Genomic DNA, 57671 nt, shown 5'->3' on the forward strand with positions numbered 1-57671 from the left:
AACCCCTTCGCCACCTCCCAGGGCATGCCCCGCCAAGGCGGTCAGGCAGGCCGAGGAGGCCAGCGCTCGGGCCAGTCCCGCTCGGGTGCGCCGCGCCCCGGCAACAACCCCTTCGCCACCTCCCAGGGCATGCCCCGCCCGGGTGGTTCCGGTGGCCCCCGTCCTCAGGGCGGTCCGCGCCCCGGCGGCCCCCGTTCTCAGGGCGGCGCACGGCCTCAGGGAGCCGGTCGCTCCGGTGCTCCGCGTCCGGGCGGTCCGCGTCCCAACCCGGGCATGATGCCCGGCCAGTCCTCCATCGGGCGCCCCGGTGCTCCCGCACGAGGGGGAGCGGGCGGCGGTCGCGGCTCGCGCCCCGGCGGCGGTGGCCGTCCCGGTGGCGGTGGCCGTCCCGGCGGCGGCTTCGGCGGCCCCCGCGGGGGCCGCGGTGGTCGCGGTTCCACCCAGGGCGCCTTCGGGCGCGGTGGCGGCGCCCCGCGGGGACGCAAGTCCAAGCGGGCCAAGCGCCAGGAGTTCGAGCAGCAGAGCGCGCCGTCGATCGGCGGTGTCATCGTCCCGCGCGGTGACGGCTCCACCCCGGTGCGCGTGCGCCAGGGGGCCACGCTCACGGACCTGGCCGAGAAGATCAACGCCAACCCCGCGGCCCTGGTGACCGTCCTGTTCCACCTCGGTGAGATGGCCACGGCCACCCAGTCCCTCGACGAGGACACCTTCGCCCTCCTGGGCGCCGAGCTGGGCTACAACGTCCAGATCGTCTCGCCCGAGGACGAGGACCGCGAGCTCCTGGAGTCCTTCGACATCGACCTCGAGCCCGACGAGGACGACGCCAACCTCGTGCCCCGGCCCCCGGTGGTCACGGTCATGGGTCACGTCGACCACGGTAAGACCAAGCTGCTGGACGCCATCCGCTCCACCGACGTCGTCGCCGATGAGGCCGGGGGCATCACCCAGTCCATCGGCGCCTACCAGGTGCGCGTCAACCTGAACGACGAGGAGCGCCCGATCACCTTCATCGACACCCCCGGTCACGAGGCCTTCACGGCCATGCGTGCCCGCGGTGCCGAGGTGACCGACATCGCCATCCTCGTCGTGGCCGCTGACGACGGCGTCATGCCCCAGACCGTCGAGGCCCTCAACCACGCCCAGGCGGCCAACGTGCCGATCGTCGTGGCGGTCAACAAGATTGACAAGGAGGGCGCCAACCCGGACAAGATCCGTGGCCAGCTCACCGAGTACGGTCTGGTCCCCGAGGAGTACGGCGGCGACACGATGTTCGTGGACATCTCCGCCAAGCAGCGTCTCCACATCGACGAGCTCCTCGAGGCAGTCCTGCTGACCGCGGACGCCGCCCTGGACCTGCGGGCCAACCCGGACACCGAGGCCCGCGGCGTGACCATCGAGGCCAAGCTCGACAAGGGACGCGGCGCCGTGAGCACCATCCTGGTCGAGCGCGGCACGCTGCGGGTCGGCGACCCAATCGTGGCCGGAAGCGCCTACGGGCGTGTGCGCGCCATGTTCAACGAGCACGGGGAGAACCTCACCGAGGCCGGACCCGCACGCCCGGCCCTGGTCCTAGGGCTGACCAACGTGCCCAGCGCCGGCGACTCCTTCATCGTCGCCCCCGACGACCGTACGGCCCGCCAGATCGCCGACAAGCGTGAGGCCGCCGAGCGCGCCGCCATGCTGGCCAAGCGCCGCAAGCGGGTCTCCCTGGAGAACCTCACCGACGTCCTCAAGGAGGGCAAGGTCGACACCCTCAACCTCATCCTCAAGGGCGACAGCTCGGGTGCGGTCGAGGCCCTGGAGGACTCCCTGCTCAAGATCGACGTCGGCGAGGAGGTCGCCCTGCGCGTCATCCACCGCGGCGTGGGTGCCATCACGCAGAACGACGTCAACCTGGCCACGGTGGACTCCGCCGTCATCATCGGCTTCAACGTCCGGCCCGCCGAGCGCGTCTCGGAGATCGCCGACCGCGAGGGCGTCGACATGAAGTTCTACTCGGTCATCTACAACGCGATCGAGGACGTCGAGGCCGCCATGAAGGGCATGCTCAAGCCCGTCTACGAGGAGGTCGAGCTCGGCACCGCCGAGATCCGGCAGATCTTCCGCTCCTCGAAGTTCGGCTCCATCGCCGGCTCCATCGTCCGCTCGGGCATCATCAAGCGGGGCGCCAAGGCCCGCCTGGTGCGCGACGGCGTCGTCATCAACGGCGATCTGTCCATCGAGACGCTGCGCCGTGAGAAGGACGACGTCACCGAGGTCCGTGAGGGCTACGAGTGCGGTATCAACCTGGGCTTCAAGGACCTCGCCGAGGGCGACGTCATCGAGACCTGGGAGATGCGCGAGAAGCCTCGCGACTGAGAACGTCCGCGTTCATCAATGGTGGCCGGTCGCCCCGCACTGGGGTGGCCGGCCACCATCGTCAGTGACGGGCGCGCATCGGACGCCCGCGACAATGCTCGAGCGAGATGAGGCCGTCAGATGCGCGCGTTGACGTCCTGGTACCCGGAGTCCTCGCGGGTTCCGCCCATGCCGTCACCGACCTCGCTGTAGTGACGGATCAACGTCACCGACCGGACCCACTTGATCATCTTGTACCCGTGGCTCGTCTCGCAGCGCAGGCGCAGCGGAGCGCCGAACATGCCCGACAGCGGCTCGTCATTGCGGTCCCAGGCCAGGATCGTGTCATCCTCGAGGGCCATGTCCAGAGGCAGGCACGTGTAGTACGGCTCGACCGGGCGCCCGTCGTGCATGTGCTGGGCCATGCCGAAGGACTCAAACATCACCCATCCGGCCTCGGGATCGATCTGACCGACCTGCTCGAGCAGGTCCCGTACACGGATCCCCGTCCACTTGGCGATCCCCGTCCAGCCCTGCATGCAGGTGTGCATGGTGATCTGGGACTGGCTGGAGATCGCCTTGAGCTCCGTCAGGGAGAAGGACGCCGGGGCTGAGACCATGCCACCCACCTCGAGGCGGAAGTCGGCGAAGTCGTTCGCCGCCAGCTCCTGGTACTCCGGGGACTCCTCCCGTGAGGGGGTGCGGGTGTTGACCCAGTGGAATTTGGAGATGTCCTTCTCCGTCCATGGCTTCTTGACGGCCTGCTGCGAGCTGAAACGGTCCACCGTGAGACGGCGGATCGCCCGCGTGGCGTCCCATAGGATCCGCTGGCTGCGACGGGTGTCTGTCAGTGTCCAGTAGGACATGGCGATCCACAGCGCCACCACGACGATGATCGTCGCGATGACGGTGACGTAGGCCTGACCCACCCGACTCGGGTCGTAGTAGCCGAAGACGATGTGGGTGAGGTTGTGAGGAGCGTGCACGATGAACACCAGGCCCACGTGGACGACGGCGAAGCCCAGGTAGGTGAACATGCCGATCAGGTGCAGGGAGCGGGCGGCCTGGCGGCCACCGAACATCTTGGCGTACCAGGGGAAGCGTCCCACGACGGCGGGGGACATGACTGGTCCCGTCACGATCATCAGCGGAGCGGCGATGAAGACGATGAAGAAGTACCCCAGCTGCTGGAGACTGTCGTAGGGGGTGAAGTCGCACAGGGACGGGGTGCGCAGGTGCACGTAGGTCAGCAGGGAGTCCCAGGCGTCGGGCAGGATCTGCCACGTGGTGGGAACCAGGCGGTGCCACGCCCCGGTGCCCACGAGGAAGGCGACGTAGATGACGCCGTTGAGCAGCCAGAAGCTGGTGGCCACCCCGTGCCAGGCGCGCCCCAGCCCGATCTTTGCCCGGCCGGGCAGGGACAGCAGGGGAGAGAGGTCGCGTTGATCATCCCGGGCGGTGAATGCCCCTTCCTCGAGGGGCACCTTGTCCCTGGTGAACCGGAGCCACTCGGAGCCGGGCTCGCACTGGTCCTTGAAGTAGAAGCGCGGGTGTGAGGCGATGATCTCGATTCCAGAGCGGATGAGAACACCCATGAGGAGGAAGTTGATGAAGTGGGTGACTCGCAGCCACAGGGGGAAGGTCTCAGTGTCGACGCACTGCTGGGCGACGTCGTTGGCGGTCTGTGCGGCTAGGGGCAGAAGGGACATCGTTGTGCCTTACAAACGGGGTGGCTAACTTCTCGTATAACTCATTCTACTGCTGTTTCTCAGATCTATGGAGGGGATGGTGACAAGATGTCGCGATCGGGTGTCGATGTAGCGGGGCTGAAGTTGTATCAACCTTCCTTAAATAGGAAACATGAAAATGATTAAAATGGGTGGCACCACGATCGTCTCGTCGTTCCACGTGTTGAATATAAACGGAGAGAATCTGAGGAAATGGGGCTGATCGGTCGATATATCAACGGAGAAGTCCTGGATCGTTCCGACAGTAACCCGTACGACGCTTGTACGGTGGCTGTGACGACGCGGAAGACATCCGCCGTCTCCTGAGATGTACGGAGGTAATCTCATGTCATCCGCTGCCACGACTGAGGGGGCGGCCTCCCGACGCGCTCGCCTCATCGGCAAGGGGTGGATCCAGGGCGTTGCTCTGGTCATGCTCTTCGGATTCACTGTCATGGGCCTGCTGGCCTACCGCACCTACACCAATTCCATGCCTCAACCCCAGAAGGTGGTCACCGAGAGCGGCGAGACCCTCTTCACGACACAGGACATCACCGAGGGGCAGAAGCTCTTCCAGGCCAGAGGTCTCATGGAGTACGGCTCCATCCTGGGGCACGGCGGCTACCTCGGTCCCGACTTCACCGCCGAGTACCTTCGCATGGAGGCCACCAGCGTCAAGGAACAGCTCGCCTCCCAGGGGGTCGCCGATCCGGCGGCCGCCACCAAGAAGATGATGCGGACCAACCGCTACGACCCCTCCACGGGAACCCTGGTGTGGACCGATGAGCAGGTCAAGGCCTACAACGAGGCCGTCAGCCACTACACCACGATGTTCGGGCCCGATGCCCGCAGCCACGGCCTCAAGCCGGATCTCATCACCGATCCCGTCCAGGTCAAGCAGGTGACGGCCTTCTTCGGCTGGACCGCCTGGGGCTCGTCCGCGCAGCGTCCGGGCCACGACTACTCCTACACGAACAACTGGCCCGCCGAGTCCCTGGTCGGCAACGCGCCCACCGGCGACCTCATGATCTGGTCGGTCCTGTCGCTGATCGTCCTCATCGGTGGAACCGGGGCCATGTTCGCCATCTACGGCCGCTGGAGCCAGAAGATCGGCTGGCACTCCGAGGAGGCCCCGGCCCTGTCCTTCCGACAGCCCGAGGAGGTTGGGCTGACCAAGTCGCAGCGGGTGGTGGCCTGGTACGTCTTCACCATCGCCGCCCTCTTCCTCGTCCAGACGCTCCTGGGAGCCCTGGCCGAGCACTACCGGGCCGACGTGCTGTCCTTCTTCGGCTTCGACCTGGGCCGGCTCCTGCCCTTCTCCCTGGCGCGCACCTGGCACGTCCAGCTCTCCTTGTTCTGGACCGCCATCGGGCTGCTCGCAGCCGGTCTGTTCCTGACCCCGTTCATCGCCAGACGTGAGCCGAAGAAGCAGCACGTGCTGGTGTGGACTCTGTTCATCGCGGCAACGGTCGTCGTCGTCCTGTCCTGCCTGGCGGAGGGGGCCAGCCAGCACGGCCTGAGCTGGGCCAAGGGGCCGCTGTTCGCCCAGCAGTGGGAGTACCTCGACCTTCCCTTCGTCTTCCAGGTGCTGCTCACCGTGGCCCTGTTCGTCTGGGTGTTCATCATCTGGCGCGCCATGCGCTCGCGCCTGAGCAACGAGCACGTGGCCAACATGCCCTGGCTGTTCATGTTCGCCGCCCTGGCGATCCCCGCCTTCTACGCCGTGGGGATGATGGCGCGCACCGGAACCCACGTCACCGTCGCCGAGTTCTGGCGCTTCTGGGTGGTGCACCTGTGGGTCGAGGACTTCCTCGAGCTGTTCACCACCGTCATGGTCGCCTACGTCTTCGTCCTGCTGGGCGTTGTCCGCGAGAGGATCGCACTGGGCATCATCTTCATGGACATCATCCTGTACTCCGCCGGCGGCGTCATCGGCACCATGCACCACCTCTACTTCTCCGGCACGCCGGTGGAGCACATGGCGCTGGGCGCCTTCTTCTCAGCCGCCGAGGTGATCCCCCTGACCTTCCTGACGGTGGAGGCCTGGGCCTTCATGCAGTTGGGCGCCAACCGCCACGGCAAGGAGGCCGGTCCCTTCCCGCACCGCTGGGCCGTCATGTTCCTCATGGCCGTCGGCTTCTGGAACTTCCTGGGGGCCGGTGTCTTCGGATTCCTGGTCAACCTGCCCATCGTGTCCTACTACGAGATCGGGACCGCGCTGACGGCCAACCACGCGCACGCCTCCATGATGGGCGTCTACGGCTTCATGGCGCTGGCGCTGGGGATGTTCGCCCTGCGCTACCTGGTGCCGGCTGACAAGTGGCCCGAGAAGCTCGCCAAGACCTCCTTCTGGAGCCTTAACATCGGTCTGGCCTGGATGTGCTTCGCCACCCTGCTGCCGCTGGGCATCCTCCAGCTGCGCTACTCGGTGGGCACGGGCTACTTCGAGGCCCGCCAGCTCACCTACGTCACCAACTCGGTCAACACGATCATCGAGTGGGGGCGGATGCCCGGAGACCTCATCTTCATCCTCGGCGGAGTCCTGCCCTACCTTTACATCGCCTTCCTGGGGCTGAGGAACTGGCGCCGTGGCCGGACGGTGGACACCTTCGCTGAGGACGCCCTCTACGAGGAGATCCCGGGTGGGCGCAAGGCCTGGCACGGTGAGCGTGCGGAGCTGAACGACTGATGGACTCACCCGACCTGAGCGTGTGGCTCATCGCCGCCTACGCGCTCATCATGCTGGCCGCTGCGTGGGCCGTGGACGTCCTCGGCTCGCGTAGCGCCCGGCACTCGATGTCCTGGCGGCACTCGGACTTCATGTACCACGACGACGTCGACGGCTGGAGATGCCACGAGGACCAGTGGCTGTGGCCTACCGCCTTCGACCCGGACAAGCGCGTCATCCGCTACGAGGGTGCCCACGCGATCTGCGGGCGCTGCCCGTCCAAGGACAGCTGCTCACCCACCCCCGGTCCGCGGGAGATCACCCGGCCCGTCGACCCGTGGCCCTACTCCGACGCCGGACGCTTCCACCGCGGTGTGGGTCTGGTCATCGCCTGCGTCGGTGTCTTCATCCCGATGCTGCTCATGGTGGTCTTTCACGCCACTGGAGACCTCATCGTCCTGGGCACCACGACCATCGTCGTCATCGTCGTCGGAGTCCTGCCGCTGGCCCGTCACCTGTGGAACACCCCCGACAACGCGCCGGCCCACCTGCCTCACGTCGGCTCGCAGGAGTACCGGGAGGCCGAGGAGGCTCGTCGTTCGGCGAGCGCTGGTCCCGTCCCCGTGTCGATCAGTGCACGCCCCTCGGGATACCGCTCAGTGCGTGAGGCGGCTGAGGCGATCGCCGCCGCTCAGGCGCGTGCGGCCGCCACGGGGCGCACCGTGCGTGTCTCCTTCCTCGCCGACTCCGACGGTGCCAGGAAGGCGGACGGCGGGACTGCAGCCTCCGCGGAGCCGGAGCTGCGTCGCGTCACCGCCCTGCGCACCCGCAAGCGAGTCCCGGCCGCCATGGCCGAGCCCGGGTCGGATGGCTCCCGCGGCGGGGCCCGACGCTCATGGTCCTCGGCGTGGAATGAGGCCACCGACACCACAAGCAGATGATTCGACCCCAGCCCTGAGCCACCTCGACCACCTTCCTGAAGGATCCTCCATGACTACTTCCACCACCGCCATCGTGGCCCTGGCCGTCCTCGTCCTGCTCGCTCTGGTCCTCTCGCTCAAGATCATCACCCAGTACGAACGGGGCATCGTGTTCAGGCTGGGGCGCCTGCGACCCGTCTACGAGCCCGGCCTGCACCTGGTCGTCCCCTTCCTTGAGCGCCTGGTACGGGTCGACACCCGAGTGGTCACCCTGACCATCCCGCCCCAGGAAGTCATCACGGAGGACAACGTGCCGGCGCGCGTCAACGCCGTCGTCCTGTTCAATGTCACCGACCCGGTCAAAGCCGTCATGGCAGTGGAGAACTATGCGATCGCCACCTCCCAGATCGCGCAGACCACGCTGAGGTCCGTCCTCGGGCGGGTCGACCTGGACACCGTGCTCGCCCACCGCAGCGCCCTGAACGCCGACCTGCGCGACATCATCGAGAAGCTCACCGAGCCCTGGGGCGTGGAGGTCAGCGTCGTCGAGATCAAGGACGTCGAGATTCCCGAGCAGATGCAGCGGGCCATGGCCCGTGGAGCTGAGGCCGAGCGCGAGCGCCGCGCCAAGATCATCAACGCCCGCGGTGAGCTCCAGGCCTCCGAGGAGCTGCGCCAGGCGGCGGACACGCTCTCGAAGTCACCGGCCTCCCTCCAGCTGCGCTACCTGCAGACTCTCCTGGAGCTCGGTGCCGACCAGAACTCCACGGTCGTCTTCCCTCTGCCGATGGACATCATCGGACCGCTTCTGGAGCGCTTCGGCCCCCAGGCCGGCCTGCCGGAGGCTAACGAGGGCGAGGACGGCGAATGAGCTGGCGCACCGCGTCGCCGATGAAGACCGCGACCGCCGCCCACACCAGCATCATGGCCGCCCAGCGGGCCGGAGGGATTCGTTCATGGAAGGTGCCCCAGGCCAGCAGGAACTGGATGGTCGGAGCGATGTACTGACTCATCCCGACCACCGACAACGGCACGCGCCTGGTTCCGGCGGCGAAGAGCAGCAGGGGTACCGCCGTGACCGGGCCGGCCACCACGAGCAGCGCCATCATCGGCCAGCCCTGACCAGGAGCCTGCCAGGCCGACTGCCCCTGCCAGGCCAGATGGCCCAAGTAGGCGAGCGCGGCGGGAGCCACGACGGCGCTCTCCACCGTCAGCCCGGTCAGAGCGTCCACATCAGGCCCGAGCTGTTTCTTGACCAGCCCGTACAGGGCGAAGGAGAAGGCCAGCGCCAGGGAGATCCACGGCAGCGAGCCCTGAAGCAGCACGAGAAGGGCCACTCCGGCGCCCGCCAGCGCGATCGAGACCCGGTGCGCGGGGCGCAACCGCTCATGCAGCACCAGTGAGGCCAGGGCCACCGTCACCAACGGGTTGATGAAGTAGCCCAGGGCGGCGTCGGCCGTACGCGCGCTGTTGACGCCGTAGACGTAGACGAGCCAGTTGACCGAGACCAGCAGCCCGCAGACGGCCAGCATCCCCAGCAGGCGCGGTGAGCGCACCATGTGGACCAGCTGCGCCCAGCGGCGCCGCAGCGCGGTGAGCATCAGGCAGGTCACGAGCGTCCAGAGGATCCGGTGACCGATGATCTCCACACTGCCGGCGGCCGAGAGGAGGTGGAAGTAGAGGGGGAAGACGCCCCACAGGGTGTAGCAGCCGATGACCAGAGCCATCCCAGTGCTATCGAGCGTCCCTGACGCCGAGGTCGCCGCGGCCTCAGGAAGGGCCGGTGGCGTAGCGGTGGGGCCGTCTTTCGAGGAGGATGCACCGGGGGAGGAGCTCATTGTGATCTGTTCCTGATCCGTTCGCGCTTGGGGATGGCTGCGGTGACCGTGTTGCCGCTCCGCGTAGCATAGTGAGGCGCACTGGACCGCCTCGGAAGGGTCCGCTCTTTCGTGGGCGAGGACGGCGCGCCGATCGGTCCCGATCGCTCAGCCCCGGGCCTCACCGGCCCGGACCCCGCACGTGAAGGAGCTCCGCCATGGCCGACGCCGCCCGCGCCCGCAAGGTCGCCGACCGCATTCATGAGACTGTCGCCCGTCTCCTTCAGGGGCGCATCAAGGACCCGCGCCTGGGCTTCGTCACCGTCACCGACGTCCGTGTCACCGGGGACCTCCAGCAGGCCACTGTCTTCTACACCGTCTACGGCAGCGATGAGGAGCGGGAGGGGACGGCCAAGGCGCTGCGCTCAGCCAAGGGACTCATCCGCTCCGAGGTCGGCAAGGCACTGGGTATCCGCCTGACCCCCTCACTGTCCTTCCAGCTCGACGCCCTTCCCACCACCGCCAAGACCCTGGAGGACGCCCTGGCCCAGGCCCGGGTGCGCGACGCCCAGATCGCCAAGGTCGCCGAGGGGGCCACCTACGCCGGTGACGCCGACCCCTACCGCCACGATGAGGAGGATGAGGAGGCTGAGGACGGCGACCGTGAGGCCGAGGAGGCCGACCAGGAATCCGCAACGGACGCCGAGGACCTGTGACGGCCTCCGAGCGGTTAGAGCCGGTGCACAGGACGAGCCCCGATAGCGGCCATGAACGCGCACGTCGTCGCCCCGACGTCCCCCGCGGCGCGGTCACGGCCGCCGACGGGGTCCTCGTGGTGGACAAGCCCCAGGGGCTGACCAGCCACGACGTCGTCGGCGCCACCCGCCGCCTGGCCGCCACCCGCAAGGTGGGGCACGCCGGCACCCTCGACCCCATGGCCACCGGCCTGCTGCTGCTGGGCATCGGGCGCGCCACCCGCTTCCTCACCTACCTGGTGGGGGCCGACAAGACCTACGAGGCCACCGTTCGCCTTGGGGCGGAGACCACGACGGAGGACGCCGACGGGGAGGTCACCGCGACCCGCGGCTGCCGGATCGAGGACCTGCCCGAGGACCGCCTCCAGGAGGCGCTCAACGCCCTGACCGGGCCGATCCAGCAGGTGCCCAGCGCTGTCTCCGCCATCAAGGTCGACGGCGTGCGAGCCTACCAACGCATCCGTGACGGGCAGGACGTCGAGCTGCGGGCCAGGCCCGTCACCATCCACGAGCTGCGCCTGACCGCAGAGCCCCGGAAGGCGATCGTCGAAGCCGACGGTGCCCTCAGCGACGGCCCGGACTCGGTGCAGGCCGTCGACATCGACATCCTGGTCTCCTGCTCCTCGGGAACCTACGTGCGCGCCCTGGCCCGCGACCTGGGGCGGGCACTGGGCTGCGGGGCTCATCTGACCGCGCTGCGGCGCACCGCAGTGGGCCCCTTCGATATCGACGAGGCCCACACCCTGGCGGACCTGTCCGCCCAGGTCGAGGCCGACGCCTCGGCCCCCGAGCCTCACGGGGTCACCACGGTTGCGCTGGAGGAGGTCGCCCGGCGCTGCTTCGAGCAGCTGGCCCTCAGCCAGGACGAGGCGCGCGCACTGCGCTACGGCCAGCCCCTTGACGCCGCGGTCCTGAAGCGGGCCGAGGCACCCGAGACCCGGCGGCCGCAGGCCTCCCCGGGGGCGGCTGAGCAGCGTGTCGTGGCCGGATTCGCCCCCGGTGGGCGCCTCGTGGCACTGTTGAGGCACCAGGGTCCGCGTGCGCGCCCGGTACTGGTCCTGGACCCGGCCTGAGACGCGTACACGGGCCGCCGGCTCGTCCGGCGCGAGCACACCCGATGAGCACCATTTCGTGAGGAGACATGATGAGCCAGACCGGTGGATGCCGCTGCGGATGCGGCGGGCACGGCAAGCGCAATGAGCAGGACGAGCGGGCCGCCGCTCCCGCAGTCGCCCAGCCAGTGGGTGAGGGCTACCGGCCCGAGCCCGCGCAGACCTCCCCGGAGGCCATCGACGCCGTCGCCATCGCCTCAGCGGTGACGACGGTGCTGGGGGCAGGGGCGCCGCAGGGCGTCACCCCCGGGCACAAGACCGGCAACCTGCTGGGGCTGCGCGACGTCTCCGCGCCCACCTCGAGCGGCGGCGGCTGCGGCTGCGGAGGTCACTGACCAAGCCCCGTCACACGCTGCGGCGCTGGAGGGCCTCGGTGATCGTCGCCAGGCGCGAGGACCCCTTGACCGCCTCGTACCTGCCCAGGGAGAGGTCCTCCATGATTCGCCCGTCCACGAGCACCAGGACCCGGTCCGCCCGGGCCGCCACCTGGGAGTCGTGGGTGACCATGACCAGAGTCGTCCCCGAGGCGTGAATCTCCCCGAGCAGGTCGAGGATCTGCAGGGCGGTGGCGGAGTTGAGCGCACCGGTGGGTTCGTCGGCGAAGACGATCCCGGGGTCGTTGATGAGGGCCCGGCAGATGCCGGCGCGCTGCAGCTGGCCGCCGGAGACCTCGGTGACGCCGCTGGCGGCCAGGTCGGCGATCCCCATGCGCTCCATCAGCTCCTCCCCACGCGACGTGACCTCTGAGCGCGGACGCAGACCCGCCAGGAACCCGGGCAGGACAATGTTGTCCAGCAGGCACAGGGTGGTCATGAGGTGCGCCTGCTGGAAGACGAATCCGAAGCGCGTCAGTCGCAGTGCCGCCAGCTCCTTCTCATTCAGGCTCGTGATGTCAGTACCGCCCAGGAGCACCGAGCCGGCATCGGGCCGGTCCATGCCGCTCAGGCAGTGCAGGAGGGTGGACTTCCCGGACCCGGAGGGCCCCATGATGGCGATGAACTGCCCCTGCTCTACCTCCAGGTCGAGATCTCGCAGGACGGGGGAGTGGTAGCTCTTGGACAGGTGCCGGGCCCGCAGGGCGGGTTGGCCGTCGCCTACGGGGCCGGCCGGCTGCGCGACTGCTGAGCCGGTGCGCGGTGGGGTGGAGGCGCGCATTGTGTCTCTCCTTACTCGTTACTCGCCGGTGGTCAGGGGCATGGTCAGGGGCATGGTGCGCAGGCGCGTGAGGGCCAATGCGACGGCGCCGGCGACGGTGGCCAGCAGCGCCCCGGGAAGAGCCAGCCCCACCAGCCACGGGTTCGGTAGGAGCTCGAGGTCGGGGGCCCCGCGCGTGGCCATGAGCGCCCCGATCGTGGAGCTTCCCAGCGTGAAGGCTGCCAGGAGCCCCAGCGCGATACCGGTCAGGGCCAGGATGCCGAAACGAATGAGGTACTGTCCCGCGATGTCTCGTCGGGTGGAGCCCAGTGCCATGAGGACACAGATCTGAGGCCGCTCCCTCGAGACGATGAGCACGGTGAACAGCACCGTGATGAGGAAGGACAGCCCCAGTGCGATGACGCAGGCCATCGTGGTGATGAGTCGGACCTGGGAGCCGGTGGCCCCGAAGAACTGGGAGGCGTACTGGTTCATGCCGATCGCCTGAACTCCCGGATACTCCTGCCGCAGGTCCCGGGCGACGGCACTGGCCTGGTCGGAGGAGCGGAAGTTGGCGTAGATGATCTGCCACAGGGCGGGAGCACCATCGTCGAAGGTGGCCTTGGCGGTCTTCCCGTTGTTGGTGATGTCCTGGTAGACGCCGGTGACCGTGAGGTCCTTCTTCCCGTCGGCGGTCTGGACGGTGACGGTGGATCCTTCCTTAGCGCCTGTGACCTGGGCCTGGCTGTAGGACAGAGAGACCTCGTCGTTCGTGGTGGGACCGTGCCCGGAGAGGTACTTCATGGGGAAGGCCTCGTGGTCCCCGATATCGATGAGCACCGTCTCCCAGCCGCCGGCGGTCGTGGCCATCTTGTAGCTACGGCGCAGTATCGTGGCGTGCCGGGTGACGCGAGGGTCGGAGTCGATCCTCTTCTCCACAGTGGCCAGGTCCTGAACCCCGGAACGCACGTCGATGCGCAGATCTGCTTGGCCGGCTCCCAGATAGGTGGCGATCTGCGGGTTGCTCAGAGTGGTGGCGACATTCGCCGGCAGCACCATGGTGAGGGTGCACAGAGCCAGGACGCCGAGCAGCAGAGCGTTGGAAGGACGCAGCGCCTCACGCGCGCCAAGCCACACCTGGACCGGAAGACGGCGTAGCCCCGACAGCCTCCAGCGTTGCCGGCGCGGGCGCAGGGAGGCGCTGGTGCCGCTGCGCAGGGCCTCAATGGCCGAGATGCGTCCGATGCGTCCCAGAGCCAACCAGGTGAAGCCGATGACTCCGAGGGTCAGGACCAGAACTGTGAGGATGGGCGCCCCTACGCTCCAGAGGGTTGTCGGAGGCCGACCCAGATAGAGGGTTGTTGGGGCTTCCAGGGCGGCGGCCAGGGGCTGGCCGGCCGCGTAGCCCAGGGCTGCCCCCAGCGCTGACAGAGCCAGGTACTTGACCACGTAGAGACGGCGTATCCGGCTCAACGGCGCCCCGATCGCCTTGAGCACGGCGATCTGCGCCAGGTCCGTCTCGATGGCCGCCAGGGCCGCGTAGCGCAGAGCGAGAATGGCGACAACGGCCAGAACGATCGCCACCACCAGGGCCACGGCCACGATGAGCATGACATTGAGTGAGTTCATGAACTGGATCATCGAGGCGCTGATGTTGACGCCGGTGCTGGGCAGGCCAGCCTCCTTGTAGGCGTCGATGACACCGCCGGGACGGGCGGAGTCGGTCAGGGTGAACTCGATGAGGTACTCGGGCTCAGTGAGCCGCTGCTCCAGAACGGAGAAGTCCTCGGATGAGACCACGAGGCGCTTGGAGGGGATCATGGCGTCATTCATCTCGGCATCGCGCGCGAAACCCACCACAGTCAGCGTCGTCGTCCTGCCTCCGGCGGTGACGGTGACCGCGTCACCGACGTCGGCGGCCTTGATCACCCGGTAGTGGATCGGCAGGACCACCTCCCCCGGCCCCGGGTCCACGGGGTTGCCGTCGTCGTCGAGCAGGAGGTCGAAACGCTTGGGGGAGGTGACGAAGGCAGGCTCGTTGTAGGACTCGGACTGGTTGACGCCGTTGATGGACAGCTCCTGGCGCGCCACCGGCAGGGTCTTGATGACCTCGTGGTCGGTGACGTCACTGCGTGCCTCAGCCCAGTGGTCGATGGCCTGCAAGGTGTTGTCGTCGATCCGGCCGGTGTGCATCTGCACCAGGTCCGGCAGCTTGGCCCGCTGGGAAAGCCGGTGTGTTGCCGACAGGCTGTCCACGACCAAGGACGTTCCGGCCGACATCAGTGTGGCCGCCAGGGCGATGAGGGCGGTCAGGGTGGCGGCCACAACGGCGCCGCGCGCCAGGTCCGCCTTGAGAAGTCGCATCAGCATGACAGCATGCCTCCTTGGGGGCTATCTCCGGCCTCTTTCCCAGATGCGGGAGCGGTTCTCGACGTTATTCGACTGACAGTCGGTGTTGAGAATAGACCGACGGTCGAAACGCGTCAAGGCGTGTCGAGGCGGCTGGGTCGCATTCGGCGCCGCCTCCGTGGCAGGGTTGTCCCGCACAAGCGCCTCTCCCGACCCGGCGGGGCGGGCAGGGGTGTGCGGGTGCGGATGCAGACAGGGGCGCGGTGCGCCCCGCGGGCCGATGAGAGCAGGGACAGCGACAGTGGAGGTCTGGTACGGCGCCGAGCAGGTGCCAGCGAGCCTGAGCGCTCCGGGGGGACCGGGTTCCGTGGTCACCATGGGCATCTTCGACGGCGTCCACCGCGGGCATCAGGCGGTCCTGGGACGCGTCGTCGAGCTGGCCCACGAGCTCGCCCGCGGCGGTCGGCGGCCCCTGGCCGTCGCGGTCACCTTCGACCCCCACCCTCGTAGCGTCCACCAGCCGGGCCTGGACCTCCCTCTCATCACCTCCCTGACCGACCGCCTGGCCTCCCTGGCGGACCTCGGCCTCGACGCGGTCCTGGTCATCACCTACACCCTCGACTTCGCCGCCCAGAGCCCGCAGAGCTTCGTGCGCACCTGGCTGGAGGGTCTGCTCGGTGCCCGCGCGGTCGTCGTCGGGGACGATGTGCGCTTCGGGTGCCACAACTCCGGGGACGCCGCCACCCTGGAGCAGCTCGGTCGCGCCGACGGCTTCGAGGTCGAGATCGTCTCGAAGATCCGCTCCGACGAGGGGAGGCGCTGGTCCTCGACCTGGATCCGTCAGTGCCTCAAGGACGGGAACATGGGGCAGGTCAGCCGGATCCTGGGCCGTCCCCACCGGCTGCGCGGCGTCGTCGTGCGGGGTCTGCGCCGCGGCCGCGAGCTCGGGTTCCCCACCGCCAACCTGGAGGCCGCCACCGCCGGCGTCGTGCCGCCCGACGGGGTCTACGCCGGCTGGCTGATTCGCGGTGGTGGAGACAGGGGCGGCGTCCAGCGGCTGCCCGCCGCGATCTCGATCGGCACCAATCCCACCTTCGACGACGTCCCCCAGCGCACCGTCGAGGCCCACGTCCTGGGGCGAGCCGACCTCAACCTCTACGGCGAGGAGGTGGGGATCGAGCTCGTCGAGCGCCTGCGCCCCATGCTCGCCTTCGACGGGCTCGATGCGCTCCTGGTCCAGATGCGCGCCGACATCGAGGACACCGCCCGGATCCTGGACGTCCCGGTCCCCGAGCCGATCCGTCCCGAGGACGTCACCGCGCAGTAGCTCCGGTGGGCACGCCGAGCCTTCGGGGAGGGCTCGCCGTCGGAGCCTGACCGCCGCATCCCGCTTCAGGCCTGTCACTGTGCCGGTTCACACAGCCTCTGGCGCGATCGGAGGGATGCGGCGCTGGTAAGGTTGGCGGGCCGTCGATCGGCCACGGATACCTCATGCCCGGGAGAACCTGCCCCGGCGCTCCGTGCAACGAGACCCGAAGGAGTCCGCATGTCGGTTACCGCAGAGCGCAAGCAAGAGATCATCGCCGAGTACGCCACCCACGAGGGTGACACGGGCTCCCCGGAGGTCCAGGTCGCCATCCTCACCGAGCGCATCTCCAACCTCACCGAGCACTTCAAGGGCCACGCCCACGACCACCACTCGCGTCGTGGCCTCTACCTGCTCATCGGTAAGCGCCGTCGCCTGCTCGACTACCTCATGAAGGAGGACATCGAGCGCTACCGCGCCCTCATCGCCCGCCTCGGCATCCGTCGCTGAGCGCGCTGACAGCCTCGAGCCGTGCGGCCCGGCCCCTCTGGAGGGGAGCCGGGCCGCACGGCGTTTGAGCTTGAGAGGGCCTTCGTCCGCGCTCATAAGCAGTGAGGCGGAGAGTGCCTTGATGTCCTCTCGGGGCGCGGGGCGCGTGCCCGCTTCGTCTTGCCGCTGGCCACCGCTTTGTCACGATCAGGCGAGGCCGATTCGGGAAGTCATCAGTTGCGCGCGTCCCATCTCACGCGGCACCCGGCGGCGCTGATCGGCATCATGAGGCCGCGCACGATAGAATCTGCGCGGCTGTGCCCTCGTGTACTGGCCGGCTCATTGATGCTCTCCCAGCGTGCGAGCCGGCCAGGAGTACGCAGGTGGCGCAGTCCGCCCCTGGGAAGAGACCCGGGGAGCGGCCGGCCCCGTCGGTTTTCGGTGGTGGCCTCCGGAACCGCGCTCGCGCCGTTGGATCATGGAGATCTGCGTGTGGCAGGACTCGGCTCCGTGGGCCTCGATCGAAGGCCACGGACCCGGCACGACGATCGCGAGAAAGAGACTTCATGTTCATTGACGACCCCGAGGTCACCGCCGCCGAGGCAGTGATCGACAACGGCTCCTTCGGCAAGCGAGTGGTGCGCTTCGAGACGGGCCGCCTGGCCAAGCAGGCCGCTGGAAGCGCCATGGCCTACCTCGACGGTGAGACCGTCGTCCTGTCCGCCACCACCGTGGGCAAGCACCCCAAGGACCAGTTCGACTTCTTCCCCCTGACTGTGGATGTCGAGGAGCGTCAGTACGCCGCCGGCCGTATCCCCGGCTCCTTCTTCCGCCGTGAGGGCCGCGCCGGCACCTCCGCCATCCTGGCCTGCCGCCTCATCGACCGTCCGCTGCGCCCCTCCTTCGTCAAGGGCCTGCGCAATGAGGTCCAGGTCGTTGAGACCGTGCTGGCCATCCACCCCGACGACGACTACGACGTCCTGGCCATCAACGCCGCCTCCATGTCCACCCAGATCGCCGGCCTGCCCTTCTCCGGGCCCGTGGCCGGTACCCGCCTGGCCCTCATCGACGGGCACTGGGTGGCCTTCCCCCGCTACTCCGAGCAGCAGCGCGCCACCTTCCAGATGGTGGTGGCCGGCCGCGTCCTGGAGTCCGGCGACGTCGCCATCATGATGGTCGAGGCCGGCGCCACCGAGCACTCCTGGGAGCTCATCAACGCCGGGGCCGTGGCCCCCACCGAGGCCGTCGTCGCCGAGGGCCTGGAGGCCGCCAAGCCCCACATCAAAGCCCTGTGCGAGGCCCAGCTCGAGGTCGCCCATCACGCCTCGAAGCCCACCGCCGAGTTCCCCCTCTACCTGGACTACACCGACGAGCAGTACGACGCCGTCGAGAAGGCCGCCGAGGCCCACGGCCTGGCCGCCGCCATCGCCACCGAGGGCAAGCAGGCCCGCGACCTGGCCACCGACGCCGTGCGCGACGAGGTCCTGGCCGAGCTCGCCGAGTCCTTCCCCACCGAGGAGGACACCAAGGCCCTCAAGGCCGCCTTCCGCTCCGTGACCAAGAAGATCGTGCGCCACCGCACCCTCACCGAGGGTGTGCGCATGGACGGGCGCGGCCTGAAGGACATCCGCACCCTGGCTGCCGAGGTCGAGGTCCTGCCCCGCGTGCACGGCTCGGCCATCTTCGAGCGCGGCGAGACCCAGATCCTGGGCGTGACCACCCTCAACATGCTGCGCATGGAGCAGCAGGTGGACGACCTCTCCCCGGTCACCCACAAGCGCTACATGCACAACTACAACTTCCCGCCCTTCTCCACCGGTGAGACCGGCCGCGTGGGCGCCCCCAAGCGCCGCGAGATTGGCCACGGCAACCTGGCCGAGCGGGCCCTCGTGCCGGTCCTCCCCACCCGCGAGGACTTCCCCTACGCGATCCGCCAGGTCTCCGAGGCCCTAGGCTCCAACGGCTCGACCTCCATGGGCTCGGTGTGCGCCTCCACCCTGTCCCTGCTCAACGCCGGTGTGCCGCTGCGCGCGCCCGTGGCCGGTATCGCCATGGGCCTCATGCACGAGGTCATCGACGGCGAGACCAAATGGGCCACCCTCACCGACATCCTCGGCTCCGAGGACGCCTTCGGGGACATGGACTTCAAGGTCGCCGGAACCCGTGACTTCATCACGGCCCTCCAGCTGGACACCAAGCTCGACGGCCTGCCCTCCGAGGTGCTGGCCGGCGCGCTCGGCCAGGCCCGTGACGCCCGCCTGTTCATCCTCGACGTCCTGGCCCAGGCCATCGACGCCCCCGACGAGATGGCCCCCACGGCCCCGCGCGTCCTGGCCGTGCGCATCCCGGTGGACAAGATCGGTGAGGTCATCGGCCCCAAGGGCAAGATGATCAACCAGATCCAGGAAGACACCGGCGCGGACCTGACGGTCGAGGACGACGGCACCGTCTACATCGGCGCCTCCGACGGCCCCTCGGCCGAGGCCGCCCGCGACGCCGTCAACGCCATCGCCAACCCGCAGATGCCCGAGATCGGCGAGCGCTTCGTGGGCACCGTGGTCAAGACCACGACCTTCGGCGCCTTCGTCTCGCTGACCCCCGGCAAGGACGGACTGCTCCACATCTCCCAGATCCGCCGGCTCGTCGGCGGCAAGCGCGTGGAGAACGTCGAGGACGTCCTCAACGTGGGGGACAAGGTCCAGGTCGAGCTGGCCGAGATCGACCAGCGCGGCAAGCTGAGCCTGCACGCGGTCCTCACCGACGAGCAGCTCGCCGCCGAGGCCGAGGGCAAGGCCTCCCGTGAGGGTGGCCCGCGCCGCGAGGCCAAGAACGAGGACGGCGAGCAGCCGCGCCGTGAGCGCCGTCCGCGCCGTCGCCGCATGCGCAGCGCCGAGTCCTCCGAGGAGGAGTGAGCCCCGTTCAGCGGCCCTAGCCCACTGACGCATCTCTCCGGTGTCCCCGTTCGGTCCTCTGGGCCGGGCGGGGACACCGCCGTCATCGGGGCAGGGCGTTCGCTGCGCGCGGCAGGGCGCGGCCGGGTGCGGGAACGACAGTGGGCCCGCTAGCCCGCTAGTCTTCGCGGGTGACCAACCCAGACATGCGAGCCGGCTCAACTCGGCCGGCGGCCTCTCAGCCCTCCTCGACCCCCGCGACCGGGCAGTCCTCGAGCCCGACCGACTACGCCGAGGTGGATCTCGGGCGCGGGCGGCCCGGCCGTGACGGCACCGAGCTGACCCTGCACGATGACGGTGCGCTCACTCGCCGCTCCGTCCTGCCCGGTGGGGTGCGCGTCATCACCGAGTCCGTGCCGGGGCTGCGCTCGGCCTCGATCGGCATGTGGTTCGGTGTCGGCAGCCGTGACGAGGTGCCCGGTCAGGAGGGCTCCACCCACTTCCTGGAGCACCTGCTGTTCAAGGGCACCGCCACGCGCGACGCCCACGACATCGCCGAGGCCTTCGACATGATCGGCGGGGAGTCCAACGCCGCCACCTCCAAGGAGCACACCTCCTACTACGCCCGCGTGCTCGCCCCGGACTCCATGTCGGCCCTCGACGTGCTCGCCGACATGGTGACCTCCTCCCTCCTGGAGCCCACCGACGTCGAGACCGAGCGCGGCGTCATCGTCTCCGAGCTCGCCGACGCCGCCGACGACCCCGCCGACGTCGCCCAGGAGGCCTTCGCCCGCGCCGCCTTCGGTGAGGACACACCACTGGGCCGACCCATCGGCGGCACCAACGAGACCGTCACCGCGGTGCCGCGCGACGCCGTGTGGGAGCACTACAAGCGCACCTACGCCTCCGACACCCTCGTGGTGGCCGCCGCCGGCGCCGTCGACCACGACGAGGTCTGCGAGCGGGTCCTGGCCGACCTGGCCACGGCCGGCTGGGACGCCTCGCCCGACGCCGCCCCGCGCGAGCGCCGCTTCGAGATCGAGCCCTTCGCGCCCCTGGACGTCCACGACATCACCGTCCCGCGCGAGAGCGAGCAGAGCCACCTGTACCTGACCTGCCAGGGCATCGCCGTGCGCGACGAGCGGCGCTGGGCCATGAGCGTGCTCACCACCATCCTGGGCGGTGGCATGTCCTCACGCCTGTTCCAGGAGGTGCGCGAGAAGCGGGGCCTGGCCTACACCACCTACGCCTTCGACACCTCCTACGCCGGTGCCGGAGCCTTCGGGCTCTACGCGGGCTGCGCCCCCGGTGACGTCGACGAGGTGTGCGCCGTCATGATCGGCGAGTTCGAGAAGCTTGCCGAGCGCGGCGTCACCGAGCGGGAGATGATGCGTGCCCGTGGTCAGCTGCGCGGGGCCATGGTGCTTGGGGGAGAGGACTCCCTGGCGCGCATGGGTCGCCTGGGGCGGGCCGAGGTCGTCAACGGGCGCCTGCGCTCCATGGGGGAGAACCTGCGCCGCCTGGAGGCCGTCACCCCTGAGGAGGTCCGGGAGATGGCCGCCTGGCTGGTGGAGCAGAAGCGCGCCCGCATCCTCGTCGGCCCCGGTACTACGTGGGTAGGTGTGCGGCTCAGCGAGGGACACCCATCGCGGCACTGATGAGTCGGTCGAAGGCGCGGTCGGGCAGGACCCGGCGCGCGGCGATGAGAGGCTTGGCCATGAAGCCCACGGCGTAGCGGGTCCGGGGGTGACGGGCGGTGACGATCTTGCCGATGGTACGGGCGATGACCTCCGGCGGGGAGTTGCGCCGCTGGTATGCCTCCCCACGCATGGAGTTGGCCACGGCCCGGATCTGATCGGCGTAGGCACTGCCCTCGGCCGTGGCTTCCAGGTGGTCGGCGGCGATCGACGACCACTCGGTGCGGATGCCGCCGGGCTCGACCACGACGACGTCGATCCCAAAGGGGCGCAGCTCCATGCGCAGGGCGTCGCTCAGGGCCTCGACGGCGTACTTGGTGGCGTGGTACCAGCCGCCCAGTGGCGTGGTCAGCTTCCCGCCCATGGAGGAGATGTTGATGATGGTGCCCGAGCCCTGGGTGCGCATGTGCGGGGTGATGAGCTGGGTGAGGCGCCCCAGACCGAAGACGTTGACCTCGAACTGGCGGCGGGCCTCGTCGATCGGGACGTCCTCGATGGCCCCGTAGGAGCCGTAGCCGGCGTTGTTGACCAGGACGTCGATGCGGCCGGTCTCCTCCAGGATGCGGTTGACACCGGCGCTCATGGAGGCGTCGTCGGTCACGTCCATGGCCAGCGGGCGGATGCCATCGGCGGTCAGGGCCTGGAGACGGTCGGTACGGCGGGCCGCGCCGTAGACGATATAGCCCAGTGCCTGGAGCTTGCGGGCGGTGTCCTCACCGATGCCGGAGGAGGCGCCGGTGACGAGGGCGGTGCGGGTCGCACCGTGGTCTGCTGAGCCGGCAGGAGAGCTCTTGGTGGCGGTGGCTTGGTCGGGCGTGGCGGTGGTCATCGTCTGAGGTGTCCTCTCGTTAACATGAATCGTCGTTCAGGTACTATCATGAATGCGGATTCATGTTTGTGCAAGTGAGATGCTCGGCACGATATCGGGCAGGCCTGAGGAAGGGGAGAAGGATGGCTCGGGTGATCCATGATGCGGTCGATCGGGACGGAGCGGTGATGGAGACGAGTGGTGCGACGTCGGAGCGCTCGGCACGGCGTGCCGACGCGGTGCGCAACCGGACCGCCATCCTGGAGGCCGCTAAGCGGCTGGTCGCCGAGCAGGGCACTGAGGTCGCCATGGGGGAGATCGCTCGGGTGGCCGGCGTGGCCGTGGGTACGCTCTACCGGCACTTCCCCAACAAGGCGGACCTGCTTGCGGCGGTCGTCAACGAGTACGTCGAGGCCCTGGCCGATGACGCTCAAAGCGCCTGGGAACGCGTCGAGGCCGGCTGGTCCGATGCCGACCAGGAGCTCCTGGGCTTCTTGGAGCGGGCGCTGGAGATGATCGCCCGCAGCCACGCCGCCAAGAGTGTTGCTCGGGCGCTGGGTGCGGAGGTGGAGTACGCAGAGCCGGAGACTCGCGCCACCGAGGCGCTGGAGCGCCTCATCGAGGCGGGGCGCTCCAGCGGCCGGCTGCGACGCGACCTCACCGTCTCCGACCTCTACATCCTCATGGTCTTCTACCCCGGCGACGGCTCGGTCGAGGTCCGGCGGCGCTGGCTCGAGCTCATCCGCCCCGGTCTGCTGGGGTGTGCGAGCTCTGACTTCCAGGGGGCTGAGAGGTCGGAGGGTGTGAGAAATCCCGGTTGAACCGTTCTCTAGGTGTACTTCCTTGGGAGGTTGTGAACGGGGCTGAGGTTGTGTGAAGGCCTCCGGCAGGATGTGGGTTGACACGCTCGCATCACTGACCGGAGGCCTTCATGACCCACGCTAACGCACCGCTGACCCCTGAGGGGCGTCGTCGTCTTGCCCGTCTGGTGGTGGAAGAAGGCTGGCCTGTGCGCCGGGTGGCCGAACGCTTCCAGGTCTCGCCGGCCAGCCCCTGGAGGACCGCTCCTGGAGCCCCCACCACAGCCCAGGACGGCTGGCAAGGCGCACTGAGCGGCGCATCATCGCCTTGAGGTTCAACCGCCGGTGGGGGCCCCACCGCATCGCCTACCACCTGGGCCTGGCACGCTCCACTGTGGGGCGCGTTCTGGCCTGGTACAGCATGCCCCGCCTGACCGAGGTGGATCAGGCCACCGGGCTGGTGGTGCGCCGCCCGGTGCCGGTGCGCTATGAGAAGACCAGTCCCGGGGAGCTGGTCCATCTCGATATCAAGAAGCTTGGCCGCGTCCCCGACGGCGGGGGCTGGCGCGCTCACGGACGGGGCTCAGCGCCCGCCCTGGCCGCGGACCGCGCCAAGACCCGCACCCGCCGTCGGGGCGGCCCGGTGGGAGGCTATCGGTACATCCACCACGCGATAGACGACTACTCGCGTGTGGTCTACTCCGAGATCCTCGATGATGAGCGCAAGCAGACCGCTGCCGGGTTCTTTCAGCGCGCCAACGCGTTCTTTGAGGACCTGGGCGTCACCGTCCAGGCTGTCATGACCGATAACGGGGCCTGCTACCGCTCACGGGACTTTAACCAGGTCCTGTCCGCAGCCGCGGCGTCAAGCACCGCTACACCCGCCCCTACCGGCCCCAGACCAACGGCAAGGTCGAGCGCTTTAACCGTACTCTGGCCCTCGAGTGGGCCTACGCCCACACCTACACCAGCCAGACCCAGCGCGAGGCCGCCTACCAGACCTGGCTCCACCACTACAACCACCACCGACCCCACACCGCCCTGGACGGCCAAACCCCCGCCAACCGCGTTCACAACCTCACAGGGAAGTACACCTAGGCCGGGGCGGCCGTTGCCATGAGGTGACCGCGGGCCAGCGTGTGGGTACTGATGGTGAAGCCGAGCATCTCCGGAGTGGTGGTGCCCGACTCTGGCAGTTGCTCGATGTCGAGAGCGGTTACGGTGAAGTAGTACCGATGCGGTGAGTCGCCCTTGGGCGGGGCCGCGCCCAGGTAGCGGGGCATGCCGGCATCGTTGGGGATCTGAACCGCTCCGGGGGGAAGCAGCGTCGAGTTGGCGTCACCCGCACCTGCCGGCAGTGTGGTGGTAGTGGCTGGGAGGCCGTGCACCGCCCAGTGCCAGAACCCGGAGCCGGTCGGTGCGTCAATGTCATACATGGTGACGACATAGCTCTTGGTTCCCTTGGGTCCGGGGCTCCACTGCAACTGGGGCGACTGGTCCTGTCCGTTCGGGACCCCGAAGATGCCTGACATCTGGGCTCGGGGCAGAGCCGCCCCGTCCGTGAGGGTCTGGCTGCTCACAGACAGGCTCGGCACCTTCGGTAGCCTCTTGTAAGGATCTTCCGGTGCTGAGGCTGCTGAAGCACTTGCCGGTGACGTTGCTGCCGTGGAGGTGGATGTATCAGTGGTGGAGATGGGGGAGCAGGCGGTGCAGCACAGGAGTGCTGCACAGCTGATGCTTGCGAGGTACCGCCACCTGCTCCCCGGCTGTGTGGTGAGGGTGCTGGTGAGTGTCCGTCGGTTCGAGGTGTGCTGACGCGGTGATGAAGTGAGGTTGGTGGGCATGCCGTCAACCTAACCACCCTGTATCTCTATATGGACATTCTGTCTCAGTATTCAGTCATAGAGTGTGGCTGCCGCACGAATCCGCTCCAGAGCGGCCAGAAGGTCGTCAACCTTGGTCGGTGCGGCTGCGTCCTGGAGTGACCGCTCCAGGGCGCGGACTCTCTCGTCGGCTGTCGCCAGGCTGCTTCCCCCTCGGTCGCTCAGTCGTAGGACGAGCGCCCTGCCGCCGTGTGGGGATGGCTGAGAGGTGATGAACTCCGCCTCCCTGAGCCGTCTGACGGTCTGACTCATGGCCTGCTGGGAGATGTTGCAGTCCCGCGCCAGCTGGGTGGTTGTGGCCTCCCCGGAGTGTCGCAGCATGAGCAGGGCGTTGTACTGGGCCTTGGTCAGCCCACTGTCAAGGACCGCCCGATCCTTGGCGCTCTGGCTGGCCTCCGCCGTGAGTCGCAGATGTGCAAGAAGTCGGTCCATGGGGCTCATGCCCTAAGAATGACATGTACTTGTATCAAAACAAGTAATTGTGAATAAGTGTGGCGGGACTCTCACTTGTGGTTTTGAGTCGGCACTTGCATGCAGTTGGTTCTGCGCCGTCGCGTTTGATGTGCACGTCAGTCGCTAGGGTGGGGTTATGACGATTCGCGTAGCTGTTGTGGGCGCCGCCGGGCGCATGGGATCGACCGTCTGCAAGGCGGTGGAAGACGCCGAGGGCCTTGAGCTCGTGGCCCGCCTGGACGTGGGGGACGCCCTCGACGCCGAGCACCTGGTGGGCGCCGACGTCGCCGTCGACTTCACCGTCCCCAGTGTCACCGAGGCCAACGTCCACGCCCTGCTCGACGCCGGAGTGGACGTCGTCGTGGGCACCACCGGCTGGAACGAGGAGTCCTACGGGCGCGTCCGCGAGCACCTGGCCCGCCCCGAGGCCGCCGGCCGCAGCGTCCTCATCGCCCCCAACTTCGCCCTGTCCGCCGTGCTGGCCATGAGCTTCGCCGCGAAGGCCGCCCCCTACTTCGAGTCCGCCGAGGTCATCGAGCTCCACCACCCCAACAAGGTCGACGCGCCCTCGGGCACCGCGGTCGCCACCGCCCAGGGCATTGCCGAGGCCCGCGCCGAGGCGGGCCTGGGCGCCATGCCGGACGCCACCCAGGCAGACCCCGACGGCGCTCGCGGGGCGGTGGTCGATGGCGTGCACGTCCACGCCGTGCGCCTGCGGGGGCTGACCGCCCACGAGGAGGTCGTGCTCGGCAACCCCGGTGAGCAGCTGACCATCCGCACCGACTCCTTCGACCGGGCCTCCTTCATGCCCGGCGTGGTCCTCGCCGTGCGGCAGGTCTCCAGCCGCTCCGGCCTGACCATCGGCCTGGACGCCCTGCTCGACCTCTGAGACGGGGCTGTCGGGAGCCGGTTGGGGCCGGGTAGGGGGCCGGTGAGGTGCTACAGCGAGGCCGCCCAGCAGTCCTCTGTGATGCCCGCACCGACGCCGAGCACCCGGTGCGCCCCGGTGGGCGCCATGCCCACCGAGGACAGGAGCCGGCTGACCGACTGATCCCCGCGCACCGCCCAGGCCACGAGCGCCCTGGCGCCGTCCTGCCGGGCCAGGTCCACGGCCGCCGCCAGGAGCCGGGAGCCGTGCCCGCGGCGCTGACTGGCCGGCTCCACGCCCAGGGCCGTGACCTCCACGGCCCGTACTCCGGACTCGTCGACGTGCCCCTCGGCGTCCATGGACTGGGTGGGGGCCAGGCCCAGCAGACCCACCACCGTCCGGCTCACAGCATCCGCCTGGGCGGTGGTGGCCACCAGGACGTGGTGCTCGGGCGAGGGCGGCTCAGTCACCGCCGCCTCCCAGCCCGCCGCGATGACCGGGGCGGCGATCATCGCCCGCACGCCCTCGGGCAGCGGGGCACTGTGCTCGGCGGTGTGGCCGGCCTCAAGAGAGGCGAGCATGGTGGCGGCCTGGACCTGCCCGATCGCCGTCAGGTCCGCCGCCCTAGCAGGGCGCACGAATCCCCCCGGTGCCTGAGGGTCATCGTGATCATGCAGGTCATGAGTGCCGGGGGAGTGCTGGTGAGGTGCGCGCATGTTCAGATCGGAGCCGAGTCCGGCCAACGGATCAGCGCCCAGAACAGAGGATTCGTCCCGGCTGCCGGAAGGCGAGAAGCTTGCGGGGGTCGAGGAGTCCATGACTCGAGCCTAGGACCTTGTGCATATCGATGTCGGAGGCCCGGGTGCCATGGGCGCAAGGCCTGGAGAACGCTCGGTGGCCAGGCGGGTGGCGGGAAAGTGTCCGAATGGGACGACTTTGACTGGAGCGTTTCACGGAGCCAGATTGCGTTTGTGCAGGTCGGAGGGGTTCCGGCCCAGCAGTGGTGAGGGCCGGAGACTCCAAAGTCGTCCCATTCGGACATAATCGGCCTGTAGTCTGTCCGCTGCTCGCCTATCTGACAGATCGTGAGAACGCATCTTCCGTACGCCCGGCCCGCGTTAGGGTGGCGCCATGAGCGCAGCCCCCTCCCGCAGCTTCGGTTCCGTCGGCGTCGCCATGGTCACCCCCTTCACGCCCAGTGGGGAGGTCGACTTCGACACCGCCCGTGCCCTGGCGGTCAGCCTGGTCGATGACGGCGCCGACCTGATCCTCCTGTCGGGCACCACCGGTGAGTCCCCGACCACTCACACTCCCGAGAAGCAGGAGCTGATCCGTCAGGTCAAGGACGCCCTGGACGGGCGCGCCATGGTCATGGCCGGCGCCGGCTCCAACGACACCGCCCACGCGGTGCGCATCGGCGTGGCCTCCCAGGAGGCCGGCGCCGAGGGCCTGCTCATCAACGCCCCCTACTACAACCGCCCCAGCCAGGAGGGCGTCTACCAGCACATCAACGCCGTCGTGGAGGCCACCGACCTGCCCGTCATGGTCTACGACATCCCCGGGCGCACCGGCGTGAAGATCACCGAGGAGACCCTGGCCCGCCTGGCCGAGAACCCCCGCGTCAAGGCCGTCAAGGACGCCACCGGTGACGTCGAGCAGGGCTTCCGGCGCATGGAGTCCACCGGCCTGGAGTACTACTCCGGCGACGACGGCCTCAACTTCGCCTGGCTCACCCACGGCGCCTCCGGCGTCATCTCCGTGGCCGCCCATGCCGACGCCCACTCCTGGCGCCAGATGATCGGCGCCGTTGACGCCGGGGACCTGGCCAGCGCCCGCACCCTCGCCCGGAGCCTGCGTCCCTTGGTCCACGCCATCATGGGTGGCGGGCAGGGGGCCGTCATGGCCAAGGAGGCCCTGCACCTCCAAGGACGCCTGCCCAGCCCCTCCCTGCGCCTTCCCCTGGTGCGCGCCGAGGAGACCGAGGTCGCCGCCCTGCGTGAGGTCCTGGTCGCCTCCGGGCTGCTCTGAGAACCAGCAGGGCGCGCCCGCGATGCGCATGTGGTCGCTGCACCCGAGCCACCTGGACCGCGCCGGCCTGGTGGCCTGCTGGCGCGAGACACTCCTGGCCCAGGCGGTCCTGGCCGGACGCACCCGCGGCTACCGCAACCACCCCCAGCTCGAGCGCTTCCGCGCCGCCCCTGATCCGGTCACCCCGGCGGTGGCGGTGGGCGCCTACTTGTGGGGGCTGCGTGAGGAGGCCGTTCGGCGCGGCTACCGCTTTGACACCACCCGCATTGACGTCCCTGAGCCGGAGTGCGTCGGCGTCAGCCTGACGGTCACCGAGGGGCAGATGGACCTGGAACGAAGGCACCTTGAGGCCAAGCTGGCCGGGCGCGCCCCCGAGCTCCTGCCCCTGCCGGAGCGGCTTGAAGCGCACCCGATCTTCCGGGTCGTCCCCGGTGACGTGGAGCCCTGGGAGCGGGCACTGACCCCGTAAGACCCGGGCGGGCACAGAGGCGACCGGTACCGCGGCCGCTCAGCCCTCTTCCGTGGCTCCGGCAAGCACCCGCTCGCGCACGACGCGGCGCAGGATCTTGCCGATCTGGGAGCGTGGCATCTCCTTGACGATCTCCAGGCGGTGCGGCAGCGCGTAGCGCGGGACCGTCCGCTCGGCGTGCTCCCGCACCGCCTCCAGGGTCACCGACCCCGGCGCGGTCCCCTCGGCCAGGACCACGGCGGTGCACACGAGCTCGCCCATAGCGCCGTCGGGAAGCCCCACCACGGCGACGTCGGCCACGCCCTCCATCGAACGGATCGCCGCCTCCACCTGACTGGGGTAGACGTTGAAGCCACCGGTGAGGATCAGCTCGCGCTTGCGGTCGGCCATCCACAGGAAGGAGTCCTCCCGGCGCACGATGTCGCCTGTGCGCAGCCACCCGCCCGGCAGGATCGCGGCCTGTGTGGCCGCTTCGTCCTCCCAGTAGCCGGCGAAGACCTGGGGGCCGCGCACCAGCAGCTCGCCCGGCTCGCCGTCGGGAACCTCCCGGTCGGGGTCCGGGTCCTCGGGGTCCACGACGCGCACGTCCGTGGACGGGAAGGGCAGTCCCAGAGCGCCCAGGCGGCGCGAGGGCCCCATGGGCGTGCCCGCGACGATCGGACTCGTCTCGGTCATGCCGTAGCCCTCGACGAAGAAGCCACCGGTCGCCTTCTCCCACCGGGCCCCGACCTCCGGCGGCATCGGGGCCGCCCCGCACACCCCGTAGCGCAGGGTGCCCAGGCTCGTGCCCCGCTTCTGAGCGCCGTCGAGGATCCGCTCGAACATGACCGGCACGCCGACGAAGAAGGTGAAGGGGCGCCGCTCGTGCGCGGCGAGCACCTGATCCACCGAGAACTTCGGCAGCATCACCTGGGTGGCGGCCTTCTGCACCGCGCAGAAGAGGTTGAAGGTCAGCCCGAAGGCGTGGAAGAAGGGCAGCAGGCACAGGAAGTTCTCCCCGCCCTCGTGCAGCATCGGCACCCAGGCGATGGCCTGGTTGGCGTTGGCCCGCAGATTGGTGTGCGTGAGCATCGCCGCCTTAGGTGTGCCGGTCGTCCCGCCGGTGTGCAGCAGGACCGCCACGTCGGAGCCGGCCGGGTAGGGGAAGCGCGAGGGGATCCGGTGAGCGCCGGCCACCTCCTTGTCCCAGGAGCGCACCCCCGCAGGCAGGCTCTGGGCCCGGAAGGCGACCCGCTGCCGGCGGGCCCGCTCCACCGGGAGACGCAGCGCGGCGCGCAGGCGCACCGGCATCGCTGCTGACAGATCCACGCTGAAGACCGTGCGCCCCTGGAGCACGTCGCCGGAGCGCGAACCAGCGGCCGCATCCGTGACGAGATCGATGCCCTTCTCCCACACGATGACGACCCGGGCCCCGTGAGCATCCAGCTGGGAGCGGATCTCCTCGGCGGGCGCCAGCGGATTGTGCTCGGCCACGATCGCACCGATGCGCAGCGCCCCGTAGAGGGCCACGGCGTGCTGCGGACAGTTCGGCATGATGAGGGCCACCCGGTCGCCCCTGTGCACCCCCGAGGTCCGCAGCACCTGCGCCGCGCGCTCCGAGGCCTCCAGCAGCTCGCGGTAGGTCATGGCCGCACCCAGGAAGTCGATGGCGACCCGGTCGGGGTAGAAGCGCGCCGCCGTCTCCAGCAGCTCGCTGAGCGGCGCGTCGGGAACCTCGATCGCCGCGGGGATACCGGGCTGGTAGTGCGGGCGCAGGTAGTGGCGGTGGTCCTGGGCGGCCTGCGGTGGTGAGGCGGCGGCGTTGGTCGTGCTGTCAGTCATGTCTGTGGAGTCGGATCGGGCTGTGGGTGGGAGCAGTCGGGTGATCTGGGACGGCTGCGATCTGAGGGCGCGCCCTCAGCGGGAGGCCACGTTGTCAGGCGGCCCGGCCTTGCCGTCCTGGCCGCCCTCCTGCTGACCGCCGTCCTTGCGCTCACCCCTGCCGGGGAAGTGCTCGACGATGGACACGGCCGCCGCCGTCGCCGCCCCGGAGGCCGCCTCCCGGGCCGCCAGGAGCTCGTCGCGCACCACGCGCCGCAGCACCTTGCCGATCTGGGAGCGGGGCATCTCGGTCAGGATCGCGATCTGGCGCGGCAGGGCGTAGTTGGACAGGTTCTTGGCCGCCCACTCGCGCACCTGCTCCAGGGTGACCGTCTGGCCCTCCTTGGGAAGGATCGCGGCGACGACGGACTCGTTGCCGGCCTCGGCCGGCAACCCGACGACGGCGACGTCCTCGACCTGCGGCATCGAGCGGACCGCTGCCTCCACCTCCGTGGGGTAGATGTTGAAGCCCCCGGAGATGATGAGCTCCTTGCGACGGTCGGCGATGACGTAGAAGCCGTCTGCCTCCTGGCGCACCAGGTCGCCCGTGCGCAGCCAGCCCCCGTCCAGCAGCACCTCGGCGCTCTCCTCGGGGTTGTCCCAGTAGCCGGAGAACACCTGGGGGCCGCGGGCCAGCAGCTCGCCGACCTCCCCGGGGGCCACCTCGCGCTCGACGTCCTCAGGGTCCACCAGGCGCACCTGCGTGGAGGGGTAGGGCACCCCCAGGGTGCCGGGACGACGCGCCGGCGAGATCGGGTTGCCCAGGATGATGGGGGAGGACTCGGTCATTCCGTAGCCCTCGATGATGGTGCCGCCGGTGGCCTCCTCCCAGGCCTGGGCCACCGCCAGCGGGTTGGGGGCCGCCCCGCACACGGCGATCTTGCAGGAGGACAGGTTCGTCCCGGTGGCCCGAGCCCGGGTCACCAGACGGTCGAACATGACCGGCACCCCGGGGAAGAAGGTGGCCGGGCGCCGCTTCCAGGCGGCCAGCACCAGGTCCGCCCCGAACTTGGGCAGCACCACCTGGGTGGCGGCCAGCCCCACCGCGCACAGCAGCGACAGGGACATGCCGAAGGCATGGAAGAAGGGCAGGACGGCGTAGAAGGTCTCCTCGCCCGCGCTCGTGGTGCCAGACGCCCAGGCCAAGGACATCTCGGCGTTGGAGCGCAGGTTCTCATGGGTCAGGCACACAGCCTTGGGCGTGCCCGTCGTCCCGCCGGTGTACAGCAGAGCCGCCGCCTCCGAGACACTCGGCAGTGGGAAGCCCGTGGCCAAGGGGATGGCGGCGGCGGCCAGGTCGTCCCAGGAGCGCACCCCGGCAGGGATCCTGCCGCGCAGCTCGCGGCGCTGAGTGCGGGCGGCGGCCACCGGCAGCCTCAGGGCCAGGCGGCTGCGCAACGGAAGATGACGGGACAGGTCCACCGAGTACACGCTCAGGCCCCCCAGGCCCGCCGCCTCCAGGGAGCCCACCGCCGCCACGAGGCGCTCGAGGGTCTTCTCCCAGGCGATGATGACGCGCCCGCGGTGAATGTGGAACTGCTCGCGCAGCTGGGCGGCGGGCGCCAGCGGGTTGTGCTCGGCCACGATCGCCCCGATGCGCCAGGCCGCGTAGGCCACGACCACGTGCTGAGGGCAGTTGGGAAGAATGACCCCGACGACGTCCCCGCGCCCGACCCCCAGGCCCCGCAGGGCCTCCGCGGCCCGCGCCACCTGGGTCTCCAGCTGGGAGTAGGTGGTGGTGGCGCCCAGGAAGTCCAGGGCCACCCGGTCCGGGAAGTCCCGGGCGGCGTCGCGCAGCATGCAGGACAGGGGCTCGCTGACTGCCGGGATCGTGGAAGGCACCCCGGCCTGCCGGTAGACGGCCTGAAGGACCTCATCGTCAGAGGCGTCCAAGCCGGCCACCGGTGCGGTGTCGTGCGTGAGTGCGGGTGCCGACGTGCGCGAAGCACTCATGGGTCTTCCCCCTTGTCTGTCGTGAGCCTTCCCCTGACAGGGAGGGCCTCGTCCGCCACGGGTGCCGCCCGGTACGACGACGAGAACTCAGGAGCAACCGTAACCTACGGTGGCGTAACCTGCGTGGTTGGTGGCGGTGACGGCCGTGTGCGATCCGGCTCACCGGCCGGAGGAACGCGGCTCCAGGCCCCGGGGCAGAGGCAGACGACTGACCACCCGCAGGCGGCGCGTGGGGCGAGTCATCGCCACGTACAGGTCGCCTGCGCTGCGCTCACCGACGTCAGCCGGGTCCACGAGCACCACGACGTCAAACTCCAGCCCCTTGGACAGCACCGGGTCGACCACCAGCAGCCGCGAGCGCAGCACGTCGCCTCCCGGAGCCTCCATCGCCGCGGCCAGGCCCGGGTCCTCGCGCAGCAGCGCCTCAGTGCGCCCGGGGGAGGGGGAGATGACCGCGATGCGTCCGACGCCGGCACCCACCTGCTCATCCAGGCGGGCCGACTCCTGGGCGACGACCTCACGCAAAAGACTCGCCCAGGCATCGGGCTGGGCGTCCTGAGGGGACTGCGACAGGTCGGTGACCTCCAGACAGCCGGGCAGGTCGCGCACCGAGCGCACCGGGTAGACCGGCGGGTGGCCCAGGTGCGTCACCGTCTGCTCAGCCACCTCCATGATCGTGGCCGGCGTGCGGTAGCAGACGCTGAGCGCCTCCTCGCACAGCGGGGTCGAGCCTGCGCGCGAGCGCCCCGACTGGCGGCCCTGCCGCGAGCGGGAACGGGCCCGGTGACGGGACTGCGACCGGGACCGGCCCTGGGCCTCCGCGGTATCCTCAGCCGACGCCGTCCCCAGGGCGGTGAGCACCTCGCCCCAGCTGCCGGGGGCGTGGGGGCCCGAGTACTGGGCCAGGTCTCCCACCACCGTGAAGGAGCGCACCGGGCAGCGACGTGCCAGCGCCCGCCAGGCCATGGTGCCCAGCTCCTGGGCCTCATCGACGACGACGTGCCCGTAGGTCCACGTCCGATCCGCCCGGGCCCGCTCGGCCAGAGTGAGGGTGGGGCCGCCCTGGGAGACCCGGTCGGCCAGCATCTCGGCACTGACCATCCCGCCGCCCAGCTCCTGGGACTCGATCGCCTGGGCCGCGTAGGCCACCAGGTCCTCGCGGCGGCGGGCCTCCAGGCGGGCGCGCCGGGCCTGGGCGTCCTCACTGGGACCCAGCAGCTCGGCCAGCTCGTCGATGAGCGGGATGTCCGCCGCACTCAGGGCACTTCCCGGCTCACGGTGCAGCAGCGCGCGCTCCTGCTTGCTCAAGGACGGCGCCACCTGCTCCAGGAGGGCGGGCCGGCTCCACAGCCGCTCCAGCAGCCCCTGGGGCGTCGTCGGCATCCAGCACAGGTTGATCTCCCGGCGGGCGTCGCGGGTGGTACGGATATCTTCCCGGATCCAGGCGCGCGTGTCAGCATCCGAGGCGTCCTGGTTCGTGGCCGCCGCGTACTGGTCGGTCAGGCGCTCCAGGAGCCAGATCACGAAGGCCTCACGGGCCAGGTTGTGGGGCTTGCCGCCCCGACGGGCCCGGGAGGCCGCCTCACGCACGTCGTCGGGTCTCAGCGACAGGCGCACACCCTGGACCTCGATCTCACGGGGAGCATCCGGGACGCGCTGCAGGCCCCGCACCGCCCGCTCCAGGGCCTTGACCCACACGGAGCGCCCCTTGAGCTCGGCGACGCGGGCGTCCTCCTGCGCCGTGGCCCGCACCCCGGGAACCAGGTCTCCGATCGTCGTCGAGACCACCCCCGTCTCACCCAGGGAGGGCAGGACCTGCTCCACGTAGCGCAGGAAGGTGCGAGACGGCCCCACCAGGAGCACGCCGGAGCGTTCCAGGCGCTCGCGCTCGGAGTAGAACAGGTAGGCCACCCGGTGCAGCGCCACCGCCGTCTTACCCGTCCCCGGGCCTCCCTGGACCACGAGCACACCGCGTCCCGAGGAGGTGACGACCCGGTCCTGCTCGGCCTGGATCGTGGCCACGATGTCACCCATGCGGCCGTCGCGGGCGCTGGACATCGCGGCGATGAGCGCCCCCTCGCCCTGCAGGTCCCCGGCGGCCACGGCGGCCCCCGACGAGCCGGATGGAGCCTCGCCGGCCTCCAGGGCGGCCAGGTCCAGGACCTCGTCCTCCACCCCGAGCACCTGACGGGCCCGGGTATCGATGTGCCGCCGACGCACCAGCCCCATGGGGCGGGAGGCCGTGGCCTGATAGAAGGCCCGGGCAAGAGGGGCGCGCCAGTCCAGGATCACCTCACGGTGCTGAGCATCCTGCAGACCGATACGGCCCACGTAGTGGCGCCGCCCCCCGTCAGTGACCGGGGAGGAGCCGCCCGTACCCCGGCCGGAGCCGGTGGCGGAGGCCTTCCCCGAGAGCCCCGAGTCCGGCGCGTCATCGGCTGACCCGCTCATGTCCATCCGCCCGAAGACCAGACGGTCCTCGACCCCCTCCAGGGAGGAGACCAGCGACGAGTAGTGCACGGCGTAGGCGTCCCGCTCCCCGCGGGACTGGTGGGTGCCGCTGACGCCCTGGGCCTCGGTGCGGGCAAGGGAGTGACGGGCCTGAGCCAGCTGACGGTCCAGTTCGCTGTAGGCGAGGTCAACGACAACCTGCTCACCGCGCATCTCGCGCTCGCGGACACTGCCCGCATCTTCCTCCACCCGCGACGGCGCCTCCTGGTGGGAGTGCGGTGGGCGAGAGGGGATCGTCTGACTCACAAGGCCTCGCATCGGTTCTGGTTCTGGCCGGCAGGCACGTGGGGCGCGCTGGTCGGCTCTGGTTGACGCTGACGGGTACTGGGGTCGGTGATGGCTTCAGTACGGTCGACCCATTATTCTCCTGCTGACGCCCCGACGGGGACGCCGAGGGCGAACAAGGCGCCCGAACCCGGCGTGGGCGGGAACATCGACAATCCAGACGGTGTTGGCAGGAGTGCCCAGGACGCTAACCGCTGTTCCCGGGCACTCACCCGGACGAATCCTGATAAAACGCCGAATCGTGTCACTGAGCCGAGGTCACTCGACATCGCTCGACCAGGAAGCGACTCAGACGGGATCGCACCGGGCGCTGAACCCAGACCATGCTGAGACCATTGCACGACACGGACACGCCCTCCCCGGCGCCGTCGGTCTCGTTCGCCCGTCAGGGCGGGCGAGCGCACCGACGGGCCGATGCTGCGGGAGGATGAATCAGACCAGACAGGAGGAGACGGGCTTGTGAGACCACTGTTCACCATCCAGCACCCCGCGGATCAGCCGATCTCCCCGAGGGTCCTCATCCACCACTTCGAGGGCGCCATGGACGCGGGCAACGCCGGCGCCCTGGCCGTCGACCAGCTGCTCATGACGCTTCCCAGCGAGCGTGTCGCCACCTTCGACATCGACGCCCTCGTGGACTACCGCGCCAGGCGCCCCACGATGACCTTCGTCCACAACAACTACTCCTCAGTCATCATGCCCGAGCTGGTCCTGGACCTCCTCCATGACGACGACGGCGAGGACGTCCTCCTGCTCCACGGCAGCGAGCCGGACTACCGCTGGGACGAGTTCGTCGGAGCCGTGGCCCACCTGGCGGTCTCCATGGGCGTGAGCCAGGCCGTCGGCATGAGCGGCATCCCCATGGCCGTGCCCCACACGCGCCCGACCTACGTCCACCACCACGGCAGCCAGCCCGACCTGCTGCCCAACCAGCCCGAGCTCTTCGGGCACGTTGAGCTGCCCGGGTCGATGTCGGCCTACCTCGAGCTGCGTCTGGGTGAGCTGGGCCTGGACTCCCGTGGAGTCTCGGCCGCGATCCCGCACTACGTGGCCCGCGACGAGTTCCCGCAGGGGGCCTCGGCGCTGCTGACCGCCATCGTGCAGGCCACCGGCCTGGCACTGCCGGTGGGGGACCTCGAGGCCGCCGCCAGCATCAACCGCGCCGAGATCAACGCCGAGGCTGCCCAGCAGCCGGAGGTCAGCGCCGTCGTCTCCGCCCTGGAGGCCCAGTACGACGCCATGGCCCCCAGGATCGCCATCGATGAGGTCGACACCTCCGCGCCGATCCTCAACCTGCCCAGCGCCGAGGAGATCGGTGCCCGCCTGGAGGCCTTCCTGGAGGCCAACGACTCCGGGGACCTGGGGCCCCAGGGCTGGAACCTCGGCCGCGGGGGCTGAACAGTACTGGGCGGTGCGGGGAGGCCCCGAGCCGGCTTCGCCGGTCAGCCGTCTCATACGCCTCATACGGGGGCTAGCCGCCCTCGGGTCGCGGAACCGCTGCGTCGTCGAGCGACCAGGTGCGCACCGGCAGCGGCAGACGGCGCACCGCGCGCTCGACCTCCTCGAGCTCGCCCGCCGTGAAAGGGGTCTGGCGGGCCACCAGCACCAGGTTGCCCCGACGCCTGCCACGCACCGCAGCGGGGTCGGCGACGATGACTGCGCGGGAGACGTCCCCACCCAGGGCCCTGGTGAGCGCCGCGATCTCGGCGCCGGCCCGGGCGCGCGGCATGGAGGCGGTGTTGATCAGCAGCAACCCGTCAGGCGCCAGCGCCCTCAGGCAGGAGTCGAGGAACTCCTGGCTCCTGCAGGAGGCTGGCACACTCCCGCCGTCGAACACGTCACGCACCACAACGTCCCACTGGCCGGGCCGCAACCCTGCGACCACCTTGGCGGCGTCACCGACCCGGATTCTCAGCCTGGGGGATCGGGGCAGGTCGAACCAGGTCCGCACCTGGCTCGCGAGAATCTCATCGATCTCGACGGCGACCTGCTGGGAGCCGGGGCGGGTCACGTCCCACGCCCTGGCCAGGGCGCAGCCCGCCCCGCCCAGGTGGAGCGCCCTGAGGGGATCGCCCTCGCCGCGCAGCGCCGTGAGCACCGCGTCCATCTGCTGGTGGTACTCGAAGTCCAGGTGGGAGGGGTCGCGCAGGTCCAGGAAGGAGGACTCTGCGCCATCGAGCATGAGGAGGATCCCGGTGTCTCGCGCCACGAGCTCGGCCGTGGCCAAGGAGGTGCGCACCGGGCCCTGGGGCAGGCCGGTCAGCGCCGGGGCCCCGGAGGTCCTGCGTCTACGTGTCACAGCCCCACGGTAGCCTGAGAGGAGCGCGGGCGGACTCCTCCGGTCCCGTCAGCCGGTGAACCTGCCGCGGTCGTCGAGGAGGTGGAGATGAGCAGGGCGCCCCGTTCCCAGGCCGCGCGCCGGTCCTGGGGGGACGATGACTCGGCCACCCCCATCATCCACGTCGACATGGACGCCTTCTTCGCCTCGGTCGAGCTCCTCGAGCACCCCGAGCTGGCCGGCCGCCCTGTCATCGTCGGCGGCCGCGACGGCCGGGGCGTCGTCTCGGCCGCCTCCTACGAGGCCCGAGCCTTCGGCGTCTCCTCGGCGATGTCCATGGCCGAGGCCTCCCGTCGCTGCCCCCAGGCCGTGGTCCTGCCCGTGCGCCACGGCCTCTACTCCCGGGTCTCCGCCCAGGTTATGGCCGTCCTGGCGGAGGTCACCCCCGTCCTGGAGAAGGTGAGCATCGACGAGGCCTTCCTGGACGTGACCGGGGCCAGGCGCCGCATGGGCTCCCCGGTGACCATCGGCCGCTGGATCCGCGCCGAGATACGCCGGCGAGTGGGCGTTCCGGCCTCCGTGGGCATCGCCTCCACCAAGTTCATCGCCAAGCTCGCCTCCTCCCACGCCAAGCCCGACGGACTGCTCCTGGTGCCGGCCGCCTCCACGCAGGACTTCCTCAACGTGCTGCCGGTCGGGGCGCTGTGGGGCGTGGGCACCCGGACCCAGGAGATCCTGGCCAGGTGGGGGATCCAGGACGTGCGCACCTTGGCAGGCACAGACGCGCGCCGCCTGGAGAAGATCCTCGGCCGGGCCGCAGGACACCACCTGCACGAGCTCTCCCACGGCGTCGACCCCCGCCGGGTGGAGCCGGTGCGCGAGGAGAAGTCGGTGGGCACCGAGACCACCTTCTTCGAGACCCTCACCGACCGGGAGCACGCTCGGCGGGTCCTGCTGGACCAGACCCACCAGTGCGCCGCCCGCCTGCGCGCGGCGGACCTGCGCTGCCGTGTCGCCGTCCTCAAGGCCCGAGGGGCCGACTTCACCACCGTCACCCGCTCACGCACCCTGGCCACTCCCACCGACCTCGCCCAGGACATCTGGGAGACCGTCTCCTCGCTCTACTCCGCCCTGCCCACCCCGCCCGGCGGCTTTCGCCTCCTGGGGGTACGGGTCGAGGGGCTGCTGCGCCCCGACGATGGTGTGCAGCTCCTCCTGGACGAGGACCCGCGGCGCGGCGCCTCCGAGCGGGCCGCCGACGCCGTGCGCCGCAGGTGGGGCGCCGACGCGCTGGCCCCGGCCAGTCTTCTACCAGAAGGCGGCACCACCAAGGCGCCGCTCGGCCAGCAGGGGCGACGCGGGCGAGGCCCTCGTCGATCCGAGCAGGAGAGCCGACCTGCGTCCCGGCCAACCTCCTCGGAGAGTTTCTCCTGAGCCGTCACAGCGCTTATCCTGGCCACTACGGCGCAGATCCCCGGCCCCGCCCGGAAGCAAGGAGCATGATGGCACTGTCAGAGCGAGAGCAGCAGGTCCTGCGAGACCTGGAATCGCAGCTCCATGAGGATGACCCCGAGCTGGCTCAGACCTTCCAGCGTCAGGAGCGTCGGCTCTCACGGCCCTCGCCCCGCCACATCGGTGGCGGTGTGGCCCTGGTCCTGGTCGGCCTGGCGCTTCTCATCGCAGGGGTCTCAGTGCCCCACAACCTCCTGTCCATCCTGCTGGGGGTCGCGGGCTTCCTCGTGGCCGTCGGTGGGGTGGCACTGGCACTGACCCGGGTCGAGAGCACGACGAGCCCACGTCAGTCCGCGGCAGATCGAGACAGGCCCGCCAAGGGTGCCAACGGCGGGAAGAAGCGTTCCTCCTTCATGGACCGCCAGTCAGAGCGCTGGGATCGCAGGCGCGACTCAGAGGACTGACCAGCTCACACCAGCCCCCTCCTCTCTCAGCTCCACCCGCATCCCCGCGCCCCTCAGACCGCGTCAACGCACGCCGATCCCCATCTCCCTCCACCACCCCCACTTCCCTCCACCACCCCGCTTCCCTCCCACCGGCACTGCCCCACAGGTCCTGTCTCCAACGCTCATCCGTTCGAGACAGGACCTGAGCGTCTGGAGGGGCCGATCAACCCCCGGCGGACCTCGCGAGGTCGGGACAGAATCCTGAGAATCTCAAGGAACTCATCGGATTCGAAAGAGCTGCCTCAAGAGCGGCCCGGCTCTGCTCGTACCGCTGTGCAGAGGCTCTGAGCCTCACCCGAACTCTGCATGCAGGCCGAGTGGACTCTGCTTTTTTCCTGGATATCCACCACGCCGAGGAAGGTGGTGGTGAAGGCCTCCCTCCATCCGCCCTCCACCTCCCTCCACTTCGTGTGAGGAGGCAGTGAACTGCGGTTATTCCAACGAAAAGTGAGAGGCCTGGATGGGTGCTTCGTCGTCGGCGATATGCGGTTGTGATGCTGTCGAGGAGGAGGGGTGGGAGAAAAGGGAGGGAAGTGGAGTAAGGTGGGGTGCACGGGGTCGTCGAGGGGAAGGAGGTGGCTCATGTTCCTGGGGACGCATGCACCCAAGCTGGACGAGAAGGGCCGTCTCATCCTCCCGGCGAAGTTCCGTGAAGAGCTTGCGGGCGGTGTGGTCCTGACCCGAGGTCAGGAGCACTGCCTGTACGCCTTCACCGCCGCCGAGTTCGAGCGCATGTACGCCCAGCTGCGTGAGGCCCCCCTCGCTCAGAAGCAGGCGCGTGACTACGTGCGCGTCATGCTCTCGGGGGCGGACTCGCAGATCCCGGACAAGCAGGGGCGTATCACGCTGCCGGCGCCGCTGAGGGCCTACGCGGGCCTGAAGAAGGACCTGGCGGTGATCGGAGCCGGCGCCCGGGTGGAGATCTGGGACTCCGAGTCCTGGAGCACCTACCTGGCCGCCCAGGAACAGGTCTTCGCCGACACGGCCGAGGAGATCATTCCCGGCTTCTTCTGACCCCGCGACCTTGTCGACAACTGAACAACACCCGACGGACCGCACGCAGACGCCAACAGAGCTCTGGTGAACCATCTCGTGAGGTCTCCGCCCGATGTCGAGTCCGACGCCTCTTCCCCGGCGCCGGAACCACGGGAGGAGTCCTGGCGAGGTGGCCGCCTCCCGGTCTGTCGGGGGAGCGTCAGATATCGAAGACCTATCAGCAACTGAGTGCCAGTCGGGTACCCGGTCCAGCACCAGAAAGGAGTACGCCTCATGACCAGCTCACAGGCGCAGGCATCCGCTGCCGACGCCATCGGCCGGCACGAGCCGGTGCTCCTTGAGCGCTGCCTGGACCTGCTCGCCCCCGCCATCGAGGGTGCTGCTGACAGCGCGTCGACGGCAGGCCCGGCCCAGCCAGTCATGATCGACTGCACCCTGGGCATGGGGGGCCACACCGAGGCCGCGCTCGAGCGCTTCCCGTCCCTGAGGGTCGTGGGCATCGACCGCGACCCTGAGGCGATTGCGCTGGCCTCGGCGCGCCTGGCCCGCTTCGGGGACCGCTTCATCGCGGTTCAGACGACCTACGACGCCGTCAGCCGGGTGGCTCGTGAGCACTCCGCTCGTGCTGAGGGAACCGTGGACGCCGTCCTCATGGATCTGGGGGTCTCCTCCCTCCAGCTCGACGAGGCCTCGCGGGGCTTCTCCTATGCCCGCCCGGCACCTCTCGACATGCGCATGGACCAGGGCTCGGGAATGACCGCCCAGGACCTGCTGGAGACTGCCGACGCCGTCGAGCTCACCCGCATCCTGCGCACCTACGGCGAGGAGCGCTTCGCCTCGCGCATCGCCGCCGCCATCGTGCGTCGCCGCGAGTCCGGGCAGCCGGTGGCCAGCACCCAGGAGCTGGCCGAGCTCGTCCGTCAGTCCGTGCCCGCAGCGGCTCGGCGTAGCGGTGGGCACCCGGCCAAACGGACCTTCCAGGCGCTGCGCATCGCCGTCAACGCCGAGCTCGACGTCCTGGAGCGGGCCGTGCCCCGGGCTCTCAACAGCCTGCGCGTGGGAGGACGCCTCGTGGTGGAGTCCTACCAGTCCCTGGAGGACCGCATCGTCAAGCGGGCGCTGGCCCACGGAGCCACCTCCCGGGCGCCCCAGGACCTGCCGGTCGTCCCCGAGGCGGACCGTCCCTACCTGGAGCTGATCACCAACGGCGCGGAGAAGGCCGATGCCCGCGAGCTCGACCACAACCCCCGCTCAGCACCAGTGCGACTGCGGGCAGCCGCCCGCCTGCGTCCTGCCGACCAGGCTCCTTCGCCGCAGGCGCCTGCGCCCGCCGGCGGTCGGGGACGGGACCCCGGGCACCGGAGCGGTCAACGCACCACGCGCCGACGCCACCACAGCTAGGCGGCCCCGCCGCTCCAGACACCCGCGGACCGCCCCAGGCGGTCAACGATCCCACTGCACCATCGTCCATCCACACCAGTCCAGCTACGCCACAGGGAAGGCACATTGATGAGCGCCACTGCTACTGCTCGAGTCACCCGCCCGATCGCGACGCGGCGCACCGCCCAGGCAAGTGGTTCCACCAGCACCCAGGGGCGCACGGAGGCGGGCTCGGTCAAGCGACCCCAGCTGCGCGTCGTCAGCGGTGCCTCCCGGGCCGCCTCATCATCCCTTCCCTTCCTGACCGTCATCATCCTCGTGCTGGCCGGGGCCCTCATCACCTCGATGCTCCTCAACGCCAAGATGGCTGACACCGCCTACCGGATGAAGGAGAAGCAGATCGAGCTCAATGTCGCCGAGGACCACGTCGAGACGCTGCGCACCCAGGTGCAGGAGGCCTCGGCGCCCGACGCGCTGGCCGGCCGCGCCAAGGACCTCGGGATGGTTCCCGCCGCCGCCCCCGGCGTCGTCGACGTCAACAAGGGGCAGCTCACGGAGGGGACCCCCGCCCACGCCGCCAAGAGCGGGAAGTAGGCGCCTGTGAATCCCTCGCGTCGTCAGGCGCTCCAGCTCGGGGGGCTGCTCGTGTTCACCGCACTGGCCGGGCGCACCGTCTACGTCCAGGCGGTCGAGGGGCCGGAGCTGGCCCAGAAGGCGAAGGCCGAGCGCACGGTCACCTGGGTCAACCGAGCCCCTCGCGGCGACATCACCGGACGCGACGGCACCGTCCTGGCCTCCTCTGCGGTCAGCTACGACGTCGGCGTCAACCAGTCCGCCATCGCCCAGTACGAGCGCACCGAGATGCGACTCAACGAGTCCACCGGCGTCAATGAGAAGGTCGTCGTCGACTACGGGGCGACTGCGGTCGCGGCCCAGCTGGCACCGATCCTCGACGTCGATCCCCTCGAGCTCGGAGCCAAGCTCGTGGGAAACCGGAGCTACGAGGTCATCGCCCAGGAGGTCTCTCCCGACACCTGGCGCAAGATCAAGGCTCTGGACATCCCCGGGGTCGAGCCCGACCAGCGCACCCGACGCACTTACCCGGCCGGGACCGTGGCCGGCAACGTCCTGGGCTTCACCCACGAGGGCGAGCACAACCGCGAGCTCATCGGGGCAGCCGGGCTGGAGCTGACTCAGAACAAGCTCCTGACGGGAACCGACGGCAAGGGCAGCGAGGAGGTCGGGCGCAGCGGCGTCATCATCCCCACCGGTGAGCAGGAGGACGAACCGGCCAGGCCCGGTGTCACGGTGCGCACCACCCTCAACCCCGACCTGCAGTCCATTGCCCAGGAGACCATCGACAAAACGGTTGCCGCACAGCACGCGGACTGGGGCATCGTCATGGCCATGGAGCCGGCCACCGGCAAGGTCGTGGTCCTGGCCGACTCCAACTCGGTCGACCCCTCCGACCCCTCGGCCACATCCGAGGAGAACCGCACCGCCCGCAGCGTTCAAGCCGTCTTCGAGCCCGGAAGCGTCGGGAAGGTCGTCACCTTCGCCGCCGCTCTGGAGGAGGGGGCCGTCAAGCCCGAGGACACCTGGACCATCCCCTACACCTGGACCTCGGCCAACGGACAGACCTTCAAGGACTCCCACGAGCACGAGACCCAGACCATGACCACCGCCGGGGTCCTGGCGGAGTCCTCCAACGTCGGCACCGTGCAGATCGGCGAGAAGCTCGCCGACGACGTCCGCTACAAGTACATGAAGCGCTTCGGCTGGGGACAGGCCACGGGCGTCGAGATGCCGGCGGAGTCCGACGGCATCTTCTACCCGCCCAGCTCCTGGGACGACCGCACCCGCTACACCACCATGTTCGGGCAGGGCGTGGCCTGCACCACTCTCCAGTCCCTCCAGGTACTGGCCGCCGTGGCCAACAAGGGCGTGCGCGTGGCCCCGCGCGTCATCGACGCCTGGATCGACGCCGACGGCAAGCAGACCCCCCAGAAGCGCCCCGAGGGGGTGCGGGTCATCTCCGAGGCGACGGCCAAGACCCTCACCGAGATGCTCATCGGCGTCACCCAGGAGGGCGGAACCGCCGAGTCCGCCTCCATCAACGGCTATCTGGTGGCCGGCAAGACCGGAACCACAGAGATCCTCACCGACGACTCCACCGTGGCCTCCTTCGTCGGCTTCCTGCCGGCTCGCGACCCGGTGCTGGCCATCGCGGTCATCGTCAACCGGCCCGAGGGAATCTATGGAGGCACCGTTGCCGCCCCCGTCTTCCGGGAGGTGGCGCTGGCCGCCATGCAGGCGCTCAACATCGCCCCGGACCCGAGCGTCGTGGCGGCCCGGGCCGCTCGCAACGGTGCCGGGGGAGAGCGGGACGCGAACCAGTGAGGTGGCCTATGAGGTAGACAGCGTGACCACCAGCACCTCGGCGAAGTGAGCCGGAGGGGCTCTTGTGGAACATCGACAGTGGAAGGTCGCGATAGATTGAGGAACTATGAGCAACCACGCCTACGAGTCGGCCGCCGCCCTACGGCCGAGCTCTAATGGTCCCGTCCCCATCAGCACCTTGAGCGAGCGCTTCTCCCTGGCGCCCGCCTCAGCTGAAGATGCCGCCGCCCTCAATGACCTGAGCATCCTGGGGGTCAGTGTCGACTCCGGCGACACCGCACCGGGAGAGCTCTTCGTGGGACTGCCCGGTTTCACCGTCCACGGCGCCCGCTTCGCCGCCGAGGCGGTGGCCTCCGGTGCCGTTGCCGTCCTGACCGATGCCGACGGCGCCCAGATCGTCCACGAGTCCGCTCCCGGAACCCCGGTCCTCGTGCACGACGACCCCCGTGCCGTCGTCGGCCCTCTGAGCGCCGAGGCCTACCACCACCCGGCACGCGGACTGATCACCACCGCTGTCACCGGAACCAACGGCAAGACGACCACCGCCTACTTCCTCGACGCCATCCTGTCCGCCCACGTCGGCGCCTGCATGGTGGCCGGAACCGTCGAGCTGCGCGTGGGGGAGCGCTCCGTGGAGTCCCCGCGCACCACCGTCGAGGCCCCCGTCCTGCAGCGGATGATGGCCATGGCCGTGGAGGACGGGGTCGGCGCCGCCTCCCTGGAGGCCTCCAGCCACGCCATCGTCCTGCACCGGCTCGATGGGTTCGTCGTCGACGTCGCCGGCTTCACCAACCTTCAGCGCGACCACCTCGACTTCCACAAGACCATGGAGGGCTACCTGGAGGCCAAGGCGCAGCTGTTCACCCCCGAGCACGCCCGCCGCGGCGTGGTCTGCGTCGACGACCAGTGGGGCGCGGCCCTGGCCGCTAAGGCCCCCATTGAGATCGACCGCGTGCGCGCCTACCCCGGGGACACCCCCGCCGACTGGTGGGTCGGTGACGCCGCCGTCTCCCTGACCGACTCCGCCACCACCTTCACCCTCCACGGGCCCGACGGCGAGCAGATCGAGGCCTCCTGCCCCCTGCCCGGACTCGTCAACGTCCAGAACGCCGCCCTGGCCCTGGTCATGGCCATCCGTGCGGGGGTACCCGCCGCCACGGCCACAGCCGCCCTGGCCGGTGCCCACAACATCCCCGGCCGGATGCAGCGCATCAGCAAGCGCGACGGCCGACGCGGCCTGTGCATCGTCGACTTCGCCCACACCCCCGACGCCATGGAGCTGGCCCTCAAGGCCGTGCGCCCCATCACCCCGGGGCGCCTCATCGTGGTCTTCGGCTCCGACGGCGACCGCGACCAGGGCAAACGGCCCATGCTGGGTGAGGTGTGCGCTCGCCTGGCGGACGTACTGGTCGTCACCGACGAGAACCCCCGCAGCGAGGACCCCCAGCTCATCCGCAACGCCATCCTCGACGGGGTGCGCGGCGTGCGCCCCGACCTGAAGAATGTCGAGGAGATCACCACCTGGCGCGGCGACGCCGTGCGCCGGGGAGTCGAGCTGTGCGGGCCCAACGACACCGTCATCGTCACCGGGAAGGGGCACGAGCCCTTCCTGGAAATGGCCGGGGAGTTCATCCGCTACAACGACGCGCCCGTGATGGCCGAGGCCGTCGAGAAGAAATGGGGACGGGCATGAGGCTCAGCCTGAGTCAAATCGCAGCCGCCGTCGGCGGCAGGCTCATCGGCCCGGATGCGCCCGTGACCGGACCGGTCGTCACCGACTCGCGCCAGGCCGCCGAGGGCTCACTGTTCATCGCCGTTCACGGTGAGCGCACCGACGGCCACGCCCACCTGGGATCGGCCGGGGCCCTGGGTGCCGTCGGAGCCATCGTCTCCGACCTGGAGGCCGCCCGCAGCGGGCTGTCCCAGGGGCAGGCCGAGACGCCGACCATGGGGCTCGTCCTCGTGGAGGACACCGTGATGGCCCTCGGCGCGCTGGCCCGCACCCACCTGGAGGGGCTGCGCCGGAGCGCAGCCGAGCGCGGTGAGCGTCTCACCGTGGTGGCGATGACCGGCTCGGTGGGCAAGACCACCACCAAGGACCTCACCCGTCAGCTCCTGGCCGCCTCCGGACCCACGGTGGCGCCCCGGGCCAGCTTCAACAACGAGATCGGTCTGCCGCTGACCGTGCTGGAGGCCGACGAGTCCACCCGCTACCTCGTCCTGGAGATGGGGGCATCCGGACCCGGGCACATCGCCTACCTCACCGACATCGCCCCCCTGGACGCGGCCGGGGTCCTCATGATCGGGCACGCCCACATGGGCGGTTTCGGCTCCATCGAGGGCGTCGCCGCGGCCAAGGCCGAAATCATCGCCGGCCTGCTGCCTGAAGGGACCGCCGTCCTCAACGCCGACGACGCCCGCGCCGCCGCCATGGCCGAGCTCGCGCCGGCACGCGTCCTCACCTTCTCCGCTCAAGGACGACAGGCCGACTTGAGGGCTGAGAACGTGAACCTGGACGCGGCCGCCCGAGCAGCCTTCGACCTCCACCTGCCCGGGCTCGCCGAGCCCCGACGCGTCCAGCTGGCCGTCGCCGGTGCTCACAACGTGTCCAACGCCCTGGCCGCCGCCGGCCTGGCCCTGGCCGCAGGACTGGACCCCGAGCTCGTTGCCGACAGGCTCGGCTCGGTGAGCATTGAGAGCCCCCACCGCATGGACGTGTCGGAGCTCGGTGGGGATCTTCTCCTTATCGACGACTCCTACAACGCCAACATCGACTCCATGACGGCGGCGCTGGCCGTGTTGCCGGCTCTGGCGGGGGAGCGACGTCGCGTCGTCGTGATTTCCGAGATGCTCGAGTTGGGGGAGTCCTCGGCGGTCGATCACGCGCGCACCGGAGAGCTAGCGGCCCAGGCCGGAGCCGCTATGCTCATTGGCATCGGCTCCACCCAGGAGGCACTCGAGGCGGCCGGGGCGCGAGGGGTCGAGGTGGTCGGCTTCGATGATGCCGCGACCGCCATCTCCCAGATCGACGCCCTGCTGTGCGACGGCGACGCCGTCCTGGTCAAGGGCTCCAACGGCTCGGGCGCCTGGCGCCTGGCCGACCACCTCAAGGAGGTTCGTCCCCGATGACCGCCATCCTCATCTCCGGCGTGGTTGGACTGGTGGGCACCCTGCTGGGGACCCCCCTGCTCATCCGCTACCTCCACGCCAAGGAGTACGGACAGTTCATCCGCCAGGACGGGCCCCAGGGACACTTCACCAAGCGCGGCACGCCGACCATGGGCGGCCTCGTCATCATCATCTCCACCGTCCTGGGCTACACCCTGGCCAATCTCACCCAGCTGCGCACACCGCGCGCCTCCGGGGTCCTGCTGCTCTTCCTCGTCGTCGGACTCGGGCTCATCGGATTCCTGGACGACTTCGAGAAGATCTCCAAGCAGCGCTCCCTGGGGCTGAGGGCGTGGCAGAAGATCGTGGGGCAGGCGATCATCGGTGTCGGATTCTCGGTGGCGGCCCTGCACTTCGCGGACCGCAACGGACTGACCCCCGCCTCCACCCGGATCTCCTTCGCCCGGGACTCGGCGATCAACCTGGCCTTCGCCGGCAGCGTCGTCGGGCTCATCCTGTTCATCCTGTGGGCCAACTTCCTCATCACCGCCTGGTCCAACGCCGTCAACCTCACCGACGGACTCGACGGACTGGCTGCCGGCGCCTCGGCCATGGTCTTCGGCGCCTACACGCTCATCGGTGTGTGGCAGACCAACCAGTCCTGCAACTACGGTCACGAGACCATGGTCCCCACCACCTGCTACCAGGTCAGGGACCCGCGAGACCTGGCCATGATCGCCGCCGCCCTCATGGGGGCCTGCTTCGGCTTCCTGTGGTGGAACGCCTCACCGGCCAAGATCTTCATGGGCGACACCGGGTCCTTGGCCCTGGGCGGGGCCGTCGCAGGACTGTCGATCCTGACCCGCACCGAGTTCCTCGCCGTCATCCTGGGCGGACTGTTCCTGGCCGAGGTCATGAGCGACATCATCCAGATCGTCTCATTCAAGTCAACAGGCCGACGCGTCTTCCGCATGGCTCCCCTGCATCACCACTTCGAACTGGGAGGATGGACCGAGGTCAATGTGGTGATCCGCTTCTGGATCATCGCCGGCCTGTGTGTCATTGCGGGACTCGGTCTCTTCTACGCCGAGTACCTGCGCCAGCTCATCTTCGGATGAACCGGGATGCTCGGGCCGCCTTGACCCGACCCCTTGAAGCAACCTTTTCCTGCCGGCAACTCCGTCAGGAGCAGTGAGAAACCAGGAGCGTGAACCCGCACCGTGACCAGTCCGACTGAAGTCCCCGGTGAATCGCCCAGCGCCGTCACCGGCCTTGGCAGGTCCCTGAGCGACCAGCTCGACGGCGCCCATGTGGCCGTCGTCGGGCTAGGGCGTACCGGGCGCGCCGTCGTCGATGCCCTGGCCACGCTGGGGGCCCGCATTCACGTCTTCGACAGCCGTGAGTCCTCCATCGAGATGCTGCACACCCCTGTGGCCTCCGCCGCGGTCGCCGACGCCGAGGCCACCGCGGCCGCCCTGGCGCAGTCCCCGGCGCGGCTCCTCATCGTCTCACCCGGGGTCCCGGCCACCGGCCCGGTCCTGCGAGGCGCCGCGGCGGCGGGCATCGAGACCTGGAGCGAGGTCGAGCTGGCCTGGAGGATCCAGCAGGACTCGTCACGCCCGCACATCCCTTGGCTGACTGTCACAGGAACGGACGGCAAGACCACCACGGTCAGCATGCTCTCGGCGATCCTGACGGCCCACGGGCTCACGGCCCCGGCCGTCGGCAACATCGGCACCCCCGTCATTGAGGCGGTGCTGGCCGGCAGCGCCGACGCCCTGGCCGTGGAGCTGTCCAGCTTCCAGCTCCACACCACCAGGACCCTGGCGCCCCTGGCCTCGGCCTGCCTCAACCTGGCCGCCGACCACCTCGACTGGCACGGAGGGCTGGAGGCCTACGCCCAGGACAAGGCCCGCGTCTACCGCCGCACCCGGCTCGCCGCCATCTACAACCTCGCCGACGCCGCCACCGAGGACATGGTCCGCCAGGCCGACGTCGTCGAGGGCTGCCGAGCCATTGGCTTCACCCTGGCCGCGCCGGGGCTGGGGCAGGTCGGCATGGTCGAGGACCTGCTGGTCGACCGCGCCTTCCACGCCGAGCGACGCTCCAGTGGTGTCGAGCTGGCCACCACTGTCGACCTGGCTCACCTGGCCCCCGGGCGGCGCGCCCAGAACCTGCCCGCGCACTTGTTGGCCGACGCCCTGGCGGCCGCCGCGCTGGCCCGCGCAGCCGGAGTTGATCCGGAGGCGGTCGCCTCCGGGCTGCGCGCCTATAGCCCCGGGGCCCACCGGATCGTCACCGTCGCTGAGGCGGACGGTGTCACCTGGGTCGACGACTCCAAGGCCACCAACCCGCACTCCGCCGAGGCCGCACTGACCTCCCTGCCGCGGGGGACCGGCGTGTGGATCTGCGGCGGCGACACCAAGGGCGCCCAGTTCTTCGACCTGGTCCGCACGGTGCGCCCCCACCTGCGCGGCGCAGTCGTCATCGGCAAGGACCAGAACGACATTCTGGCGGCCCTGGAGCGGGAGGCCCCCGGCCTTGTCCTCACCCGCGTCAGTGACGGCAGCGCCGAGCAGGTGAGCGCCGCAGCGGTGGAGGCCGCCGGCGCCATGGCCCGCAGCGGCGACACCGTCATACTGGCCCCGGCCTGCGCCTCCTGGGACCAGTTCACGTCCTACGCCCAGCGCGGCGACCTGTTCGCCGCCTGCGCCCGGGCCTACACCCAAGGCGATGGCGCCCGGGACACGGACGCCTCCGGCGACCAGGAGCAGCTGTGAAGACCGGGTCCACCTCGGCCACCGCTGCCCGCTCGTCGAGCCCCTCCTCGTCAGGATCCTCGCGGGCATCCGGAGGCCCGTCACGGGGGACCGGTGCCGAGCACAAGCCGGAGCGGACCGCCCCCCGCAGGGGCGCGGCCACCTCGTCCAGGCCGACCGGGAAGCCCTCCGGCTCCCGGCCCACGGGAGCCGGAGGCCACCTGGGTGGCGCCTGGCGCAAGCGCTTGGTGCGCTGGGGCGAGCGGCTTTCGAGACCCTGGGACGGCGGGGCCCCCCAGCCCGATGGCGCCCCCGAGGATCGTCGTCGGCGTCCCTCCGGCGGGCCGGACTCCACCCAGGGCTCCGAGCAGGTGACCCTGACCTACTACTGCCTGCTCGTGTCCACCCTGGTGCTGGAGACCTTCGGACTCATCATGGTCTTCTCCGTGCAGTCAGTGACCGTCGCCGCCACCGGCGGCAACGCCTTCACCGACTTCGCCAAGTACCTCATCTTCGCCGCGGTGGGGACACTGGGCATGGTGGGCGTCTCCCGCATCCCGCTGTCCTGGTTCCCGCGGATGGCGTGGGTGCTCCTGGCACTGACGATCGCCATGCAGTGCCTGGTGTTCACACCCGTGGGCGTCAACGTCTACGGCAACCGCAACTGGATCCAGGTCCCAGGCGTCGGCACCGCCCAGCCCTCGGAGTTCATCAAGGTGGCCCTCGCCCTGGTCCTGGGCACCCTGGTGACCTGGTACGCGGACAGGCGCCCTCGGGACCGGGTGTGGGCGGCGGGCTGGGGCGGTGTCGGCGCCGCGATCCTGAGCGTTCTGGGCGGACAGGATCTGGGAACCGTCATCATCCTGGTGATCATCGTCGCCGGGGCCCTGTGGGTGGGGGGAATGCGCAAGCGCTGGTTTGCCCTCCTGGGTGTCGGCGGCATCGCCATGTTCGCGGCCGCCTCCATGCTCAGCGCCAACCGGCGCGCCCGGATCACCGCCTGGATCCATCCCGAGGGCGCCGACCCCATGGGCGTGGGCTACCAGCCCAAGCACGGGATGTGGGCGCTGGGGACCGGGGGCTGGCTCGGTGTGGGGCCGGGATCCTCGCGCCAGAAGTGGGGCTACCTCACCCAGGCGGACTCCGACTACATCTTCGCCGTGCTCGGTGAGGAATTCGGGCTGGTGGGCACGCTCGTCGTCATCGCCCTGTTCGCCGGCATCGGAGCCTGCTGCCTGCGGCTCATGAGACGCCACACCTCCCTGTACGTCGTGGCCACAACCTCGGCCATCGGTGCGTGGATCGTGGGGCAGGCGATCATCAACATGGGGGTCGTCACCGGTGCGCTGCCGGTGCTGGGCGTCCCCCTTCCCCTCGTCAGCCGTGGAGGCACCGCACTGGTGTCGGTCCTCCTAGCCATTGGGGTGCTTCTGGCCTTCGCACGCCATGAACCCGGTGCGCAGGAGGCCCTGTCCACGAGTCCCGGGGCGCTGCGTCGTTCCCTGGCAGTCATTGTCCCAAGGAGGAACCGTGCCCGAGACAAGTGAGAGCGCAAGCTCGCCCCAGCAGGAACGTCCTAGCGGCTCGGAGCGGCCCCGGCCATTGCGGGTACTGCTGGCCGGTGGAGGCACCGCCGGCCATGTCAACCCGTTGCTGGCCACGGCCGCGGCCCTGCGTGACCCGGCCCTGGGCGGTGACCCTGACACGCAGATCCTCGTCCTGGGGACCGCCGAGGGACTGGAGAAGCGACTGGTGCCCGAGGCCGGCTTCGAGCTGGCCCTCGTCCCCAGAGTCCCTCTGCCGCGGCGCCCCAGCGGTGACCTGCTGCGCCTGCCGCACCGGCTGGGAAAGGCGATCAGCGCGGCCACGGAGGCCATTGAGACGGTCAGTGCCGACGTCGTCGTCGGCTTCGGCGGCTACGTGTCGACCCCGGCCTACCTGGCCGCCAGGAAGGCCGGAGTGCCGGTCGTCATCCATGAGCAGAACGCCCGCCCGGGGCTGGCCAACCGGCTGGGGGCCTCCTGGGCACAGGCCGTCGCCCTGACCTTCGCCTCCACCCGTCTCAAGGCCTCCAAGGGGCGCACCGAGGTCACGGGGCTGCCGCTGCGCCCGGCCATCGCCACCCTGGTGTCGCAGCGGGCCACGAGCGAGGGGACCCACCGGGCCCGCGCCGAGGGGGCGCAGGCTCTGGGACTCGACCCCGACTTGCCCACGCTGCTGGTGACGGGCGGATCCTTGGGGGCCCAGCACCTCAACGAGGTCCTGAGCGAGTCGCTGGGCTCCCTGCCCGCCGGACTGCAGGTGTTGCACCTGACTGGTAAGGACAAGGACGCCCCGGTGCGCGCCGCCCTCGAGGCGGTAGTGGCCTCCGGCGCCGCGGAGGACCTCTCCGAGCGGTACCACGTGCTCGACTACCTGACCACGATGGAACAGGCCTACGCCTGCGCCGACGGGGTCCTGTGCCGCTCCGGTGCCGGTACCGTCGCAGAGATCACGGCCCTGGGGCTTCCGGCGCTCTACGTCCCCTTGCCGATCGGCAACGGGGAGCAGCGTCTCAACGCCGCTGACGTCCTGGCCTCCGGGGGCGGGCGCATGGTGCTCGACGCCGACCTGAAGCCCTCGGACATCCTTGACTTCGCCATGCTCATCTCCGACTCTGAGCGGCAGGCCGCCATGGCCCGGGCCGCGGCCTCCACTGGCGTCCAGGATGCGGCGGCCCGCTTGGCCGCCCTCATTCAGCAGTGCGCCTCCATCCATGACACTCCCACTGATGAGGAGAACGCGGCATGACCGCCACGACAACCCAGGACAGCTCCCACGCTGCCGGCCGGCCGGCCGGCGCCGATCAGCGCACGTTGGCAGACAGGACCTTCCACCTCATTGGCATCGGGGGAGCGGGGATGAGCGTGGTCGCCCAGCTGCTCGCTGCCCGTGGTGCCCGGGTCTCGGGCTCCGACGCCCACGGCGGTCCCGCCTTCGACCACCTGGCCGACCTGGGCATCACGACCCACCTGGGGCACGACGCCGCGAATGTCCCCCAGCGCAGCACGGTCGTGGTGTCCACCGCGATCAAGGAGACCAACCCCGAGCTCGCCCAGGCCCGGCGGCGGGACCAGGAGGTCATCCACCGGTCTCAGGCGCTGGCGCTGGCCGCTCAGGGCCTGGACTTCGTCGCCGTGGCGGGTGCGCACGGCAAGACCACGACCTCAGGCATGCTCGCCGAGGCCCTCACGGACGCCGGCGCCGACCCCTCCTTCGCCATCGGCGGAGTCGTGCGGGCGCTGGGCACCGGGGCCCACCTGGGCAGCGGTCCCGTCCTGGTCGCCGAGGCCGATGAGTCCGACCGCTCCTTCCTCAACTACTCCCCGCGCGTGGAGATCGTCACCAACGTCGAGCCCGACCACCTCGACAGCTACGGCACCGCGGAGGCCTTCGAGACGGCATTCGTCGACTTCGCTCACCGGCTGGTGCCCGGGGGCCTGCTGGTCGCCTGCGCCGCCGATGCCGGCGCACTGCGCCTGGCGCAGCGCGCTGCAGCCGATGGCCTGCGCGTCGTCACCTACTCCTTCGCAGGCCCCGAGGCCCTCCCCGGCGGAGTGCTCGTGGGGGAGGGACACGTCCACCTGGACATTCGGGAACGTGGGGCCTCATCCACTCGGGGGCTGCTGACCCTCACCACGGCGACCGACCGCGAGCCCACCGGCGGCGTGGGTGAGGAGCCGCATCACGGCCCGGTTGAGCTGGTGCTGGCCGTGCCCGGGGACCACGTGGCCCTCGACGCCGCCGGTGCCTGGGCCGCGGGCATCGAGCTCGGCGTCGAACCGGCCCTGATGGCCCGGGCACTGGGGGCCTTCGGGGGGACGGGCCGGCGCTTCGAGGACCGGGGAGAGGCCGACGGCGTGCGCGTCATCGACGACTACGCCCACCACCCCACGGAGATCGAGGCCCTGCTGCGCACGGCGCGGGGTGTGGCCCAGGAGCGCGGCGGTCGGGTCCTGGTCCTGTTCCAGCCGCACCTGTTCTCCCGCACCAGGGTCTTCGTCGACCGCTTCGGACAGGCGCTGGCCCTGGCCGACGCCGTTGTCGTCACCGATGTCTACCCTGCCAGGGAGACTCAGGCGGACTTCCCCGGTGTCACCGGGGACACGGTCGCCCAGCGGGTCCCCGGCGGCACAGCCAGGTTTGTCGCCGAGCGTCTTGAGGCCGCGCACGCGGTGGCCGACCTGGCGCGCCCCGGCGACCTGCTGCTGACAGTCGGCGCCGGAGACGTCACCGAGCTCGCTGCCACGGTACTGGCCGACTTGGCGGCCCGCGAGGGCGGTGCAGCCCCCTCGCCCGCGGACCTGGACGAGCGGGCATGAGGAAGCCCTCGGCCCCCCGTCCCGAGCGCTCCAACCGCGCTCAGGACGCCCCGGCCCGCATCCCTCCGCGCCGTTCGGGCCCCCGGCGTCCGCGTCCCACCCGCTCGGCGCAGGGACCGTCCGCGCCGAGTCCCCCGACGGATCAGGGGACCGAGCAGGCCGGGCCTCCGGCCCCCGCCAACCTGTCACGGAGCGCTTCCGCCTCCAGGGCTCCCAAGGCCCCGGGTGGAGCCGCCGGGGTGCCCTCGCGACCCAGGCGTCCGTCGACGTCGAGGGGCGCATCCAGCCCCTCGACGGTTTCGCGTCGCGGCGGCGAGGACACCAAACGCACCAGTCCCCGTCAGGAGTCCTCCAGCCCCGACGCGGCATCGAGCACCGAGCTGACCGTGTTCGGCCGTCGGCAAGTGGCTCTTTCCAGAGGAGACGACCGGGTCGTCTCCACCGGGCTGGCCGATCGTCTCAAGGAGCGTCAGGACGCCTTGCGCCGGTTGCGGCTGCGACGGGTGGTGAGGGTCTCCATCGTGGTGCTCGCCATTGTCCTGACGGTCTGGGCCCTGACCTTCTCACCCCTCCTGGGTCTGCAGACTCAGAGGATCTCCGTGGCAGGATCGGACGGCAGCGTCTCGGATAAGCAGGTCCGCGAGGTCCTGGCCGCCTACGCGGGTGACTCGTTGCTGCGGTTGGACACCGGCCGGCTCTCCACCCAGGTCAGCGACAAGCTGGTCCGGGTGCGCCGGGCGCAGGTGACCAGGGCCTGGCCCCACGGACTGCGGGTGCACTTGACGATGCGCGTGCCGGTGGCCACCGTGCAGGACTCGGAGGGCTACCAGGTCCTCGACAACGAGGCCGTGGTCCTCGAGCGGGTCCCCGAGCCTCCGTCGGGCCTGGTGAACATCGTGCCCGACCCCGCCGTGCAGGCATCGGGGCCACAGAGGATCTCCGCCAAGCAGGTCGCCGCCGTCACCCAGGTGGTGGGTTCCCTCACCCCTGAGACCCTGGCCCAGGTGAGCAGCGGCAGCGCCACTGAGGCGGGGCAGGTCACACTGACCTTGTCCAGCGGGGCCAGCGTGGTCTGGGGGAACAACCAGGACAACCAGCTCAAGGCACGCGTCCTGGCGACTCTCATGACCACCACCGCGTCCATCTACGACGTCTCCTCGCCGCATCGCCCCACCACACGATCCACCGACGGAGCGACCACGACCACCGCGGCGCCGTCGCCGACGTCCTGAACGTTCTTCTGCTCGGCCGCTGCTCGATGAGCCCAGGGACGGCGGGACGCGCAGCAGCACGTGACCTCAGCCCTTCAGGTTTATTGCAGGTATATTGCAGCGATATAGCAGGGAATCCGCAGGCAACTGCACACGAACACGCCGGGCTTCAATGCGATACGAGGTCCTGGAAGTCTCATAGCGTTAGGCCAGTCGTTCAGAGAATGACATAAGTATTGACCTTAACTTGAGGTTGAGGTTTGAGGGGGGTCCTCGTCAGAGGGCTCATGACGAAACTCGCGGAGGGGACGCCAGTGGTCGAGAGCATGGCTGTGGACGACTCACAGCACTACCAGGCAGAGATCAAGGTCGTCGGTGTCGGCGGCGGCGGCGTCAATGCCGTCAACCGCATGATCGAGGCCGATCTGCGTGGCGTGGAGTTCATCGCCGTGAACACCGACGCCCAGGCGCTGCTCATGTCCGACGCTGACGTCAAGCTCGACGTCGGGCGGGACCTGACCCGAGGTCTGGGAGCGGGAGCCGACCCGGCGATCGGCCGCAAGGCCGCCGAGGATCACGAGTCCGAGATCCGTGAGGCCCTCGACGGCTCGGACATGGTCTTCGTCACCGCGGGTGAGGGGGGCGGCACCGGCACCGGCGCGGCCCCCGTCGTCGCCCGCCTGGCCAAGAGCATCGGTGCGCTGACCATCGGTGTGGTCACCCGCCCCTTCTCCTTCGAGGGCCGCCGCCGCTCGGCCCAGGCCGAGGACGGTGTCCAGGCGCTGCGCGAGGAAGTCGACACCCTCATCGTCATCCCCAACGACCGCCTCCTGCAGATCGCCGACAAGAACATCTCCGTGGTTGACGCCTTCAAGCAGGCCGACCAGGTCCTTCTTCAGGGTGTCCAGGGCATCACCGAGCTCATCACCACCCCCGGTCTCATCAACGTCGACTTCAATGACGTCAAGTCCGTGATGCAGGGCGCCGGCAGTGCTCTCATGGGTATCGGCTCGGCCACCGGTGAGGGGCGCGCGATCACGGCCACCGAGGAGGCCATCGCCTCGCCGCTGCTGGAGACCTCGATCGACGGCGCACACGGCGTGCTGCTCTTCTTCCAGGGCGGTTCCGACCTGGGCCTGTTCGAGATGAACGAGGCCGCCAACCTGGTGCGCGAGGCCGTCCACCCCGAGGCCAACATCATCGTCGGAAACGTGGTCGACGGCGCCCTGGGAGACGAGGTGCGGGTGACGGTCATCGCCGCCGGCTTCGACTCCGAGCCGGTCGTCGGTGGCCTGGTCGATCCGATGACTCGGCTGTCGCGGGCCGCCGCTGTGCCGCCGGTGCCCTCCTCCCCGGTGGACGACCTGCCCCCGGCCCCCGCTCCTCGTGGTGGCGCCCATGCCGCCCAGAACCCGGTGACTCGTCCGGTCCCGCTGGCTCCTCCGCCCTCCTCCTCTCCGGCGGCCGCGGCGAACCTGTCGGAGGTCAGTGCGGCCGAGGCCCTCTCCTCGGGGAGTATGCCGGCCTATGTGGATGAGTCCTACGGCTCCTACGGCTCGGTGCCGGCGCAGCACTCGGTCTCCGATCTTGAGGTTCCTCAGGTCATCGGGGTCGACGCCGACGACGACGGCATCGATCTGCCTGACTTCCTGCGCTGAGCGGCATCGCTGCCCGGGGATGCGGCAACATGTGCGACACCGGTGCCGTTGAGATCTCGGACCTGATCGAGGTGGATCTGGGCCCGCGGGCTCGTGGGTACTTCACTACCCGCGGCCTGCGGGCCCGTCCCGTCCTGGCCCCGGAGGGTGGCGCTCGGGATCGGGGCGCCGAAAGCGGGGACGAGACCGCCTATGGCGGGTGGAACCTGGCACTCCACGTCGGAGACGACCCGCAACGTGTTCATGGTCACCGTCGTCAGCTCGAGGGGCTGCTCGGGCTCGAGCGGGGGCGTCACCTGGCCTGGATGAACCAGATCCACTCCGCCGTCGTGGCCACGGCTCAGGTTGACGAGGTGCCCGAGGCGGATGCGCTCGTCCTGGACTCCCGGACGGCCGGGGCGCCCGCGGGCTGCTGCGTTCTCGTGGCCGACTGCGTCCCCGT

Annotated in this window: 44 protein-coding genes and 1 pseudogene (1 of these 45 only partly in view); 33 read left to right on the top strand and 12 right to left on the bottom strand. The window is 69.9% G+C overall.

The annotated features are described in order from the left end of the window. The coding region (gene infB, locus HMPREF2883_RS10635) for a translation initiation factor IF-2 (protein ID WP_256277445.1) at nt 1–2358 on the top strand (2358 nt) is incomplete at its 5' end. Between the two features lie 116 nt (nt 2359–2474). On the opposite strand, the gene HMPREF2883_RS10640 is transcribed toward infB, so the two are convergent. After that, nucleotides 2475–4046 (bottom strand): molybdopterin-dependent oxidoreductase, encoded by a 1572-nt coding sequence (locus tag HMPREF2883_RS10640; RefSeq protein ID WP_070662095.1) that lies wholly within the window; start codon nt 4044–4046, stop codon nt 2475–2477. 364 nt (nt 4047–4410) lie between these two features. Between HMPREF2883_RS10640 and HMPREF2883_RS10645 the strand changes: the two genes are divergently transcribed. From HMPREF2883_RS10645 to HMPREF2883_RS10655, 3 genes are read left to right on the top strand one after another with little or no spacing between them, the layout of a single operon-like run. Beyond that, nucleotides 4411–6753: a nitric-oxide reductase large subunit gene (locus tag HMPREF2883_RS10645; RefSeq protein ID WP_070662098.1), complete on the top strand. Its 2343-nt coding sequence runs from the start codon at nt 4411–4413 to the stop codon at nt 6751–6753. Further along, nucleotides 6753–7673, top strand: coding sequence for a hypothetical protein (locus HMPREF2883_RS10650; RefSeq protein WP_070662101.1), 921 nt, complete (start codon nt 6753–6755; stop codon nt 7671–7673). The genes HMPREF2883_RS10645 and HMPREF2883_RS10650 overlap by 1 nt, the downstream gene beginning before the upstream one ends. 49 nt (nt 7674–7722) lie before the next feature. Further along, nucleotides 7723–8523, top strand: a complete 801-nt coding sequence (locus tag HMPREF2883_RS10655; RefSeq protein ID WP_070662104.1) for a slipin family protein — start codon at nt 7723–7725, stop codon at nt 8521–8523. On the opposite strand, the gene rarD is transcribed toward HMPREF2883_RS10655, so the two are convergent. After that, nucleotides 8498–9490 (bottom strand): EamA family transporter RarD, encoded by a 993-nt coding sequence (gene rarD / locus HMPREF2883_RS10660; RefSeq protein ID WP_070662107.1) that lies wholly within the window; start codon nt 9488–9490, stop codon nt 8498–8500. The two genes, HMPREF2883_RS10655 and rarD, sit on opposite strands and share 26 nt — an antisense overlap. Before the next feature lie 197 nt (nt 9491–9687). Between rarD and rbfA the strand changes: the two genes are divergently transcribed. The 3 genes from rbfA to HMPREF2883_RS10675 all read left to right on the top strand — a co-directional run bounded on the left by rbfA (nt 9688) and on the right by HMPREF2883_RS10675 (nt 11671). Beyond that, complete coding sequence (rbfA, locus tag HMPREF2883_RS10665) at nt 9688–10185, top strand: 30S ribosome-binding factor RbfA (RefSeq protein WP_070662110.1); 498 nt, start codon at nt 9688–9690, stop codon at nt 10183–10185. After that, on the top strand, nt 10182–11297 hold the full coding sequence (gene truB, locus HMPREF2883_RS10670; RefSeq protein WP_081384583.1) for a tRNA pseudouridine(55) synthase TruB: 1116 nt from the start codon (nt 10182–10184) through the stop codon (nt 11295–11297). The genes rbfA and truB overlap by 4 nt, the downstream gene beginning before the upstream one ends. 71 nt (nt 11298–11368) lie before the next feature. Beyond that, nucleotides 11369–11671: a hypothetical protein gene (locus tag HMPREF2883_RS10675; protein WP_070662293.1), complete on the top strand. Its 303-nt coding sequence runs from the start codon at nt 11369–11371 to the stop codon at nt 11669–11671. Between the two features lie 10 nt (nt 11672–11681). On the opposite strand, the gene HMPREF2883_RS10680 is transcribed toward HMPREF2883_RS10675, so the two are convergent. Together HMPREF2883_RS10680 and HMPREF2883_RS10685 are read right to left on the bottom strand one after the other, a co-directional pair. Beyond that, on the bottom strand, nt 11682–12491 hold the full coding sequence (locus HMPREF2883_RS10680; protein ID WP_070662113.1) for an ABC transporter ATP-binding protein: 810 nt from the start codon (nt 12489–12491) through the stop codon (nt 11682–11684). An 18-nt stretch (nt 12492–12509) separates the two neighbouring features. Further along, nucleotides 12510–14840, bottom strand: coding sequence for an ABC transporter permease (locus HMPREF2883_RS10685; RefSeq protein WP_070662116.1), 2331 nt, complete (start codon nt 14838–14840; stop codon nt 12510–12512). A gap of 280 nt (nt 14841–15120) precedes the next feature. Between HMPREF2883_RS10685 and HMPREF2883_RS10690 the strand changes: the two genes are divergently transcribed. The 4 genes from HMPREF2883_RS10690 (at nt 15121) to HMPREF2883_RS10705 (ending at nt 21163) form a co-directional block, all read left to right on the top strand. Continuing rightward, nucleotides 15121–16146 carry a bifunctional riboflavin kinase/FAD synthetase gene (locus HMPREF2883_RS10690; protein ID WP_070662120.1) on the top strand — a complete coding sequence of 342 codons (1026 nt, stop codon included), beginning with the start codon at nt 15121–15123 and terminating at the stop codon, nt 16144–16146. A 219-nt stretch (nt 16147–16365) separates the two neighbouring features. Next, nucleotides 16366–16635, top strand: a complete 270-nt coding sequence (gene rpsO, locus HMPREF2883_RS10695) for a 30S ribosomal protein S15 (RefSeq protein ID WP_010613637.1) — start codon at nt 16366–16368, stop codon at nt 16633–16635. 545 nt (nt 16636–17180) lie between these two features. Further along, a complete protein-coding gene (locus HMPREF2883_RS10700; protein ID WP_070662123.1) occupies nt 17181–19526 on the top strand; it encodes a polyribonucleotide nucleotidyltransferase in 2346 nt (781 codons plus the stop codon). Nucleotides 19527–19711: 185 nt separating this feature from the next. After that, nucleotides 19712–21163, top strand: coding sequence for a M16 family metallopeptidase (locus tag HMPREF2883_RS10705; protein ID WP_070662296.1), 1452 nt, complete (start codon nt 19712–19714; stop codon nt 21161–21163). On the opposite strand, the gene HMPREF2883_RS10710 is transcribed toward HMPREF2883_RS10705, so the two are convergent. Next, a complete protein-coding gene (locus HMPREF2883_RS10710; protein ID WP_070662126.1) occupies nt 21135–22031 on the bottom strand; it encodes an oxidoreductase in 897 nt (298 codons plus the stop codon). The genes HMPREF2883_RS10705 and HMPREF2883_RS10710 overlap by 29 nt on opposite strands. Before the next feature lie 122 nt (nt 22032–22153). Here HMPREF2883_RS10710 and HMPREF2883_RS10715 point away from each other — a divergent pair, with 122 nt between their 5' ends. Continuing rightward, nucleotides 22154–22831 (top strand): TetR/AcrR family transcriptional regulator, encoded by a 678-nt coding sequence (locus tag HMPREF2883_RS10715; protein ID WP_070662129.1) that lies wholly within the window; start codon nt 22154–22156, stop codon nt 22829–22831. Between the two features lie 110 nt (nt 22832–22941). Beyond that, nucleotides 22942–23908 (top strand): annotated as a pseudogene (locus HMPREF2883_RS14345) (IS481 family transposase). Here the strand turns inward: HMPREF2883_RS14345 and HMPREF2883_RS10720 are convergent. Then, entirely contained in the window at nt 23905–24390 is a 486-nt protein-coding gene (locus HMPREF2883_RS10720; protein ID WP_256277446.1) for a YbhB/YbcL family Raf kinase inhibitor-like protein, read from the bottom strand. The pseudogene HMPREF2883_RS14345 and the gene HMPREF2883_RS10720 overlap by 4 nt on opposite strands. Nucleotides 24391–24705: 315 nt before the next feature. Then, nucleotides 24706–25134 (bottom strand): MarR family winged helix-turn-helix transcriptional regulator, encoded by a 429-nt coding sequence (locus HMPREF2883_RS10725; protein WP_070662132.1) that lies wholly within the window; start codon nt 25132–25134, stop codon nt 24706–24708. 148 nt (nt 25135–25282) lie between these two features. Between HMPREF2883_RS10725 and dapB the strand changes: the two genes are divergently transcribed. Beyond that, complete coding sequence (dapB, locus tag HMPREF2883_RS10730) at nt 25283–26035, top strand: 4-hydroxy-tetrahydrodipicolinate reductase (RefSeq protein ID WP_070662135.1); 753 nt, start codon at nt 25283–25285, stop codon at nt 26033–26035. 50 nt (nt 26036–26085) lie between these two features. Here the strand turns inward: dapB and HMPREF2883_RS10735 are convergent, their stop codons facing one another. Then, nucleotides 26086–26832, bottom strand: coding sequence for a GNAT family N-acetyltransferase (locus tag HMPREF2883_RS10735; RefSeq protein WP_070662138.1), 747 nt, complete (start codon nt 26830–26832; stop codon nt 26086–26088). Nucleotides 26833–27145: 313 nt separating this feature from the next. On the opposite strand from HMPREF2883_RS10735, the gene dapA reads away from it, so the two are divergent. Both dapA and HMPREF2883_RS10745 read left to right on the top strand, forming a co-directional pair. Next, nucleotides 27146–28042, top strand: a complete 897-nt coding sequence (gene dapA, locus HMPREF2883_RS10740; protein WP_070662140.1) for a 4-hydroxy-tetrahydrodipicolinate synthase — start codon at nt 27146–27148, stop codon at nt 28040–28042. A gap of 22 nt (nt 28043–28064) precedes the next feature. Next, nucleotides 28065–28511, top strand: coding sequence for a pyrimidine dimer DNA glycosylase/endonuclease V (locus tag HMPREF2883_RS10745; protein ID WP_081381610.1), 447 nt, complete (start codon nt 28065–28067; stop codon nt 28509–28511). A 39-nt stretch (nt 28512–28550) separates the two neighbouring features. On the opposite strand, the gene HMPREF2883_RS10750 is transcribed toward HMPREF2883_RS10745, so the two are convergent. From HMPREF2883_RS10750 to HMPREF2883_RS10760, 3 genes are all read right to left on the bottom strand, one after another. Further along, nucleotides 28551–30332: an AMP-binding protein gene (locus HMPREF2883_RS10750; protein WP_070662143.1), complete on the bottom strand. Its 1782-nt coding sequence runs from the start codon at nt 30330–30332 to the stop codon at nt 28551–28553. Between the two features lie 75 nt (nt 30333–30407). After that, nucleotides 30408–32324, bottom strand: a complete 1917-nt coding sequence (locus tag HMPREF2883_RS10755; RefSeq protein WP_070662146.1) for an AMP-binding protein — start codon at nt 32322–32324, stop codon at nt 30408–30410. Nucleotides 32325–32483: 159 nt separating this feature from the next. Further along, the gene (locus tag HMPREF2883_RS10760) at nt 32484–35093 is read right to left on the bottom strand and encodes a HelD family protein (protein ID WP_070662148.1); all 2610 of its coding nucleotides are present in this window, start codon (nt 35091–35093) and stop codon (nt 32484–32486) included. A 486-nt stretch (nt 35094–35579) separates the two neighbouring features. Between HMPREF2883_RS10760 and HMPREF2883_RS10765 the strand changes: the two genes are divergently transcribed. Next, entirely contained in the window at nt 35580–36518 is a 939-nt protein-coding gene (locus HMPREF2883_RS10765) for a PAC2 family protein (RefSeq protein WP_070662151.1), read from the top strand. Between the two features lie 73 nt (nt 36519–36591). Here the strand turns inward: HMPREF2883_RS10765 and HMPREF2883_RS10770 are convergent, their stop codons facing one another. Continuing rightward, complete coding sequence (locus HMPREF2883_RS10770; protein WP_256277447.1) at nt 36592–37419, bottom strand: spermidine synthase; 828 nt, start codon at nt 37417–37419, stop codon at nt 36592–36594. Nucleotides 37420–37506: 87 nt separating this feature from the next. On the opposite strand from HMPREF2883_RS10770, the gene dinB reads away from it, so the two are divergent. The 16 genes from dinB to HMPREF2883_RS10850 form a co-directional block, all read left to right on the top strand. Next, nucleotides 37507–38832: a DNA polymerase IV gene (gene dinB, locus HMPREF2883_RS10775; protein WP_070662155.1), complete on the top strand. Its 1326-nt coding sequence runs from the start codon at nt 37507–37509 to the stop codon at nt 38830–38832. 68 nt (nt 38833–38900) lie between these two features. Continuing rightward, nucleotides 38901–39314 carry a DUF3040 domain-containing protein gene (locus tag HMPREF2883_RS10780; RefSeq protein ID WP_070662157.1) on the top strand — a complete coding sequence of 138 codons (414 nt, stop codon included), beginning with the start codon at nt 38901–38903 and terminating at the stop codon, nt 39312–39314. Nucleotides 39315–39938: 624 nt separating this feature from the next. Continuing rightward, the gene (gene mraZ, locus HMPREF2883_RS10785) at nt 39939–40370 is read left to right on the top strand and encodes a division/cell wall cluster transcriptional repressor MraZ (protein WP_003786301.1); all 432 of its coding nucleotides are present in this window, start codon (nt 39939–39941) and stop codon (nt 40368–40370) included. A 255-nt stretch (nt 40371–40625) separates the two neighbouring features. Beyond that, on the top strand, nt 40626–41753 hold the full coding sequence (gene rsmH / locus HMPREF2883_RS10790; RefSeq protein WP_070662160.1) for a 16S rRNA (cytosine(1402)-N(4))-methyltransferase RsmH: 1128 nt from the start codon (nt 40626–40628) through the stop codon (nt 41751–41753). Nucleotides 41754–41861: 108 nt separating this feature from the next. Then, the gene (locus tag HMPREF2883_RS10795) at nt 41862–42326 is read left to right on the top strand and encodes a cell division protein FtsL (RefSeq protein ID WP_070662163.1); all 465 of its coding nucleotides are present in this window, start codon (nt 41862–41864) and stop codon (nt 42324–42326) included. A gap of 6 nt (nt 42327–42332) precedes the next feature. Then, nucleotides 42333–44132 carry a peptidoglycan D,D-transpeptidase FtsI family protein gene (locus tag HMPREF2883_RS10800; protein WP_070662166.1) on the top strand — a complete coding sequence of 600 codons (1800 nt, stop codon included), beginning with the start codon at nt 42333–42335 and terminating at the stop codon, nt 44130–44132. A 106-nt stretch (nt 44133–44238) separates the two neighbouring features. Further along, on the top strand, nt 44239–45825 hold the full coding sequence (locus HMPREF2883_RS10805; protein WP_070662169.1) for a UDP-N-acetylmuramoyl-L-alanyl-D-glutamate--2,6-diaminopimelate ligase: 1587 nt from the start codon (nt 44239–44241) through the stop codon (nt 45823–45825). Next, a complete protein-coding gene (gene murF, locus HMPREF2883_RS10810) occupies nt 45810–47261 on the top strand; it encodes a UDP-N-acetylmuramoyl-tripeptide--D-alanyl-D-alanine ligase (RefSeq protein WP_070662172.1) in 1452 nt (483 codons plus the stop codon). The genes HMPREF2883_RS10805 and murF overlap by 16 nt, the downstream gene beginning before the upstream one ends. Next, nucleotides 47258–48358 carry a phospho-N-acetylmuramoyl-pentapeptide-transferase gene (gene mraY / locus HMPREF2883_RS10815; protein WP_070662174.1) on the top strand — a complete coding sequence of 367 codons (1101 nt, stop codon included), beginning with the start codon at nt 47258–47260 and terminating at the stop codon, nt 48356–48358. The genes murF and mraY overlap by 4 nt, the downstream gene beginning before the upstream one ends. Nucleotides 48359–48460: 102 nt before the next feature. Further along, nucleotides 48461–50020, top strand: a complete 1560-nt coding sequence (gene murD / locus HMPREF2883_RS10820; RefSeq protein WP_176747209.1) for a UDP-N-acetylmuramoyl-L-alanine--D-glutamate ligase — start codon at nt 48461–48463, stop codon at nt 50018–50020. Continuing rightward, on the top strand, nt 50017–51546 hold the full coding sequence (locus HMPREF2883_RS10825; RefSeq protein ID WP_070662177.1) for an FtsW/RodA/SpoVE family cell cycle protein: 1530 nt from the start codon (nt 50017–50019) through the stop codon (nt 51544–51546). Before murD ends, HMPREF2883_RS10825 begins: the two co-directional genes overlap by 4 nt. Further along, a complete protein-coding gene (locus HMPREF2883_RS10830) occupies nt 51530–52789 on the top strand; it encodes a UDP-N-acetylglucosamine--N-acetylmuramyl-(pentapeptide) pyrophosphoryl-undecaprenol N-acetylglucosamine transferase (RefSeq protein ID WP_070662179.1) in 1260 nt (419 codons plus the stop codon). The genes HMPREF2883_RS10825 and HMPREF2883_RS10830 overlap by 17 nt, the downstream gene beginning before the upstream one ends. After that, nucleotides 52786–54360, top strand: coding sequence for a UDP-N-acetylmuramate--L-alanine ligase (gene murC, locus HMPREF2883_RS10835; protein ID WP_070662181.1), 1575 nt, complete (start codon nt 52786–52788; stop codon nt 54358–54360). The genes HMPREF2883_RS10830 and murC overlap by 4 nt, the downstream gene beginning before the upstream one ends. Beyond that, a complete protein-coding gene (locus HMPREF2883_RS10840; protein WP_256277448.1) occupies nt 54357–55592 on the top strand; it encodes a cell division protein FtsQ/DivIB in 1236 nt (411 codons plus the stop codon). The genes murC and HMPREF2883_RS10840 overlap by 4 nt, the downstream gene beginning before the upstream one ends. A 266-nt stretch (nt 55593–55858) precedes the next feature. Next, on the top strand, nt 55859–57229 hold the full coding sequence (gene ftsZ / locus HMPREF2883_RS10845) for a cell division protein FtsZ (RefSeq protein ID WP_176747210.1): 1371 nt from the start codon (nt 55859–55861) through the stop codon (nt 57227–57229). A 29-nt stretch (nt 57230–57258) separates the two neighbouring features. Then, nucleotides 57259–57671 carry the 5' portion of a purine nucleoside phosphorylase YfiH/LACC1 family protein gene (locus HMPREF2883_RS10850; RefSeq protein WP_070662186.1) on the top strand. Its footprint extends 403 nt past the window's final position, so only the first 413 of its 816 coding nucleotides appear in the window; it begins with the start codon at nt 57259–57261; its stop codon lies off the right edge, out of view.

The sequence above is a fragment of the Actinomyces sp. HMSC075C01 genome (assembly GCF_001812965.1).
GTDB lineage: Bacteria > Actinomycetota > Actinomycetes > Actinomycetales > Actinomycetaceae > Actinomyces > Actinomyces acetigenes.

What these genes read in the sequence shown, in the direction of transcription:
- HMPREF2883_RS10640 (WP_070662095.1), bottom strand. Translation starts at nt 4,046, where the DNA reads ATGTCCCTTCTGCCCCTAGCCGCACAGACCGCCAACGACGTCGCCCAG.
- HMPREF2883_RS10645 (WP_070662098.1), top strand. Translation starts at nt 4,411, where the DNA reads ATGTCATCCGCTGCCACGACTGAGGGGGCGGCCTCCCGACGCGCTCGC.
- HMPREF2883_RS10650 (WP_070662101.1), top strand. Translation starts at nt 6,753, where the DNA reads ATGGACTCACCCGACCTGAGCGTGTGGCTCATCGCCGCCTACGCGCTC.
- HMPREF2883_RS10655 (WP_070662104.1), top strand. Translation starts at nt 7,723, where the DNA reads ATGACTACTTCCACCACCGCCATCGTGGCCCTGGCCGTCCTCGTCCTG.
- rarD (WP_070662107.1), bottom strand. Translation starts at nt 9,490, where the DNA reads ATGAGCTCCTCCCCCGGTGCATCCTCCTCGAAAGACGGCCCCACCGCT.
- rbfA (WP_070662110.1), top strand. Translation starts at nt 9,688, where the DNA reads ATGGCCGACGCCGCCCGCGCCCGCAAGGTCGCCGACCGCATTCATGAG.
- HMPREF2883_RS10675 (WP_070662293.1), top strand. Translation starts at nt 11,369, where the DNA reads ATGAGCCAGACCGGTGGATGCCGCTGCGGATGCGGCGGGCACGGCAAG.
- HMPREF2883_RS10680 (WP_070662113.1), bottom strand. Translation starts at nt 12,491, where the DNA reads ATGCGCGCCTCCACCCCACCGCGCACCGGCTCAGCAGTCGCGCAGCCG.
- HMPREF2883_RS10685 (WP_070662116.1), bottom strand. Translation starts at nt 14,840, where the DNA reads ATGCTGATGCGACTTCTCAAGGCGGACCTGGCGCGCGGCGCCGTTGTG.
- rpsO (WP_010613637.1), top strand. Translation starts at nt 16,366, where the DNA reads ATGTCGGTTACCGCAGAGCGCAAGCAAGAGATCATCGCCGAGTACGCC.
- HMPREF2883_RS10700 (WP_070662123.1), top strand. Translation starts at nt 17,181, where the DNA reads ATGTTCATTGACGACCCCGAGGTCACCGCCGCCGAGGCAGTGATCGAC.
- HMPREF2883_RS10705 (WP_070662296.1), top strand. Translation starts at nt 19,712, where the DNA reads ATGCGAGCCGGCTCAACTCGGCCGGCGGCCTCTCAGCCCTCCTCGACC.
- HMPREF2883_RS10710 (WP_070662126.1), bottom strand. Translation starts at nt 22,031, where the DNA reads ATGACCACCGCCACGCCCGACCAAGCCACCGCCACCAAGAGCTCTCCT.
- HMPREF2883_RS10715 (WP_070662129.1), top strand. Translation starts at nt 22,154, where the DNA reads ATGGCTCGGGTGATCCATGATGCGGTCGATCGGGACGGAGCGGTGATG.
- HMPREF2883_RS10725 (WP_070662132.1), bottom strand. Translation starts at nt 25,134, where the DNA reads ATGAGCCCCATGGACCGACTTCTTGCACATCTGCGACTCACGGCGGAG.
- dapB (WP_070662135.1), top strand. Translation starts at nt 25,283, where the DNA reads ATGACGATTCGCGTAGCTGTTGTGGGCGCCGCCGGGCGCATGGGATCG.
- HMPREF2883_RS10735 (WP_070662138.1), bottom strand. Translation starts at nt 26,832, where the DNA reads ATGGACTCCTCGACCCCCGCAAGCTTCTCGCCTTCCGGCAGCCGGGAC.
- dapA (WP_070662140.1), top strand. Translation starts at nt 27,146, where the DNA reads ATGAGCGCAGCCCCCTCCCGCAGCTTCGGTTCCGTCGGCGTCGCCATG.
- HMPREF2883_RS10745 (WP_081381610.1), top strand. Translation starts at nt 28,065, where the DNA reads ATGCGCATGTGGTCGCTGCACCCGAGCCACCTGGACCGCGCCGGCCTG.
- HMPREF2883_RS10750 (WP_070662143.1), bottom strand. Translation starts at nt 30,332, where the DNA reads ATGACTGACAGCACGACCAACGCCGCCGCCTCACCACCGCAGGCCGCC.
- HMPREF2883_RS10755 (WP_070662146.1), bottom strand. Translation starts at nt 32,324, where the DNA reads ATGAGTGCTTCGCGCACGTCGGCACCCGCACTCACGCACGACACCGCA.
- HMPREF2883_RS10760 (WP_070662148.1), bottom strand. Translation starts at nt 35,093, where the DNA reads ATGCGAGGCCTTGTGAGTCAGACGATCCCCTCTCGCCCACCGCACTCC.
- dinB (WP_070662155.1), top strand. Translation starts at nt 37,507, where the DNA reads ATGAGCAGGGCGCCCCGTTCCCAGGCCGCGCGCCGGTCCTGGGGGGAC.
- HMPREF2883_RS10780 (WP_070662157.1), top strand. Translation starts at nt 38,901, where the DNA reads ATGGCACTGTCAGAGCGAGAGCAGCAGGTCCTGCGAGACCTGGAATCG.
- mraZ (WP_003786301.1), top strand. Translation starts at nt 39,939, where the DNA reads ATGTTCCTGGGGACGCATGCACCCAAGCTGGACGAGAAGGGCCGTCTC.
- rsmH (WP_070662160.1), top strand. Translation starts at nt 40,626, where the DNA reads ATGACCAGCTCACAGGCGCAGGCATCCGCTGCCGACGCCATCGGCCGG.
- HMPREF2883_RS10795 (WP_070662163.1), top strand. Translation starts at nt 41,862, where the DNA reads ATGAGCGCCACTGCTACTGCTCGAGTCACCCGCCCGATCGCGACGCGG.
- HMPREF2883_RS10805 (WP_070662169.1), top strand. Translation starts at nt 44,239, where the DNA reads ATGAGCAACCACGCCTACGAGTCGGCCGCCGCCCTACGGCCGAGCTCT.
- murF (WP_070662172.1), top strand. Translation starts at nt 45,810, where the DNA reads ATGGGGACGGGCATGAGGCTCAGCCTGAGTCAAATCGCAGCCGCCGTC.
- mraY (WP_070662174.1), top strand. Translation starts at nt 47,258, where the DNA reads ATGACCGCCATCCTCATCTCCGGCGTGGTTGGACTGGTGGGCACCCTG.
- murC (WP_070662181.1), top strand. Translation starts at nt 52,786, where the DNA reads ATGACCGCCACGACAACCCAGGACAGCTCCCACGCTGCCGGCCGGCCG.
- HMPREF2883_RS10840 (WP_256277448.1), top strand. Translation starts at nt 54,357, where the DNA reads ATGAGGAAGCCCTCGGCCCCCCGTCCCGAGCGCTCCAACCGCGCTCAG.
- ftsZ (WP_176747210.1), top strand. Translation starts at nt 55,859, where the DNA reads ATGACGAAACTCGCGGAGGGGACGCCAGTGGTCGAGAGCATGGCTGTG.